Genomic DNA, 49779 nt, shown 5'->3' on the forward strand with positions numbered 1-49779 from the left:
GGTCCGGTAGGACGGGGCTGGGCCCGGGGGCCGACTTCGTGGGCTACGGGCTTCGCACGGTCAGCGGAGGAGCTCTATGGGTTCGAGTCGGCGGTGAGGCCCGGATCTGGCGGAGGCCGAGGACAATCCGACAATCCGGTAGGACGGGGCTGGGCCCGGGGGCCGACTTCGTGGGCTACGGGCTTCGCACGGTCAGCGGAGGAGCTCTATGGGTTCGAGTCGGCGGTGAGCCGTGACCTGGCGGAGGCCGACGGCGGCCGCCTCGAGTTGTTACAGGCGCAGCCGCCGGTCTTCGGCCTGTTCCTGTCCCGGACCCCGCCGTCCCGGAAACCGGCCGAGGACAACCCGACGGTCCGCTAGGAGAAGCGCAGAGCTACGGGACCCGCTGAGTGGGCCGGGGCTTCTTCGACTCCGCGACGAGGATCGATTCCGCGCCGGTCACGCCCTCGCGGGCCGGCAGGGCCTTGAAGACCCAGCTGCGGTAGGACCAGAAGCGGAAGAGGGTCGCGACCCCGATGCCGACGAACTTGAAGACGTTGCTCTGTAGCGGGCTGTCCCAGCCGAAGCCGTACGTGGCCAGATACAGAACGCCGTTCTCGATCACCAGGCCCACCGCGCTGAACAGCAGGAACAGCGTGAGTTCCCTGGTGCGGCCGCCCTTGTCGCGGTCGCGGTAGGCGAAGTAGCGGAAGCCGACGTAGTTGAAGGCGATCGCCACGACGGTGGCTATCACGCTCGCCCGGACGACCTGGAGGTCGGTGACGTGCCGTACCAGGTTGAACACGCCGAGATTGACAAGGATGCCCGCGCCGCCGACGGCGCCGAACTTGGCGACCTCGCGTACGAGCCGGTGCAGCCCCGAGGAACCACGTTCCATGGTCGTGCAGGCTCCCGTCCGTTAGGTGTTCATCAACCCCGTCATGCTATCCGGCCCACCGCGAGGTTTCCTGTGGACGGGCTCCGAGGTCGGAAAGAACCCGGAAAGTACCGGGTAAGAGGCTCGGAATCCGGCCGCCCCGGCGCGGCCGATACCCTAGGGGCGTGACATTCCCGGTAGTCGGCATGGTCGGCGGGGGCCAGCTCGCACGTATGACACACGAAGCGGGCATCCCGTTGGGCATCAGGTTCAAGCTCCTCAGTGACACCCCTCAGGATTCCGCGGCGCAGGTCGTGAACGATGTCGTCGTCGGCGACTATCGCGACCTGGAGACGCTGCGCGCCTTCGCACGGGGCTGCGACGTGATCACCTTCGATCACGAACACGTACCCACCGAGCACCTCAGGGCCCTGGAGGCGGACGGCATCCCCGTGCGCCCGGGTCCCGACGCGCTCGTGCACGCCCAGGACAAGGGGGTGATGCGCGCGAAGCTCTCCGAGATCGGCGTCCCGTGCCCGCGGCACCGCATCGTGGCCGACCCGCACGACGTGGTCGCCTTCGCCGCCGAGGGCGACGGTTTCCCGGTCGTCCTCAAGACCGTCCGCGGCGGCTACGACGGCAAGGGCGTGTGGGTGGTCGAATCCGCCGAGGAGGCCGCCGAGCCCTTCCGCGCCGGCGTACCGGTCCTCGCGGAGGAGAAGGTCGACTACGTCCGCGAGCTGGCCGCCAACGTCGTACGCTCCCCGCACGGCCAGGCCGTCGCCTACCCGGTGGTGGAGTCGCAGCAGGTGAAGGGGGTCTGCGACACCGTGATCGCGCCCGCCCCCGGCCTCGACGAGGACCTCGCGCTGAACGCCGAGCGGATGGCCCTGACCATCGCCAAGGAACTCGGCGTCGTCGGCCACCTCGCCGTCGAGCTGTTCCAGACCCGCGACGGCCGCATACTCGTCAACGAGCTGGCGATGCGCCCGCACAACTCGGGCCACTGGACCCAGGACGGCGCGATCACCAGCCAGTTCGCCAACCACGTGCGGGCCGTACTGGACCTCCCCCTCGGCGACCCGCGCCCGCGCGCGAAGTGGACGGTCATGGTCAACGTCCTCGGCGGGGACTACCCGGACATGTACTCCGCGTACCTGCACTGCATGGCCCGCGACCCCAAGCTGAAGATCCACATGTACGGCAAGGACGTGAAGCCCGGCCGCAAGGTGGGTCACGTCAACACCTACGGCGACGACCTGGACGACGTTCTCGAGCGCGCACGTCACGCTGCCGGATACCTGAGAGGCACGATCACCGAATGAGCCCTGTTGTAGGCATCGTCATGGGGTCGGACTCCGACTGGCCCGTCATGGAGGCCGCCGCCAAGGCGCTCGACGAGTTCGAGATCGCGTACGAGGTCGACGTCGTCTCCGCGCACCGCATGCCCCGCGAGATGATCACGTACGGCGAGCAGGCCGCCGACCGCGGGCTGAAGGTGATCATCGCGGGCGCGGGCGGCGCCGCCCACCTGCCCGGCATGCTGGCCTCGGTCACCCCGCTGCCGGTCATCGGCGTGCCCGTGCCGCTGAAGTACCTCGACGGCATGGACTCCCTGCTGTCCATCGTGCAGATGCCGGCCGGTGTCCCGGTCGCCACCGTCTCCGTCGCCGGGGCCCGCAACGCCGGCCTGCTCGCCGCCCGCATCCTCGCCTCGCACGACGAGGACCTGCTGGCGCGGATGCGCGACTTCCAGCAGGACCTGAACGACCAGGCCACCGAGAAGGGCAAGCGCCTGCGCTCGAAGGTCGAGGGATCCGGCGGCAGCGGCTTCGGCTTCGGGAAGTGACCGCGGTGAGCTCTGTGGAGGCAGCCCGGGAACTGCTCGGCGAGTTCCCGGTCGTCGACGGGCACAACGACCTGCCCTGGGCGCTGCGCGAGCAGGTCCGCTACGACCTCGGTGCCCGTGACATCGGCCGGCACCAGAACGCCCACCTGCACACCGACATCCCGCGACTTCGCGAGGGCGGCGTCGGCGCGCAGTACTGGTCGGTGTTCGTCCGGTCCGACCTGCCCGACCCGGTCCCGGCGACGCTGGAGCAGATCGACTGCGTACGCCAGCTGCTGGCCCGCTACCCGGCCGACCTGGCCCCCGCGCTGACCGCCGCCGACATGGAGACGGCACGCCGGGACGGCCGTATCGCCTCCCTCATGGGCGCGGAGGGCGGCCACTCGATCGGCGACTCCCTCGGCACCCTGCGCGGCCTGTACGCGCTCGGCGTCCGGTACATGACCCTCACCCACAACGACAACGTGGCGTGGGCCGACTCCGCGACGGACGAGCCGAACGTCGGCGGCCTGTCGGCCTTCGGCCGCGAGGTCGTGCGGGAGATGAACCGGCTCGGCATGCTGGTCGACCTCTCGCACGTGGCGGCGACGACGATGCGGGACGCGTTGGACACCTCGTCCGCGCCGGTGATCTTCTCGCACTCCTCCTCCCGGGCCGTGTGCGACCACCCGCGCAACATCCCCGACGACATCCTCGAGCGGCTGCCCGCGAACGGCGGCATGGCGATGGTGACGTTCGTGCCCAAGTTCGTGCTCCAGGCTGCCGTGGACTGGACGGCCGCGGCCGACGACAACATGCGCGCCCACGGCTTCCACCACCTCGACACCACCGCCGAGGCGATGAAGGTGCACCGCGCCTTCGAGGAGGGCAACCCGCGCCCGGTCGCCACGGCGGCCACGGTGGCCGACCACCTCGACCACATGCGCGAGGTCGCAGGCGTCGACCACCTCGGCATCGGCGGCGACTACGACGGAACCGCCTTCACCCCCGACGGCCTGAACGACGTCTCCGGCTACCCGAACCTCATCGCCGAGCTCCTGGACCGCGGCTGGTCGAAGTCCGACCTGGCCAAGCTGACCTGGAAGAACGCGGTACGGGTCCTGGACGCGGCGGAAGACGTGGCCCGCGGCCACCAGGCCACGCGGGGACCGTCGAACGCGACCCTCGCCGAACTCGACGGCTGACCGCCGGGGGCGGGGCAATCCGTCAGGCGTGCTCGATCCGGCACAGGCAGAACGGGTGCCCGGCCGGGTCGGCGTACACCTGGAAGTCCTTCTTCTCCCGGTCCTCCAGGTCCAGCGGACGCGCCCCCAGCGCCAGCGCCTTCTCGTGGGCCGCGTCGATCTCCTCCCAGGTCGAACCGGCGTCGAAATCGAGGTGGAACTGCTGGGAGTTCCGGTCGGCCCGGGGCCACTCCGGCGGCACGTGGTCCTCCGCCCGCTGGAAGGCGATCCTGGGCCCGCCCGGGGCCTCCAGGACGACCCAGTCGGCCTCGTCGTCCGGCTCCTCGGCGTGGGGCGTGCCGCCGAGGAGCCCCGCGTAGAAGGCGGCGAGCGCGTGCGGGTCGGGGCAGTCGAGCACGACGGAGCGGAATCGTACGACGGCAGGCATGAGCCCTCCCTGGGTCAGCAGGCGCAGAGGCAGAACGGGTGCCCGGCCGGGTCCGCGTAAACCCGGAAGGTGCGGGAGCGGTCACCGGCGTCCAGCGGCTTCGCGCCGAGCGCCAGCACGGCGTCCTCGGCCGCGTCCAGGTCGTCGACGGTCAGGTCCAGGTGGAACTGCTGCGAGTGATCGGGCGCGGGCCACGCGGGCGGTACGAACCCCGGCGCGGCCTGAAAGGCCAGCGACTGCCCGCCGGGCACCTTCAGGTCCACCCACTCCGCGCCCTCGGAGCCCCCTTCGACGGTGCCGCCCAGCACTTCGGCGTAGAAACCGGCCAGCGCACGGGGGTCGGGACAGTCCAGGACGACGGCGCCCAGTTCGGCGAGAGCCATGACTTCCTCCTCGACATCGAGTGTTACCCATAAAGGCGGGTAACCAGTAACGGTTACTGCATACTTCCGCATAGCGGGTAACGTCGCAAGCATGAGTGAGAGATCGGCCGCACCAGGGGGCCTGGCGCTGGTCGAGTCCCTGGTGAACACCCTGGACATCGAGTCGGGCGCCGACGCGCTCGACAGCGGGGAGGGCCGGGCGCGCCTCGGGATCGGCCAGGACGAGCTGCCGTCGGCCCGGGAGCTGCGCGAATCACTGCGGGCGACCCTGCTCGCCCACGCCGGACACCCGCCGCACCGCGCGGTGACGCCCCTGGGCGAGCTGCTGGCCCGGGCACCGCTGCTGGTGGCGGTCGACGAGCGGGACGGCTCCGCGGCCCTCGCCCCGGCCGACGCGGCTCCTCTTCTCTCCCGCGTCGCGGCCGCCGTCGCCGAGGCGCTGGTGGCAGGCACCTGGACCCGGCTCAAGGCCTGCGAGGCCGACACCTGCCACTGGGCGTACTACGACCGCAGCCCGGCCGGGCGCGGCCGCTGGTGCTCGATGCAGGTGTGCGGGGCGCGCGCGAAGATGCGCCGTTACCGGGCCAAGGGGGCGTAAATCCAGGTGACCCACAGGTAGTTCATCGGCCGACCGGGGGCCCGGTGGTGCAGAATGCGTGAAGACGCCGGTTCGGCCGACTGAGCCTCGGCCGAACCGGCGTCACCCGTGGTCCGTCAGGCGGTGGGACGCCCCATCGCGCGGTAGGTCCAGCCGGCCCGCCGCCACAGCTCCGGGTCGAGGGTGTTGCGGCCGTCGAGGATCACCCGTGCCGTCGCGACCTCGCCCAGCGCGGCCGGGTCCAGCTCCCGGAACTCCCGCCACTCGGTGAGGTGCAGGACGACGTCGGCACCCCGGACCGTCTCCAGCGCGGAGTCGGCGTAGCCGAGCGTCGGGAAGACCCGGCGGGCGTTCTCCATGCCCTTCGGGTCGTACACGGTGACCTGGCCGCCCTGGAGGTGGATCTGGCCCGCCACGTTCAGCGCGGGGGAGTCCCGGACGTCGTCCGAGTCGGGCTTGAAGGTGGCGCCGAGCACCGCGACCCGCCGGCCCAGGAAGGAGCCGCCGCCGAGGACCTCGCGGGTCAGCTCGACCATCTGGCCGCGGCGGCGCATGTTGATGGAGTCGATCTCGCGCAGGAAGGTCAGCGCCTGGTCCACGCCCAGCTCACCGGCGCGCGCCATGAAGGCCCGGATGTCCTTCGGGAGGCAGCCCCCGCCGAAGCCGATGCCGGCGCGCAGGAACTTCTTCCCGATCCGGTCGTCGTACCCGATGGCCTCCGCCAGCCTGGCGACGTCACCGCCCGCGGCCTCGCACACCTCCGCCATGGCGTTGATGAAGGAGATCTTGGTCGCCAGGAAGGAGTTCGCGGCGGTCTTCACCAGCTCCGCCGTCGGGAAGTCGGTGACCACGAACGGCGTGCCCCCGGCGACGGGAGTGGAGTACACCTCGCGCAGCAGCTTCTCCGCCCGCTCGCTGCGCACACCGACCACGATCCGGTCGGGGTGCAGCGTGTCCTCGACGGCGAAGCCCTCCCTCAGGAACTCCGGGTTCCAGGCCAGCTCGGCGTCGGCGCCGGCCGGCGCGTGCTCGGCCAGGTAGGCGGCGAGGCGGTCGGCGGAGCCGACGGGCACGGTGGACTTGCCCACGACGAGCGCGGGACCGGTCAGGTGCGGGGCGAGGGAGGCGAGGGCCGCGTTCACGTACGACATGTCGGCCGCGTAGTCCCCGTGCCGCTGCGGGGTGTTCACGCACAGGAAGTGGACGTCGCCGAACGCGCCGACCTCCGCCCAGTCCTGGGTGAACCGAAGCCGGCCCGAGGAACCCTCGAAGCCCGCGACATGCTTCCTCAGCAACTCCTCGAGCCCCGGCTCGAACATCGGGCTCTCGCCGCGCTCCAGCTTGGCGATCTTCTCCGGTACGACGTCCAGGCCCAGCACCTCGAAACCGAGCTCGGCCATGGCCGCGGCGTGCGTGGCGCCGAGATAGCCGGTGCCGATCACGGTGATCTTGAGGCTCATGGGTGCTCCAGGGGGTACGCGTCAGGTGCGGGCCCGAGCATAGCCAAGGCTTGCCAGGGGGCTTCGGCGGGCGCTTCGCTGGGCAACCTCCCCGCTGTCGCCAAGCTCACGTAGGCGGGCCGCTGGTCGACCCCTAAACTTTGTGTTACTTAACGGTAATTAGCGTTGGAGCGTGAGAGACCTTGGCCGGATCGGCTGACTTCGACCTGTACCGCCCGTCCGAGGAGCACGACATGCTCCGTGACGCCGTCCGCTCGCTGGTCGAGGCGAAGATCGCGCCGTACGCCGCGGCGGTGGACGAGGAGGCCCGCTTCCCGCAGGAGGCGCTCGACGCCCTGGTGGCCAATGACCTGCACGCCGTGCACGTCCCCGAGGAGTACGGCGGCTCGGGCGCCGACGCGCTCGCCACGGTGATCGTGATCGAGGAGGTGGCGCGGGCCTGCGTGTCCTCCTCCCTGATCCCGGCCGTGAACAAGCTGGGCTCCCTCCCCGTGATCCTCTCCGGCTCCGAGGACCTGAAGAAGAAGTACCTCTCGCCGCTGGCCAAGGGCGACGGGATGTTCTCGTACTGCCTCTCCGAGCCGGAGGCCGGCTCCGACGCGGCCGGCATGAAGACCAAGGCGGTCCGCGACGGCGACCACTGGATCCTCAACGGCGTGAAGCGCTGGATCACCAACGCGGGTGTGTCGGAGTACTACACGGTGATGGCCGTGACCGACCCCTCGAAGCGCTCGAAGGGCATCTCGGCCTTCGTCGTCGAGAAGTCCGACGAGGGTGTCTCCTTCGGCGCCCCGGAGAAGAAGCTCGGCATCAAGGGCTCCCCGACCCGCGAGGTCTACTTCGACAACGTCCGCATCCCCGCCGACCGCATGATCGGCGAGGAGGGCACCGGCTTCGCGACCGCCATGAAGACCCTGGACCACACCCGCATCACCATCGCCGCCCAGGCGCTCGGCGTCGCCCAGGGCGCCCTCGACTACGCCAAGGGCTACGTCCAGGAGCGCAAGCAGTTCGGCAAGCCGATCGCCGACTTCCAGGGCATCCAGTTCATGCTCGCCGACATGGCCATGAAGATCGCCGCCGCCCGCGCCCTCACCTACCAGGCCGCGGCCGCCTCCGAGCGCGGCGACAGCGACCTCACCTTCCAGGGCGCGGCGGCGAAGTGCTTCGCCTCCGACGTCGCGATGGAGGTCACCACGGACGCGGTCCAGCTGCTGGGCGGTTACGGCTACACCCGTGACTACCCGGTGGAGCGGATGATGCGCGACGCGAAGATCACGCAGATATACGAGGGCACGAACCAGGTCCAGCGGATCGTGATGGCTCGCAACCTGCCGTAGTGGCCGGGTAGTTGGGGGCTGTAGGTTTTCGCAAGAAGGCGTCCCGAGGGGCGCCTTCTGTCTATTTTGGTGCGCATCGTGTCGGTGATCGCCCGAAGGAGACCAGACCGCCATGTCCGAAATCCAAGCCGCCGGTGACGAAGGCGTCGCACGCATGACCCGGCTGCGGACCGACGTGTCCCACTCGGCCCGCATCTGGAACTACTGGCTGGGCGGCAAGGACCACTACCCGGTGGACGAGGAGGTCGGGGAGCAGATCCTCGGCTTCGTGCCGGCACTGCCCCGTTCGGCCGTGGCCGACCGGGCCTTCCTCGCGCGGGCGGTGCGGTACCTGGCCGGTCAGGCGGGGATCCGGCAGTTCCTGGACATCGGCACGGGCCTGCCGACAGCCGACAACACCCACGAGGTCGCCCAGCGAGTGGACCCGGCGGCCCGCATCGTGTACGCCGACAACGACCCCCTCGTCCTGACCCACGCCCACGCGCTGCTGACCAGCACCCCGGAGGGGGCCACCGACTACATCGAGGCGGACGTGCACGACCCGGAGAAGATCCTGCGGGGCGCGGCGGAGACGCTGGACTTCGACCGGCCGGTCGCGATCACGATGCTGGGCATCCTGAACTTCGTCATGGACACGGACGAGGCGGTCTCCATCGTCCACCGGCTCCTGGACGCCGTACCCTCCGGCAGCCACCTGGTGATCTCCCATCCCACCACCGAGGTGGACGGCGAAGCGATGACCCAGGCGGTGGAGTACTGGAACAGCCAGGGCTCGGCCCCCATGACCCTGCGCGGCCGTGCCGACCTGGTCCGCCTCTTCGACCGGGTGGAGGTCCTCGAACCGGGCATCGTCTCCTGCTCCCGCTGGCGCCCCGAGGAGGACCCGGAGCCCGTCGCGGTCACCCACTTCGGCGGAGTCGGCAGAAAGCCGTAACAGGAATGGCACTACCCGCGGGTCGGGCGTAGGACGGAAGCACACGGAGCCCACTTTCTGGGCACCCCTGCCTCCGAGGAGGAGCCATGACCGCACCCAAAACCCAGCCCGCCATGGGAGCGATGAGCAAGGAGATGCAGGACTGCGTCGAGGCATGCATGGCGGCGCACACCATGTGCGAGCAGGCCATGAGCTCCTGCATGCACATGGGCGGCCAGGCCCAGATGCAGATCATGCGCGCGCTCATGGACTGCTCGGAGATGACCCGCATGTGCGCCGACATGATGATGCGGCGCTCGCCCATGTCCCAGGAGATGTGCGCGATGTGCGCCAAGGCCTGCGACATGTGCGCCGAGGCGTGTATGTCCATGCCGGACGACCAGCAGATGATGCGCTGCGCGGAGGCGTGTCGCCGCTGCGCGGAGATGTGCCGGTCGATGGCGGGCGTCAGGATGTGAACCGGTCCTGAGCCGACGGCCGAGGGCACCTGCCGGGTGCCCTCGGCCGTGCGCGGTCCTAGTTGCCGGCGACCGTGACCTTCTCGTCGTCCTTCAGCTCGCTCACCAGCGTCTTGACCTTCGCCTTGTCCCAGACGAGGTTGCCGCCGGTCGAGCCGGAGACCGGCATGTTCATCGAGGTGCCGTCACCGCCGCTGACGCCCTTCATGGCCCAGAACATGGATGCCAGGTCCCACAGGCCCATGTCCTTGTCGACGGTGAGGGAGTCCAGGCCGGCGCCCATGGTCGGGTAGAACTTGAACGGGTTCAGCACCGTCGACGGGGTGGCCACCTGGTGGGCGAGCGCCGACAGGAACTTCTGCTGGTTCTTGGTGCGCTGAAGGTCGGACGCGGCGAAGGCGTGCCGGGTACGGACGAAGGCCAGGGCCTGCTCGCCGTTCAGTGTCTGCTTGCCCGCCTTGAAGTCCGCGCCCGAGTACTTGTCCTTGAAGCCCTTGTCGATGTCGATGTCGACACCGCCGACCGCGTCCACGATCTTCGCGAAGCCGGCGAAGCCGATCTCCACGTAGTGGTCGATGTGCAGGCCGGTGTTGTATTCGATGGTGCGGACGAGCAGCGTCGGACCGTCCTCCGCGTAGGCCGCGTTCAGCTTCGTGTGCCGGCCCTTGCCCTGGTAGACCTTGCCCGAGGTGGACCCCTGGTAGCTCGGGATCTCCACGTCCGAGTCACGCGGCAGCGAGATCAGCGTGTCGCCGTTGTCGCCGACGTGCAGGATCATCATCGAGTCGGTGCGCTGGCCGTCGGCGGAGCCGGTGTGCAGCTTCTTCTTGTCCTCGGCCGTCATGCCCTTGCGGCTGTCGGAGCCGACGATCAGGTAGTTGGTGCCCTTGCCCGCCTCCGGCCGGTCGATGACCTTCGACAGGTCGACGTCGCGGTGGAGCTTGGAGTCGGCCCAGAAGTAGGTCGCCACCGAGGTGACGATCAGCACGGCGGCCAGCGTGATCGCGGTCCACTTGATGCGGCGCCGCCAGTTCGGCGCGGGCCGCGGGCCGCGGGTGGGCGTGCCCACCGGGCCGCCGGGGCCGCCGCCGGGCGAGCCGTAGACCTGGCCCGTGTTGTAGCCGCTGTCGTACTCGTCGTAACCGCCGTCGTGTCCCTGGCCGTCGACGTACGACGGCTGCTGCGGGACCCCGGCGCCGTACGGCGGGGCCGCCTGGCCGGGCGCGCCGTACCCGCCCTGGCCGGGCGCGCCCGCCGGGCCGCGCCGGACCTGCCGCATCACACGGGCGCCCTCAGGCTGCGCGCCGGCACTCCCGCGTCCGTAGCGCGGGCCGCGGTTCTCGTCGGACCATCCCTCGGGCCAATCATTCATGCGCCCCAGTGTGCCGGGCCCGACCAGGTGTCTTACAAGGCTTGTCGGAAAATCAGGGCGCTGCTGTTGCGAACCCGACACAAATTCCGCGAATGTCACCCCGGCATAAGGTGGGGGCCATGACAGACCAGGCCACCGCAGGGGAGTCGGGCACGCCGGACATCCCCGGCAAGCCCACGTCCGCGTCCCGGACCACGCTCAGCCACATCATGACCCACAACGACACGAACCTGCTCGGCACGGTGCACGGCGGTGTGATCATGAAGCTTGTCGACGACGCCGCGGGCGCGGTGGCCGGCCGGCACAGCGGGGGTCCCGCCGTCACCGCGTCCATGGACGAGATGGTCTTCCTGGAGCCGGTCCGCGTGGGCGACCTGGTCCATGTGAAGGCCCAGGTCAACTGGACCGGCCGGTCGTCGATGGAGATAGGTGTCCGGGTCCTGGCCGAGCGCTGGAACGAGTCCACCCCGGCCACCCAGGTCGGCTCCGCCTACCTGGTCTTCGCCGCGGTCGACGCCGACGGCAAGCCCCGCCGGGTCCCGCCGGTCCTCCCGGAGACCGAGCGCGACAAGCGCCGCTACCAGGAGGCCGAGATCCGCCGCACCCACCGCCTCGCCCGCCGCCGCGAGATCCGGGAACTCCGCGAGAGGCGCGCGGCGGAGGGCTACCAGGACTAAGGGCCCGTGTGACATTTCCGCCCGCCTGCCGACGCCCGGCACGTACTCCCGGGCTTCCCTCGCGTGGGTGCCGTGCCGCTTCGCCGGGCCGTGGGCGTGGCTCCCGCCGGGGGGCCCGGCCGTCGGTGGGCGGCGGGAGTCGTCGGATGCGCCCTGGCGGCGGCCGGCACGCGCCCCCGGGCTTCCCTCGCGTGGGTGCCGTGCCGCTTTGCCGGGCCGTGGGCGTGGCTCCCGCCGGGGGCCCGGCCGTCGGCGGGAATCGTCAGGCATGCCCTGGCGTCAGCACCGCACCTCGTCGCCGCGTACCACCGTCGCCTCCGTCTGGCCGTTCGCTGCCTCGCCCCGCACCTTCCGTACGCCCCTGAAGTCGGACCCGGCGATCACCTTCAGCATCCGGCCCTGCCCGTTCGTCGGCCGTAGCTCGCTGCCGGGGAGGGCCGCGGCCAGGGACTTGGCGGAGCGGTCCCAGCGGGGGTCGTAGAGGACAACCGTGCGGCTCACGTTGTGGACGGGCGCGTCGAGGGGCAGGTGGGTGGTGGCGAAGCCGGTCGCCGCCAGGGCCGCGTCCACCCGCCGGCCGAGGCCCACCGTGCGGGTGCCGTTCATCACCTGGACGCGGATCTGCTGTGGGGCCACCTCCACCGGGGCCACCGTCTCGACCTGCGGCCGGCGCGCGGGCGCCAGCGGCTTGTCGTCGCGCAGGGCCTGGAACAGCTGCTCCGCCTTGGGCCCGTCCCACTTCAGCGTCGAGCCGATGCCTTTCACGGGGTAGGACATCTGCCCGATGGGGACGGTCGTGAACTCGGACGAGGAGGGGGAGAAGTTCCGCATCGCCCGGCCCAGCTCCAGCAGCTCGTCCGTGCCGAAGCCCTTGTCCGCCCGCACCGAGCCGAGCACCGCCCGGGTCACGTCCCGGAACCGCATCGGGTTCAGCAGCACCCCCGACGAGGTCGCCCGCTCGACCAGCGACGCCAGGAAGCGCTGCTGGCGCCGCATCCGGCCCAGGTCACTGGCCCCGTCGACGTGCCGGGCGCGGACGTACTGAAGGGCCTGCCCGCCGGCCAGGGTGTGTGTGCCGGCCGGGAGGTCGAGGCCGGTGTAGCTGTCCTTCAGGGGCAGCGGGGTGCAGACCTGGACGCCGCCCAGCACGTCCACGGTCTTCATGAAGCTGGTGAAGTCGACCTCCAGATAGTGGTCGATCTTCACATGGGTCATGTTCTCGACCGTGCGGACGGTCAGCTGCGGCCCGCCCTCCGCGTACGCCGCGTTGAGCTTGAGGGGGTGCGGGCCCTGGCGCCGCCTGGTGGCCTCGTCGACGTGCGCGGGCGCCTCGGCGTAGGAGTCGCGCGGCAGGCTCACCACGCTCGCCCGCCCCCGGTCGTCCGAGATGTGCACGATCATGATCGTGTCGGTGCAGTGGCAGGGCGCGCCGCCCAGCCGGTACTTCCGCCGCTCCTGTTCGTCGATCTTGTCCCGGCCGTCGGTGCCGACCAGCAGGATGTTCATGCCGTGACCGGCCCGCGGGCGGTTCTTCATGTCCTTGAAGGCGTCGACCCGGGCGATGCCGGCGTCCAGGCTGCTGACCACCGCGTGCCCGATCCCGGCGGAGGCGAGCACCACCACCGACAGGGTGGTCACCGCCCGCATGGCCCAGCGCGGCCGTTTCCGTCCGGCGGGGGGCCGCGGCACCCGCCCCGGCACCCGCTGCGGCTGCCGGGGCGGTCGCGGGTGCCGCTGGGGCCGTGCCGGAGAGCTCGGCGGCGTGACGGGCATGGGGACACCTCCGCTGGGGCTTCGGGCCCCCCGGGTCCCAGGGCTTGTCAGGACAGGCCGCTGCGTCCCGGGGCCGTACGAGGGAACGTGAGAACCGTAGGCCCATACGATCTCCGGCCCGCGGCAGCGACCCGGCGGCGCGCACGGGTGTTCCCCCGTTCGCGGTAACGTGAGCCCCCTATGAACGCCAACCCCGACGTGCGGCACCCCGCCGTTTCAGTGATCATGCCCGTCCTCAACGAGGAGCGGCATCTTCGCGGGGCCGTCAAAGCGATCCTCGCGCAGGAGTACGCCGGCGAGATGGAGGTGGTGATCGCCCTCGGCCCGTCCGCGGACCGTACGGACGAGATCGCCGCCGAGCTGGTCGCCGAAGACGCTCGCGTGCACACCGTCCCGAACCCGACCGGCCGCACCCCCGCCGCGCTCAACGCCGCGATCAAGGCTTCCCGCCATCCGATCGTGGTCCGCGTCGACGGGCACGGCATGCTCTCGCCGAACTACATCGACACGGCCGTACGGCTGCTGGCGGAGACCGGCGCGCAGAACGTCGGCGGCATCATGCACGCCGAGGGTGAGAACGACTGGGAGCACGCGGTCGCCGCCGCGATGACCTCGAAGATCGGCGTCGGCAACGCCGCCTTCCACACCGGCGGCGAGGCGGCCCCGGCCGAGACCGTCTACCTCGGCGTCTTCCGGCGCGAGGCGCTGGAGCGGCAGGGCGGTTACAACGAGGAGTTCATCCGGGCCCAGGACTGGGAGCTGAACTTCCGTATCCGTGAGGCGGGCGGGCTGATCTGGTTCTCGCCGGAGCTGAAGGTGTCGTACCGGCCGCGGCCGAGCGTGCGGGCGCTGGCCAAGCAGTACAAGGACTACGGCCGTTGGCGGCACGTCGTCGCCCGCTACCACGAGGGCTCCATCAACCTGCGCTACCTCGCCCCGCCGACGGCGGTGTGCGCGATAGCGGCGGGGATCGTGGTGGGGGCGGCCCTGACCCCCTGGGGTTTCCTGATCCCCGGCGGCTACCTCGCGGCGATCGCCGCCGGGTCGGTGCCCGCGGGCAAGGGCCTGCCGCTGGGGGCCCGGCTGCGGATCCCGGTGGCCCTGGCCACCATGCACATGTCCTGGGGCTGGGGCTTCCTGACCAGCCCCCGTTCCCTCGCGAAGCAGGTCATCGCCTCGCGCCGGCCCGCGGTGCTCGCCACCGACTGAGTCCGCGCGCGAGGCGCTCGCCGGCCCGGGCTACCAGGTGTAGCTCGGGTTGACGTGCATGCACTGCTCCTTGTCCGCGCCGTTGATCACCTGCGCCGAATCCGGGGTCGAGTCGTCCTCCTTCGGCGCGGTGTACTTGGTGCCCGTGCGCCAGTCGGCGCCGACGACCAGGGTGACCCCGGAGACGGCCGTCGACTTCTTCACCGAGGACGTCGGGATGCCGAGCGCCTTGGCCACCCGCTGGGCGTCCCCCTCCAGGTCCGCGCTGGGATAGCGGATCACCGTCGTGGCCTCGCTCGGAGCCGCCGAACGGTCCGACACCGCCTGCGTGAAGCCCTTGCCGACAAGGAACTGGGCGATCGTGCTGGCCCGTCCGGAGACCGCGGCCTGCGTGTCGGACGCCGTGCCGTTCTGCACCTGTACGGCGATCTTGTCGTCGGCCGCGGCCGGGTCCGAGCTCGTCTTCGGCGCGGCGGCCTTCTTCTTGTCCTTGCCGTCCAGGGCGATGTCGTCGCGGACCAGCCGGAACAGCTTCTCCGCGTCACCCGGCTTGGGCACCACCCGGCCACTGGTGGGCGACTCGTACTGCCACGGCATCGTCGTCATGGTGATGCGCTTGGTGGGGACCTTCTTGAGCTCCTTGCTCAGGTCGTAGAGCTTCGCCACCGTGCCCAGCCCGTTGTCGACGGTCAGTGCCGTGGTGGCCGTCTCGGCGAGGTCCTTCAGCTTGCCCGGGTTGCTGAGCGTGGCGTTCTCGCGCAGCTGACGGACCATGGCGTTCATGTACTGGTGCTGGGCCTTGGCCCGGGCGATGTCGGTGTTGTCCTCGAAGCCGTACCGCGTGCGCAGCCACTGGAGGGCCTGGACGCCCTTGACGTACGTGGTGCCCTCCTTCAGCTTCAGGCCCGAGCCGTGGCCGCTGCTGTCCTTGGAGTGGATGTTGGCGTCCACGCACACCGGTACGCCGCCGATGGCGTCGGCCATCGACACCACACCGGAGAAGTCGATCATCATGAAGTGGTCGATGTGGATGTCGGTCAGCTTCTCCCAGGTCGCCACCGTGCAGCCGGGGCCGCCGCGGCCCAGCGAGTCGTTGGTGATGTGCGTCGTGAGGGCGTCGTAGACCTTGCCGTTGTCGGGGTCCGTGCACTTGGGGATGTTCACGAGCGTGTCGCGCGGCATGCTGACCACCGACATGTTGCTGCGGTCCGCCGAGAGGTGCAGCAGCATCTGGACGTCGGCGCGGGGTGCGGTGTTGAAGGTGTCCTTCGCGCCGCCGAGTTCCTGGTCCTTCTTGTTGTTCCGCCCGTCCGAGCCGATCAGCAGGATGTTCAGCGGCGTCTGGCCGGCCGCGTTCGCCTTGGACTCGGCCGCCCTGTCCTTGGCGTCGCCGATGTTCAGGGGGTCTTTCTTGATGTTGCTGTTGAGGTGCTGGTAGTAGAGGTATCCGGCGCCGGCCGTGCCGAGTATCACCACCGCCAGCACCGTCGCCGACCAGCGCAGGGCACGCCGTCTGCGGTGCGGCGCGTTCTCCTCCGTACCGCTCTTGCCGCCCCCGCTGCCCCCACCGCTCCGGCGCCGCCCGCCGTGCCGGCCGTGGCCGGCCGACGTGTCGCCTCCCTGCGGTGTGAGGGACATCGTGTCCCCGACCGCGGGAACCTCCCCGCTCATGCTGCTCCGCGCCAACTCCCAGCCCTCCCCACCCTGCGCCCTCACCGGGCACGCCCTTGCCCCTAGTCAGACGCACGAGAGGCCCATTGGGTTACCCCGCAGAGGGGACCCACGTTGTCCGTCGCGGACCGCGCGCCCGGTTTCGCCCGACCCCTGCGGACTTGAGCGCGCCACATCATTCTGCAACCAGTTAGGAGTTCGCTGTGCGGTCCCGGCGGAGGCCGCGGGCCGGTGCCCTAGGTGCGATACGGGCTGTACACGTCCATGCACCGACCGGTGTCCGCGCCGTTGATGGCGTCGGAGTTGCCGGGCAGTTCCCCTTCCTTCGCCTTGGACTGCTTCGGGTAGGACGAGCCCGTCCGCCAGTCGGCGCCGACGACCACCGTGACCCCGGAGACGTCGGTCGACTTCTTCACCGAGGACAGCGGAATACCGAGCGACCGGGCGACACGCTGTGCGTCGCCCTCCAGACCGGCGCTCGGGTACCGCACGGCGGTCCTGTCCTCGGACAGCCCGGCCGTGCTGTCCATGGTGGCCTTCGTGAAGCCCTTGACCACGAGTTCCTGGGTGATCGCGTTCGCGCGGCCGCGTACCGGGCCCAGGGTCGCGGACCGCGTGGCGTTCCGCACCGTGACGCCGATCCGGTCGTCCGTGGTGGAAGGGGCCTTGGTGGCCTGCTTCTTGCCCGTGGTCCGCTTCGCCGCGGCGGCGTTGCCCTTGCCGTCGAAGGGCACGTCGTCGCGGAGCATCTCCCACATCTGCTCGGCGCGGGCCCCGTCCGGCAGCAGGTGGTCGCGGTTCCGGTCGTCCTCGACGGCCGGCATCGTCGTCATGGTGATGCGGTCGGTCGGCACCGTCTTGAGCTGCATGCCCAGGTCGTAGAGCTTCTTGACGGTGCCGATCTCCTCGGAGACCTTCAGGGACTTGGTGGCCGCCTCGGCCAGGTCCATCAGCCGGCCGGTGTCGGTGAAGACGTTCTGCTGCTTCAGCGTGCGGATCATCGAGTTCAGGTACATGTGCTGGGCGCGGGCCCGCAGCGGGTCACTGCCCCACGCGTGCCGGGTGCGCAGCCACTGGAGGGCCTGCTTGCCCTTGACCTTGTGCGTTCCGGCCGTCAGTCGCAGCCCGGAGCCGCCGCGCACGCCGGGCAGCGGACGGTCCCACACGTTCTGCCGCACGCAGACGTCGACGCCGCCGATGGCGTCGGCCATCCTCACCACGCCCGCGAAGTCGATCATCATCCAGTGGTCGATGTAGATACCGGTCAGGTTCTCCCACGTGGCCAGGGTGCAGCCGGCGCCGCCGCGGGCCAGGGACACGTTGATGATGTCGTTGGTCGCCGGAAACTCGTGGTGGGTCTTCGGGTCCTTGCACTTGGGGATGTCGACCCGGGTGTCACGCGGAATGCTCACCATCGAGGCGCTCTTGCGGTCGGCGGACAGGTGGATCAGCATCTGCACGTCGCCCAGCGGCGGGTTGCCGCGGTCGTCCCTGCTGCCGCCCAGCTTCACGTTCTCGTCGGAGTTACGGCTGTCGGAGCCGATGAGCAGGATGTTGACCGGCGTCTGCCCGTCGGCGTTCGGCCCGGTCTTCTCGGCCTTGGAGTCGCCGCTGCTGCGCTCGCCCTTCTGGATATTGCCGTTGAGATGCTCGTAATACAGATATCCGGCGCAGGCCGTGCCGAGTATCAGGAGCGTGAGCGTCGTGGCGGACCATCTCAGAACGCGGTGCCCCCGCCGGGGCCGCCGTCTGCCGTGGCGGCTGTCGCCGTCCTCACTCTTGTCCGGTGTCCGCTTCTCCCCCTGCACGCGGTTCTGCGTCACTTCCCCGTCCTCCCCACCCTGGCGCCATGAAAAGGGCCTGTCCTACGCCGTGTCAGACGCAGAACAGGCCCGTCCGGTCACCTCATCGGCCGACCGCCGCCCGAATTCAGTGGCTCATGAGGCGCACTGCACCTTGTCCGCCGTGGACTTGTCGACCTTCGGCGCCTTGGTCGGAGTGGTGAGGGAGACGCCCGCACCCTTGTAGTCCTTGCCCAGGGTGAGCGTCATCGCGGGCAGGCCCTGGGAGTTGGTCACGCTCTTCCCGGGCTTCATGGCGGATCCGGAAAGCCCCAGGATGGCGGCCAGCCTGCGGGCCTGGGCCGCTTGGTCGGGCGCGTACTCGAGCGTGGTCTTGCTCAGTGCGGCGGGGGCGTTGCCCGCGTTCTCCGACTTCGTCACGCCCTCGTCGTTCTGGAGCCAGTTGAGGGCCGACTGCGCGCTGCCGGACGGCGCTCCGCCGTTGAGAATGCGCACCCGCACTTCGGAGGCGGCGGCCTTGGTGCCCTTGAGGCGGGCGGCCTGCGCGTCCTTGGCCGCCTTCTGCTTCTTCTTCACGTCGCTGAAGGACACATCGCTCTTGATCGCGTCGAAGACCGCGGGAGCCGTCGAGTTGTTGAGGACGACGGTCGTCTTGACCTTCTCGGCCGGGTTGTCCACGACCGGCACCGTGGTGAAGGTCAGGTTCTTCGGATTGAGCTTGCCCAGTTCCAGACCCAGGTCCTTCAGCTTGCCGATGCTGTCCAGCTTGTCGTCCACGGTCAGCGCCTTGGTGCCGGCATCGGCCAGCTTCAGCATCTTCGTCGGGCTGGTGAGCGTCGAGTTGGACTTCAGCTTGCGCATCAGCGCGCTGAGGAACTGCTGCTGGAGCCCGATCCGGCTCAGGTCGCCGCCGAACCCGACCGAGTGCCGGGTGCGCACGAACGCCAGCGCCTGCTCGCCCGAGATGTTGTGCGTGCCCTTCGACAGCTTCAGGTGCGAGTCCGCGTCGTCGATGTCCTTGCCCAGGCAGACCTCGACCCCGCCGACGGCCGTGGTCAGTGTCTTGACCGCGTTGAAGTCGGCGACCATGAAGTCGTCCGGGGTGATCCCGGTCAGCTCGGTGACCGTGCGCATGGTGCAGCTCGGCGTGCGTCCGTCCTGGCCGAGGCTTGTGTTGAAGCGGACTTTGTCCGTACCCGGGATGACCTTCTTGGAGCCGTCGGCCTGAGCCGTCGGGCAGTCGGGGACGTCCACGATCAGGTCGCGCGGAATGCTCAGCGCGGTGGCGTTCGTCCGGTCCTTGGAGACGTGCAGCAGGATGTTGGTGTCGGCGTGACCGACGCTGCCCGAGTCACCGTAGCCCTCGTTGCCCTTACCGGTGCGCTTGTCGGTGCCGATCAGCAGGATGTTGATCGCCTCGTCCTTGCGGAAGCCACCTGTGCTCGCGCCGTCGTCGGACACGGAAGTGATGTTGTCGTTCAGGTGCTTTATGTAGAGGTAGCCCGCGGCCGACACGGCGACCAGCACGAAGGCCATGGACCCACCGGTCCACAGCAGTATCTTCTTCGCCTTCGACTTCTTCTTCACCGGCCGCCGGTTGCGGCGTCCCGGCGGCGGCTCGGGGGGAGCCCCCCGGCGCCGACGCGGACCGGGAACCCCCGACACGAGGGTGTCTCGGGTACCGCTGTCCGGACCGCCACGGCCCGGTGCCGCGGTCCGGCCGCGCGCCGCGGTTCCGCCTCCGCGGGGGGACGCGGATCTACGCGGTCCCGGTACCGTCGACTGCGCTGCGGAATGACTCAGTCGCAGTTCGTATTCGCCGGTGTTCGGATTGAGCACCCACTGGTCTGCGGGATCGATGTTGTCCGCCCGCCCACGGCCTTGCGCGTCCACGGTTGTCCGAATCCTCCGTCGGGGCCACGCGGCGCCTTCCCCCTACAAGGCGCTCGGGTCTCGGTCAATCAGCGCACCACCCCAGGGCGGACCATGCGGCCGGGTGCACCGGATCGCTCACACTATCCGCCCAGTTCAGCGTCAGGCGACGCTCGTGACAAATTCCACCTCCCTACAACAGGGCAATACACCCCATTCCTGTGAACGGAGGTTCGGTCTTGGCCCTCGTTTTACTCACAGGTGTCCTCGGCGGCGGTGTTCCCGCGGAAGGTCGGGGTGGGGGAGGGGGCGCTTCGCTGGTCGTCGGGACGGCGGTCGTCGTGAGAATCCGGTGTGCCTTCCCGCGCGACCTCCACCGGTTGGTCCGCCCGCAACCGCGCGAAGAGTTTCTCGGCTTCGGGTTCCACGAGCTGATCACGATTGGCGTTGTAAACGTACGACTCCCTAGGAACAGTCAGAAAACGCACTTCTTCGGTAGGGATGTCCCGCAAACCGCGCACCAGTTGATAAAGGCCCCGCAGACTCGCCAGTTCCGGATCGGTGGTGAGTGAGGAAGTGGCCGCGTTCAGCACCGGATAGAGCTTGACCGGGTTCAGCAGGACATCGTCGCTGCGCACCTTGTTCACGAGCGCCCCGAGAAACCGCTGCTGCCGGTCCATCCGGTCGGTGTCGCTGCCGTTGCCCAGGGACTTGCGGGCCCGCACATAGCCGAGCGCCTGCTCGCCGTCGAGCGTCACCTTGCCCGCGGGCAGCCGCAGTTTGGCGGCCTTGTCGCTGATGGGCTCCTTCAGGCACACCTCCACGCCGTCCACGGCGTCGACCATGTCCTTGAAGCCGCTGAAGTCGATGACGACGTGGTGGTCGATCCGGATGCCCGTCAGTTTCTCCACGGTCCGGATGGTGCAGGCGGAACCGCCTACCTCGAAGGCGTAGTTGAACATCGCGAACGTCGGCTCGCTGCGGCCGCCGTCCGCCCGCCGGCAGCCGGGCACGTCCACCATGAGGTCGCGGGGCAGGGACACGGCGGTGGCGCTGCGCCGGTCGGCGGCCAGGTGCAGCAGGATCGTGGTGTCGGACCGCTCGCTGCCCAGGTCCCGTCCGTACTCGTCGTTGCCGTCCCCCGCGCGTGTGTCCGACCCGATCAGCAGGATGTTCTGCGCGTCGCGCACCAGTGCCGTGGGCCGCTCCCGCTCGTACCGGGCGAGCTCGGCCGCGGCCGCCTCGTCGGGCGTGATGTTGGCGCTCAGCTTCGCGTACACCGCCCAGCCGCCCCCGACCGCCGCCATCACGAGGATCCCGGTTCCCAGGGCCACCGCCTTCGCCCACCGCCGCCGACGCCGTGGTACACGCCCCTCGCCGGTGGCGGCGGCGCCGGGACCCGGGGTCGGTCCGGAGGGCGTGCCTGCGGTGTCGGTCACGGCGGGGCCACCCCCTCATGGCGTACGAGCGTCATGCCCTGGTTCTTACGACCATGACGTGCGGGGCAGGCCGGGGGAGCTTCTTGCTACTCCGAACGGGTGACCCCCGTACGGCCTCCTCAGTGGCGCGCGGCGGTCACCCGCTCACTCTCGATCCGCTTGGCCAGAGCCTCCTCGTCCAGCCGCTCCAGGTGCCGGCACAGCACCACGGAGCCCCCGGCGGCCAGCGGCGCGTACAGCCCCGCGCTCAGCCCTTCCCAGGTGTCGTACGGCAGCGCGGACAGCAGCCGGGAGCCGGGCCCCGTGAGATCCAGCGCCGGAGCTTCCCGGACCGCCCGCTCCACCACCTCGGCACCCGTCAGCTCCGCCCCCGCGACGATCAGCGCCGGCTCCTCGGGGTCGACCGGCGAGAACGGCGCGAACCGGTCGCCTTGGCCCGGGACTTCCACGGCGTAGTCGACGAAGCCCTCCGGGGGCTGCGGGAACCGTCCGCCGAGCGGCCGCAGCGCGAGCGCGACCCGCTCGCCGCGGCACGTCCGCGCGGCGTCCAGCGAGTCCGGCCCGCTGACGACGACGTCGGCCGCCGCCGGGTCGCCGGCCACGTCCGCGATCACGCCCACCGACGAGCAGGCCAGCAGCCACACGGCCGTCTGCCAGTGCGCGGGCAGCAGCAGCGCGACCCGGTCGCCGGGTCCGGCGGCGAGGTCGCCCTGGAGGAGGTTGGCGGTCTTGGCCACCCAATTGGCGAAGGTGGCCACGGACAGTTCGACGCGTTCGCCCGTGGCGTCGTCGTAGAAGGTCACCAGGGGGCGTCCGGGATCCGCGGCGAGCGCGGATCGCAGCAGGTCGGCGGGGGTGCGATCGGTGGCGTTCACCCGCGCAAGCGTACGCGGCGGCCCGGCCCGGCACCGTGCGGCGGGGCCACCGGTTCGGCGGAACCTCAGCCGACGGTCCGTCAGTTCCCCGATGGACAGATTTATATGACTATGTCCAAGATCAGGGGCATGCGTGGATTCCTCACTTCTTCGATCGGCGTCTCCTCGGTCGGCGTCACCTGCGCCGCCGCCCTCGCCCTGCCGCTGACCGTGCCCGCGACAGCCGCTCCCGCGAGACCCGTCGGGGGGCGTGCCGTCGCATCCGCGGTCCCCGGCGGCACCCAGTCCCTGCCCCTGGCGCCCCTCACCCGGGACCGTGCCAACGGTGCCGCCTCCGAACAGGGCCTGCACCGCGAGCACGTACGGCCCTTCTCACTCGTCGGCGTCGTCTGGGACGACCCCGGCACCGAACTCCACGGTCACGTCCAGGTCCGTACCCGGGCCGCCGGCACCGGCGGATGGTCCGGCTGGCAGGACGTCGAGACGCACAACGCCGACCACGGCGCCGATCCGGACACGGCGGAACGCGCCCCCGGCCAGGTGCGCGGCGCCACCGCGCCGCTGTGGGTGGGGGATTCGGACGGGGTCGACGTACGCGTGCGGGCCGACGACGGGACCGACGGGACTAAGGCGACCGAGGGGACTAAGGCGACCGAGGGGGCGGAGAGGGCCGGCGACGGAGGCCGGGCCGCCGGTGCCGCCCGCGCACCCCTTCCCTCCGGTCTGCGCCTGGAACTCGTCGACCCCGGTGACGAGCCGCCGCCCGGCGGGCCCCCGGCCGACGTTCCGGGCACCGGCACCCTCCAGGAGGCCGAGATTGCCGCCTCCGCCGTCAACACCGACCTCGCGCCCTTCGCCGCCACCGAGATCCCGGCCCTCAGCAGGGCGGACACCGAGATGCAGCTACTGGCCCTGCGCGGCGACCAGCTGACCGAGGCCCAGCGCAGCAAGCCGCACATCGGGCCGCGCCCGCGCATCGTGACCAGGCGCGGCTGGCGCGCGGACGAGTCGCTGCGCGAGAAGGGGTTCGTCTACACGCAGAAGGTCAAGGCGGCGTTCGTCCACCACACCGCCTCCGGCAACAACTACCGCTGCTCACAGGCGCCGTCGGTCATCCGCGGTATCTACCGGTACCACGTCCGCAGCATGGGCTGGCGCGACATCGGCTACAACTTCCTCATCGACAAGTGCGGGACCATCTACGAGGGCCGCGCCGGGGGAGTGTCCAAGGCGGTCCGCGGCGCACACACCCTCGGGTTCAACGTCAACAGCATGGGCATCGCCGTGATCGGCAGCTACGGCAAGAGCAAGCCGTCCACCGCCGCGGTGAAGGCCATCGCCAAGCTCACCGCGTGGAAGCTCGGGCTCTACGGGGCCAATCCACGCGGAAAGACATATCTGAAGTCGGGCGGTGGAAATCTGTACCCGAAGGGGAGGAACGTACGACTGAACGTGATCTCCGGTCATCGGGACGGATACGCCACCGATTGTCCGGGGAAGCGGCTCTACGCCAAGCTCGGCTCGGCCCGTTCCACCGCGGCACGCTACCAGGGGCGCTGACGGGCGGGGCGCACGTTCATCGCCGTCGGGGGAGGCGGCCGGGGGAATCCGCGCGCCGATGTCGGGGGACATCGCGCGGCCGTCGAGGGCGCTGTCGCACGGTCTGCATACACTGGCCGGCCGAAACACAGTTCGGCCGGTCCCGGCAGGAAGCAGAGACGACAGGTGACAGAAGCGATCCTCCTGGTCGGCGGCAAAGGCACCCGGCTGCGCCCGCTCACGGTGCACACCCCCAAGCCCATGGTCCCGGCGGCCGGGGTCCCGTTCCTCACCCACCAGCTGGCCCGGGCCAGAGCGGCGGGCGTGGAGCACATCGTGCTCGCCACGAGCTACCTGGCCGAGGTCTTCGAGCCGTACTTCGGCGACGGCACCGCGCTGGGCCTCCACATCGAGTACGTCACCGAGGAGGAACCCCTCGGCACGGGCGGAGCCATCCGCAACGTGGCCTCGCGACTGCACTCCGGCCCCGACGAGCCGGTGCTGATCTTCAACGGCGACATCCTGACCGGGCTGGACATCAGGGCGCTGGTGCGCACCCACGAGGAGACGTCGGCGGACGTGTCCCTGCACCTCACCAAGGTCACCGATCCCCGCGCCTACGGCCTGGTCCCCACCGACGACACCGGCCGCGTGCTCGCCTTCCTGGAGAAGCCGCAGACCCCCGAGGAGATCGTCACCGACCAGATCAACGCCGGCGCGTACGTCTTCCGCCGCTCGGTCATCGACGCCATCCCGGCGGGCCGCCCGGTGTCCGTGGAGCGCGAGACGTTCCCCGGTCTGCTGGCCGCCGGGGCCCACCTCCAGGGCCTGGTGGACTCGACGTACTGGCTCGACCTCGGCACGCCCGCGGCCTTCGTCCGCGGTTCGGCCGACCTGGTCCTGGGCCGGGCCCCTTCCCCCGCCGTCCCCGGCCGCTGCGGCGACCGCCTGATCCTGCCGACGGCCACGGTCGCGCCCGACGCCAAGCTGACGGGCGGCACGGTGGTGGGCGAGGGCGCCTTCGTCGCCGAGGGGGCCCGGGTCTTCGGCAGCACGATCCTGCCGGGGGCCGTCATCGAGCCCGGTGCCGTCGTCACCGACTCCCTCATCGGCACCCGCGCCCGCGTCGGCGAGCGCTCCGTCCTGACCGGCACGGTGATCGGCGACGGCGCGGTCGTCGGGGCCGACAACGAACTGCGGGAGGGCGTGCGGGTGTGGTGCGACGCGCGCATTCCGGCGGGGGCGGTGCGGTTCTCCTCGGACCAGTAGCCGGTGGGTGGGGGAGGGGCCTCGTAGACGCCTGCTTATGGAACTGAGCGTTGTGGCTATGGCCGTCGCTACTTCGCCACAGTTGACTGTTCGCATGACCCACACACGGCACCGAGACGACTTTGATCATCGGAGGCACCGGCAAGACCGGGCGGCGTGTCGCGGAGCGGCTGACCGCCCGGGACCGCCGAAGCGGTCGGGCCCCTCTCCGAACCGGCCGTCAGGAAGGGCGCGCCCCGACCGGCGAGCCCCTGGACTTCGCCGGGAAGGCCGCTGTCGCCGGCGTCCGGGCCGTCCGACACCTCCCGTACCCGCCCTCCGCCTGCGACAGGTCATCACATGGACGCTCTGGCCGGCCTCCTCGAAGGCCTGAAGGCGCGCGGCTCGTTCCTGCTCCAGTCCGTCTTCCGGCCGCCGTGGTCCCTGCGCGTCGAGGACCGTGCCCCGGTGTCCCTCGTCACCATGGTCCGCGGCGACGCCTGGGTGATGCCCGACGGCGGCACGCCGGTCCTGCTGAAGCCGGGCGACCTCGCGGTGCTGCGAGGACCCGACCCGTACACCGTCGCCGACGACCAGGACACTCCCGTGCGCGTCGTCGTGGGCCCCGACCAGCGGTGCGGCACCGTCGACGGCGCCGACCTCACCGACATGATGGCGCTGGGCGTGCGTACCTGGGGTGACGCCGGCGGACCGGAGACGTCCGTCATGCTCAGCGGCACCTACCAGGCCCCCGGCGCGGTCGGCCGCCGCCTGCTGGACGCCCTCCCCGCCCTCCTCGTACGCACCACCGAAGGCGCCGACGACCCGCTGATCCCCCTTCTCGCGCAGGAGATCACCCGTGACGAGCCCGGACAGGAACTCGTCCTCGACCGCCTCCTGGACCTGCTCTTCGTGGGCCTGCTGCGCGACTGGCTCAGGGAGCCGGAGTACGGCGTCCCCGCCTGGTACCGCGCGCAGTCCGATCCGACCGTCGGCCCCGCCCTGCGGCTCCTGCACGACAACCCGGCCAAGCCCTGGACGGTGGAGTCCCTGGCCCGGAAGACCGGCGTCTCCCGGGCGGCCCTGGCCCGTCGTTTCACCGCGGTCGTGGGGGAGCCGCCGATGGCCTATCTGGCCCAGTGGCGTCTCACCCTCGCCGCGGACCTGCTCTGCGAGCCGGACGCGACCCTGACCAAGGTGGCCCACCAGGTCGGCTACGGCAGCGCCTTCGCGCTCAGTTCTGCCTTCAAGCGCGTGCGCGGCGTGAGCCCCCAGGAACACCGGGCGACGGGCGGGGCGGCGCAGGCGCTTTCCCCGCCGCCACCGTCCAGGACGGTCGTCCTGGGCCACCGAACCTGCTGAGAGAGGCCAAGCCCATGTCTATGGACCTGTCACGCCGTTCCGGTGGCGCGGCCGGAGTGCTGCTCATGGTGGCCTGTATCGCGATGGCACTCCTGGCGGGCCTGTTCTTCGCCTACGACCTGTCGATCATGCCGGGCCTGTCCCGCCTGGACGATGCCGCCTATCTCACCGCCATGCGGAACTTCAACGACGAGATCGACAACAGCGGTCCGTTCGCGGTCGTCTTCCTCGGGGCCCTGGTGGCCACGGTGTGGGCCGCGGTCGCCGAGTACCGGCGGGCGCGCAGGGGCGCGGCACTGTGGGCCGCCGCTGCCGGTGTGCTCTACCTGGCCGTACTGGTGATCACCGTCTCGGTGAACCTGCCCCTGAACGGCGAACTCGCGGATCTCGGCGACCCCGCGAAGGCCGCGGACCTCTCGCTCGTCGACAAGTTCAAGGGCGTCTGGTCGACCACCAACATCATGCGCACCGTGCTGACCACGGCCGCGGTGGGCTGCCTGGCCCAGGCCCTGAAACTGCACGGCCGGTCCACCCCCGCGGCCGTGCGACAGGGCTGACCGCACCCTCGGCCGACTTCACTGCCTGCCGACTTCACTGCCGCCCGACTTCACAGCCTGCCGATGTCCCCGACAGGCATCCGCGGAGCCCTCCGCGGCGGCACACGTCCGCTCAGCAGGACAAGCCGTGCCGCCCGGTGCCGCTGCCCCGCATAGGGCTCCAGCAACTCCAGCATCACGGCGTCGTCCGCGGCCCGGTCCCCGGCCAGCGCCCACCCGATGATCCCCGGCAGGTGCAGATCCCCGACCGTCACCGCGTCCGCCGCCCCGTGACTGCGCTGCACGGTCTCCGCCGACGTCCACGGCCCGATCCCCGGCACGACCTCCAGCCGCGCCTGCGCGGCCTCGGGAGGCATCCCGGCCGCCTCCTCCAGCCGGGCGGCGAGCCGCACGGCCCGCAGGATCGTCGACGCCCGTTTGTTGTCGACCCCGGCCCGGTGCCACTCCCAGGAAGGGATCAGCGCCCAAGCCCGAGGCTCCGGCATCACGTACATCCGCCCGGGCGCGGCCCCCGGCGCCGGCTCCCCGAACTTCCGCACCAGCAGCCGCCACGCCCGGTACGCCTCGACGGTCGTGACCTTCTGCTCCAGGACCGACGGAATCAACGACTCCAGCACCAGGCCGGTCCGCGTCAGACGCAACCCCGGCCGCCGGTGCCGGGCCATCGCCACCACGCGGTGCCGCGGCGCGAACGCGGAGGGATCATCGGCGGCACCGAGCAGCTCCGGCAACTGCTCCAGCAGCCACTCGGCCCCCGGCCCCCACGCCTCGCCGCGCACCTCACCGCCGTACGCCGACACCCGCAGCGTCCCCGGTCCGGCGGGCGTCCGGCTGGCCCGCCACACGGACCCGTCCGGTGCCGCGCGGAAGGTCGGATCCCCGGGTCCGCGCCTCAGCGGCCCGAGCACCAGTCCGAGATCGAGGGGTCCGTCCGGCACCCACGTGCGCACCCGCCCCGGCCCCGCGGACTGCCGGGGGACACCGGCGGGCACGGCAACATGCCCACCACGCACGGTCGTACGCGTGGGCCGTGGAGCGAAACGTCCTGCCACGAATGGGATCCCTCGGCTGCCGGAGCTGTGCTACGAGACTGGAGCTGAGCTGCTGTGCTACGAGACTGGAGCTGAGCTAAGGACTGGCGCTGAGCTGAGGACTGGCGCTGTGCTACGAGACTAGGCGGTCCCGCGGAGGAGACCGGTCAGCGCACCTCGATGAACGCCCCCGCCTCCCGCTCCGGCCGGGGCCGCGGCTCCTCGGCCGGATGGCCTACCGCCACCGCTCCCATCGGATCCCAGTCCGCGGGCAGGTCCAGCACCTCGCGCACCACGTCCCGGCAGAACATCGTCGACGACACCCAGGCCGACCCCAGCCGCTCCCCGGCCAGCGCGACCAGGAAGTTCTGCACGCCGGCTCCGGTGGCGACGACGAACATCTCCCGCTCGGCGCCGTCCCGCCGCGCGTCCCCGTAGGTGTGCGAGCCGTCCATGACGAGACACGGCACCACGAGATACGGCGCGTTGCGCAGCAGGTCACCGCGCCGCACCCGCTTGGCGATCGACTCCTCGGTCTTCGCGTCCCGCCGCAGGTCGGCGATCCAGGCGTCGCGCATGGCGTCGAGCAGCCGCGTACGCGAGGCCTCCGACTCCAGCAGCACGAACCGCCACGGCGTCGTGTGGTGCGGCGCCGGCGCGGTCACCGCCGCGGCCACCGCCCGCCGTACGGCCCCGGGGTCGACCGGCTCGTCGGTGAAGGCCCGTACCGTACGCCGCTGGGTCACCGCCTCCCGGACCGCCTCGGAGGTACCCAGCCGGAACATGTCGTCGCGCGCGCCGCGCACCATGGCCCGCGCCCCCGTGCCGTGGTCCTCGGCCACGGTGTGCGGCAGCCCGCGCAGCACGGCGAGGGGCAGTCCGGCGGCCTTGCCCTTGACCAGATCACCGGCGGCGGCCAGTTCGTCCGCCGTGGCGACGACGGTGGCGGAGAGCGGATTGCCGTGCGCGTCCGTGTCCCCGCGAAGGTCGTCCAGCACGCGCACGCCCGCGGCGCCGATCGCGACGTCCGTGAGCCCCGCGCGCCAGGGTCGCCCGAAGGTGTCGGTGACGACGACCCCGACATTGACGCCGAGCGCCTCCCGGAGCCCGTTCCGGATGGCCCGCGCGGACGCGTCCGGGTCCTCGGGCAGCAGCAGCACCGTGCCGGAAGGGGTGTTGGAGGCGTCGACCCCGGCGGCCGCCATGACCAGGCCCTGCCGGTTCTCGACGATCCGCAGCGGGCCGCGCCGCGCCACCACCCGCACGGTCTCGGCATCGATCGCGGCCTCCCGGTCGGCCGCCTCGACGATCCGGCCCTCCGCCTTGGACACGATCTTCGAGGTGACGAGCAGCACGTCCCCGTCGGCCAGCCCCGGCTCGGCACCGGCGATCACCTTGGCGAGGTCGTCGCCCCGCTGCACCTCCGGGATCCCGGAGACGGCCCAGACCCGGTATTCGGGCACGGCACCGTCGTCCGGCCGCCGGGACACTCCGCCGCTCACGCCCGTCGCACCTCCTCCGCCAGCGTCAGCGCCTCCTGGGCCATCCGCGCGGCCGCGTCGACGTCGGTCATCATCAGCGGTACGGCCCGGCAGCGGATGCCGGCCGTCTCGACCCGGTCGACCGTGCCCGCGTCCACGGTGTCCACCAGCCAGCCGTCGAGCAGGCCGGAGCCGTAGTGTTCGGCCACCGCCGCGGCCGTGGACTCGACGCCGACCGCCGCGAGCACCTTGTCGGCCATGCCGCGCACGGGCGCGTCCCCGACGATGGGGGACAGGCCCACCACCGGCACGTCGGCGTCGGCGATCGCCTCCCGGATGCCGGGCACGGCGAGGATCGTGCCGATGGACACGACCGGGTTGGACGGCGGGAACAGCACGACGTCCGCTTCCGCGATGGCCTCCAGCACACCCGGCGCCGGCTTGGACTGCTCGGCGCCGACCGGCACGACCGCCTCCGCCGGGACCGAGGCCCGTAGCCGCACCCAGTACTCCTGGAAGTGGACCGCCTTGCGCTCGCCGTCCACGTCGACCGCCACATGCGTCTCCACACGGTCGTCGGTCATCGGGATCAGCCGGACGCCCGGCTTCCAGCGGTCGCACAGCGCCTCGGTCACAGCGCTCAGCGGATATCCGGCGCTCAGCATCTGCGTCCGCACGATGTGCGTGGCGAAGTCCCGGTCGCCGAGCCCGAACCACTCGGGTCCGACCCCGTACGCCGCGAGCTCCTCCTTGAGGTGGAACGTCTCGTCCGCCCGACCCCAGCCCTGCTCCTCGTTGATGCCGCCGCCGAGCGTGTACATCACCGTGTCGAGGTCCGGGCAGACCTTCAGCCCGAAGAGGTGGATGTCGTCCCCGGTGTTGCCGATGACCGTGACGTCCGCGTCCGGCACGGCCTGCCTCAGACCGCGCAGGAACCGGGCACCACCGATGCCGCCTGCCAGAACCACAATGCGCATGGAAGCAGTCTTGCAGGCGGGTACGACAACGCGTCAGGCAGTCACCGGACGCGGCTCGCTCCGGCCCTCGCAGTGCGGGGAGATGGGGGTCCCCCCGGTCGAGCGAAGTCGAGACTGGGGGAGCATGGGCATCTCGGTCAGGCCCGGGTAATAGACGTGCAGGCTGACCGCCGGCTCCAGCGTGGCGTTGACGACCTCGTGCGCGTACCCCGGCGCGAAGACCCGCTGCGCCCCCTCGCCCAGCGCGCGCGTGCCCCGGTCGGTCCGCTCGGTCAGCGTGCCCTCCAGGACGGTCAGCACACCGGAGGAGCGGCCGTGGTCGTGCAGACCGGTGCCCTGCCCCGGCACCCAGGACAGCAGCCACACCTCGTAGCCCGGGCCGGTGCGCAGCCGGTGGTACCAGCGGCTCGTCGCGTCGTACTGGACGAGGTGCGCCCACTGGGAGCGGTCGGCGGCGATGTCACGGGCCAGGCCGACGAACTCGGCGACGGTGGCCGGGTGCTCGCGCGGGGTCTGGAGCAGGTGCGGGACTTCGAGGATGTCGCCGGCGATCTGGAGGTCGTTGTCGCTGTTCATGGGGTGCGGTGGGTCCTCGGCGGAAGAGTGGGGCCAGGGATGAAGACACGCAGCCGAGTCGGGACGGACTCAGGCGCAGCCGGAGCGGTGCGGAAGGCTCAACAGCTGGGACAGCAACAACAGCTACAGCGGGCGCGGGCAGCACCGTGGGACCCGGCGGGGCGGGTCGAGGTGAGTGCCAAGTGCGCGAGCATGCCCACAAGGACAGCGGCTCACACCTCGCATGTCAACTCCGCGCCCGGATTGTGGGACATGTTTCACCTCATCCGGTTCATTCCTCAGGTGAAAGGTTTGTTCATCGGGTTGCTGGGACACATGGCGTCCATCCGGGCGCACGAGCCTCGTCGGAACGCGATCGAACTCCTGGGCGTCCTTCTCCGTACAGGTATCTGTGTGGAGTGGGAGGCCCTCCCGGGCCTCGTCTGCGTGTCAAGGTTTATGGCGATTTGAACACTTTCCGCTTGGCCTTGGTTCCGCAGAGTGAATAACGGGCTCAATAGCAGATCTCGGCTTGACTCTCCCGGAGCGGCACACTTGTAATTTCACTCGTGTCGTTCAGCCGAAATCGGTAACGGCCGCGACCACGGGGACGCGAAAGACAGACGAGGGGCGCACATGACCGAACTGGTGCAGCAACTGCTGGTCGACGACGCGGACGAGGAACTCGGCTGGCAGGAGCGCGCGCTGTGCGCCCAGACCGACCCCGAGTCCTTCTTCCCCGAGAAGGGCGGCTCCACCAGAGAGGCCAAGAAGGTCTGCCTCGCATGCGAGGTGCGGTCCGAGTGCCTTGAGTACGCGCTTTCAAACGACGAGCGATTCGGCATCTGGGGTGGCCTGTCCGAGCGCGAGCGGCGCCGCCTGAAGAAGGCCGCGGTCTGACACGGGCGGAGATCCGGCACAGGCAACGCGGTGATCCGGCACAGGTACCAGGCCCAGAACAGGTACATACGACGGCAAACAGCGCGAACGGCCCGTCGCGGGTGGGTTGTCCACAGGCGGCGGGCCGCCGTCATGCCCAGCCGATAGTGTGGTCGCTCGTCCGAGACGCCTCGCCACCCACAGGGGGCGCGGGCGTCCACCGCAGTCCACCGAACCGGGGCCCGTACCTCGATGTCCGTGCACAGCCATACGGCAGCCCACCAAGCAACAGCTGCCATGCCTGAGTTCCCGCGTCATGTCGTCACAGCGGTGCTCGTCTCCCACGACGGCGCCCGCTGGCTGCCCGACGCGCTCGCCGGGCTGCTCGGCCAGGAGCGCCCCGTCCAGCACGCCGTGGCCGCCGACACCGGCAGCGCGGACGACTCCGCCCAGCTGGTCACCGAGGCACTCGGCGCCGACCGCGTGCTGCACCTGGCCCGCCGTACCGGCTTCGGCCAGGCCGTCGAGGAGGCGGTCCGCTCCGCGCCCGTCCTCACCCCGGACGAGCTGCCGTACCTCAGGCGCCCCAGCGGCTGGGACCCGGTCACGCGCTCGTGGCGCGACGACGCCTACGACCTGCCCGACCTCCCGCACGGCGAGCCGATCCAGTGGCTGTGGCTGCTGCACGACGACAGCGCCCCCGAACCCGACGCCCTCGCCCAGCTGCTGCGCGTGGTCGACAACGAACTGGAGCTCGGCCGCGACGACGTGGCCGTCGTCGGCCCCAAGCTGCGCGGCTGGTACGACCGCCGCCAGCTGCTCGAGGTGGGCGTCAGCATCGCCAATTCCGGCCGCCGCTGGACCGGCCTGGACCGCAGGGAACAGGACCAGGGACAGCACGACCACGTCGGGCCCGTGCTGTCGGTGTCCACCGCCGGCATGCTCGTCCGGCGCGACGTCTTCGAGCAACTCGGCGGCTTCGACCGGCGGCTGCCCCTGATGCGCGACGACGTCGACCTGTGCTGGCGGGCGCACGCGGCCGGCCACCGCGTCCTCATCGCCCCGGAAGCCGTCGTACGGCATGCCGAGGCCGCCTCCCGCGAGCGCCGCACCGTCGACTGCGTAGGCCGCACCGCCGCCTCCCCGCACAAGGTCGACAAGGCGGGCGCCGTCTACACCCTGCTCGTCAACGCCCGTACGGCCGTGCTGCCCTGGGTCCTGCTGCGGCTCGTGCTCGGCACACTCCTCAGGACCGTCGCCTATCTCGTCGGCAAGGTCCCCGGACAGGCCGTCGACGAGATCCGCGGCCTGCTGGGCACCCTGCTGCGGCCCGAGCGGATCATCGCCGGACGCCGCAGGCGAGGCCGCCCGCAGGTCGACAAGGGCGAACTGCGGCCCCTGTTCCCGCCGCCCGGCGCGACCGTGCGCGCCACCGTGGAACAGGTCGCCGGCAACCTCTTCGGCAGCTCCGACCCCGAGGTGTCCTCCGCCGGACGGCACGGCGGCGCCGTCGAGTCCGGACCCGGTGGCGACGACGCCGACTTCCTGGAGATCGAGCAGTTCGCCCGCCTCAAGCGCATCGCCCGCAAGCCCGGCCCGGTGCTCTTCCTGGTACTGCTGCTCGTGTCGTTCGCCGCCTGCCGGAACCTGCTCGGCGGCGGCGCGCTCGCGGGCGGCGCACTGCTGCCCGCCCCGGCCGGCTCCGGCGAACTGTGGTCGCGCTACCTGGACGCCTGGCACCCCGTCGGCTCCGGCGGCACCCCGTCCGCCCCGCCCTACCTCGCCCTCGTGGCGATGCTGGCCTCCGCATTCCTCGGCTCGACCGGCCTCGCCGTCACCGTCCTGATGGTCTGCTCGGTGCCGCTGGCCGGGTTCACCGCGTACTTCGCCTCCCGCCCGCTGGTCACCTCCCGCCTGCTGCGCGCGTGGGCGGCCGTCGCCTACGCCTTCCTGCCCGCCGCCACCGGTGCCCTCGCCGGAGGCCGCATCGGCACCGCTGTCCTCGCCGTGCTGCTGCCGCTCATCGCGCGCGCGGGCATCGCGGCGAGCGGTCTCGCCAATGCCTCAGACGCACGCGGCAGTTGGCGTGCCACCTGGGCGTACGCGCTGCTACTGACCATCACCACCGCGTTCACCCCGATCGTGTGGCCCATCGCGCTGGTCCTGGGGCTCGGCGTGCTGGCCGTGCGCCGCCGCGAGATCGTCGCCTACGGCCTGCGCCTCCTCGCCCAGCTGGGCACCCCGCTGCTGGTCCTCGCGCCCTGGTCGCTGACCCTGTTGCCGTTCGGCTTCTTCAAGGAGGCGGGACTGGAGTACGGCTCCTCGGCCGCCACGGCCCTGGACCTGCTCGGCGCCAGCCCCGGCGGACCCGGCACGGTGCACGGGCTGATGCTCATCGGCATCGTGCTGGCCGCGCTCGCCGCCCTGCTGCGCTCCGCACGTCAGCTGGGAATCCGGACGGCCTGGGCCGCCGCCCTGGTGGGCCTCGTCTTCGCGGTCCTGTCCAACAGCTCCACCTGGGCCGGCCCCGCCACGCTCGTCTACGGCCTCGCCCTCCTGGCCGCCGCCGCGCTCGGCGCCGACGGGGCACGCGCACGCGTGGCCGAGCAGAGCTTCGGCTGGCGCCAGCCGGTCGCCGCGCTGATCGCCTTCGCCTCGGCCGCGGGCCCGCTGCTCGTCGCCGCCGACTGGATGATCGGCGGCGCCGACGGGCCGGTGGAGCGGCGCGATCCCGTACAGGTGCCCGCGTTCGTCGCCGAGGACAGCGGCACCCGCGACCACGCCCGCACCCTGGTCCTCGACAGCGACTCCACCGCCCGCGTGAGCTACAGCCTCGTGCGCGGCTCCGGCGCTCGCATGGGCGACGCCGAACTGGCCGCCGCCGACGGCGAGAACAGCAAGCTCGACAAGGTCGTCGCCAACCTGGTCGCCGGCTCCGGCGCCGACCAGGCCGACCAGCTCGGCAAGTTCGCCGTCCGCTATGTCCTGGTCCACAAGGGTGCGCCACGCGAGGTCAGCCGCGTCCTGGACGCCACCCCCGGCCTGTCCCGGCTCAGCCAGCAGGACGGCAGCGCGCTGTGGCGCATCGACCAGGAGGTGTCGCGGGCCGCCATCGTGGCCGCCTCCGGTTCCGGCACCCCGCAGCCCGTCGCCGCCGGGCCCGTCGAGATCCACACCACGATCCCCTCCGGCGCCGACGGCCGTGTCCTGCGCCTGGCCGACTCCACCGCCGAGGGCTGGGCGGCCACCCTGGACGGCAAGCCGCTGACCCGCACCACGGTCGACGGCTGGGCCCAGGGCTTCGAACTCCCCTCCTCCGGCGGAAAACTGGACGTCACCTACGACGCCCCGATCGGCCACACCGCCTGGCTGTGGGCCCAGGGCGCGCTCGCCGTCGTCCTGGTCGTGCTCGCCCTGCCCGGCCGCCGCCGCGACGTCGACGACGACCTCCCCGAGGAGCAGCCCGTCCCCGCAGAGGCCACCGCCGGCGAGGGCCGCCGCGCCCGCCGCCTGCGCGCCCAGGCGGAGGCCGAGGAGGCCGGGGAGACCGATGCGGGAGACCCGGAGGCCATGCCTTTCCCGCCCCAGGAGCCGGTCGCCGTACCCCACCAGCAGTCCTACGACGAGTGGGACCCGGCCACCTACGCGGGCGCCGAGTACGGCGGCTACGGCACCGACCAGCACCAGGGCACCGCGCAGTACCCGGGCGCGTACGACCAGCAGGCATACCAGGCCGACCCGTACCAGGCCGATCCGTATCAGAACGGCCAGTACGACCCGTACGCGTACGGCGGTACGGACCAGCAGGCGCCGTACGACCCGACGTACCAGCAGGGCTACGACCCGGCCTATGACCCTGCGCAGCACCACCCCCACGGCACCGGCAACGAGCGCCCCGACGGGAGCCAGCAGTGAACCGCACCACCCTGTCCCTGATCGCCGGCACGGCCGCGCTCGCCGCCGTCACCGGGTTCGCCGCGCTCAACCCGCCGGACGCGTCCGGCGCCGCCACCGCCGCCACCGCAGGCACGGCGGCCCGGCTGCCGGTGGAGCGCACGAGGCTGCTGTGCCCGGCGCCGAGCATCTCCGACATCGCCGAGACGTCGTACACGTCCTTCACGCCGGTCACCAAGGGCGCGGCGAGCGGCGGCAAGGCCGAACTCCAGGCGGCCACCGAGCAGTCGGCGGACGCCACGGACGACTCGGCGTCAGGGAAGACCGGGAAGACCGGCAAGAGCGGCAAGAACACGCAGAAGAAGACTGCCAAGCCCGTCCTGACGCCCAAGGACCCCGGCACGCCGGTGACCGGGGACACCTCCGGCGCGGACGCGCCCGCACTGGTCGGCACCGCCGAGGGGAAGTCCGCGCCCGGCTGGACCGTCCAGGAGACCACCGAGGTCGCCGCGGGCACCGGCCGTGGTCTGCAAGGCGTCAACTGCACCGCGCCGGACACGGAGTTCTGGTTCCCGGGCGCCAGCACGGCCGCCGACCGCACCGACTACGTGCACCTCACCAACCCCGACGACAGCGCCGCCGTCGTCGACATCGACCTCTACGGCAAGGACGGCTCCCTGAAGTCCACGCTGGCGGACGGCCTCACCGTCCAGCCGCACGCCAGTGAGCCGGTCCTGCTGTCCACGCTCACCGGTGAGAAGCAGGACAACCTCACCGTGCACGTCAGCGTGCGCAGCGGACGGGTCGGGGCGGCCGTGCAGGCCCTGGACGACAAGCTCGGCGGCGACTGGCTCCCCGCCTCCGCCGACCCGGCGGCCGACCTGGTCCTGCCGGGCATCCCCAAGGACGCCACCTCCGTCCGCCTCATCGCCTTCACCCCCGGCGACGCCGACGCGGACCTGAAGGTGCGGCTCGCCACCTCCAACGGCCTGATCACCCCCGCCGGCCACGAGACGCTGCACGTGAAGTCGGGCATGACGACGGCGGTCGACCTCGGCGACGTCACCCGGGGCGAGGCCGGCTCCCTGCTCCTCACCCCCTCCGACCAGTCCGTCCCGGTGGTCGCCGCGCTGCGCGTCATACGGGGCACGGGCGCCAAGCAGGAAACGGCCTTCATCCCCACCACCAGCCCCATCGGCACGCGCGCGACCTCCGCGGACAACAGCGGCAAGAACAGCACCCTCTCGCTGACCGCCCCCACGGCCACCGCCCAGGTCAAGGTCACCGCCTCCGCGGGCAGCGAGGGCGGTACAGCGGTCTCGAAGACCTACACGATCAAGTCCGGCACCACCCAGCCCATCACCGCCCCCGTCCCGACCGGCCTCAAGGGCACCTACGCCCTCACGGTCGAGCGCCTCTCCGGCGGCCCCGTCTACGGCTCCCGCACCCTCGCAGCCACCGAGGAAGGCGTCCCGGGCTTCACGATCCAAACCCTCCCGGACGACCGGGGAACGGTCTCGGTACCAAAGGCGGACGAGGACTTGGCGGTGCTACAGAAGTAGGGCCAGACGCACCGGCCGTGACCGCCCCGCTCAATCCTCCCCGTACCGAGGATCCACAGTCTCCGGCGTCAACCCCAACAACTCCGCCACCTGTTCCACCACGACCTCATGCACGAGCGCAGCCCGCTCATCCCGCCCCTTGGTCCGGATCTCCACAGGCCGCCGATAGACGACGACCCGCGCCCGCCGCCCGTCCCGCGCCGGAATGATCCCGCCCAACGGCACCGCCTCGTCGCTCCACCCGTCCTCCGGCCGCCCGTCCAGCCGCGGCACTTCGAGCACCATGAAGTCGATCTCCGCCAGCTGCGGCCACCGCCGTTCGAGCCGCTCCACGGAGTCCTGCACCAGGTCCGCGAACACATCGGCACGGCTGGCCGCCAGCGGCACCTGTGGCGGCGCGATCGGCCCGCGCATGCCCCGTCCGTGGCGATCACGACGACGGGGTCCGGGGCCGGCGGCACGGGGCGGTACACGGTTGTCCATCACTGGTGAAGCGTAGTCCCCGCGCGCTCCGCCCGCCCCGCTCCACGCGGCAACGCGACAGCGACCGCGACGGCAACCGGTCACCCCGCCGTCACCGGGCACACCATGTCGCCGGATGACCATTCAAGCCAAGGTTGGGCTCGTTTCCGTATCTCCACAAGACCGGCCGGCTCAAGGCAATTGGCGGTGTTAGTACCGAATCATGACCGTACACAGTACGGCCCGAGATCCCGCGCAGCACCGTTCGCACAGGTCAGCGGGGCGTGTTCCGGCAGGCGTGTGGGGCGTTTCACAGTACGACACGGTGGGGTGACCTGGGGGAGAGTCGTCGCGGCCCGCTCAAGAGTGCGGTAGCGTCCATCGTCGTGAGCCCTGTACGTCGCTGTTCGCGCACCGCCTGCGGCCGACCCGCCGTCGCGACGCTGACGTACGTCTACGCCGACTCGACCGCGGTCCTCGGCCCGCTCGCCACCTACGCCGAACCCCACTGCTACGACCTGTGCGCCGAGCACTCCGAGCGCCTCACCGCCCCGCGCGGCTGGGAGGTCGTACGCCTCCTCGACGGCTCCGCCCCGGCCCGGCCCACCGGCGACGACCTGGAAGCGCTGGCCAATGCCGTGCGCGAGGCGGCCCGCCCCCAGGAACGGGCGGCCCAGGCGGGCGGCGGCGGTGGACGCGGCGCGGACCCTATGGAGGTCGCCCGCCGCGGCCACCTGCGTGTGCTGCGCTCCCCGGACAACTGAGCCGGACAACTGAGCCGGACAACTGAGCCGGACAACTGAGCCGGACAACTGAGCCGGACAACTGAGCCGCACAACTGAGCCGCACAACTGAGCCGGACAACTGAGCCGGACAACTGAGGCCATACCCCACCGCATCCCCGGCTTTCCCCATCTTCCGGTAACGGTGTGTGGACCGCTGGGTTTCCGTGCGCCGGACGATCGCCCGGGCCGGGTAGTTTGTGCGCACCGATAGGACTTTCAGGAAGGTTGGGCCGTGGCTGCTGATCTGTCGCAGATCGTGAAGGCGTACGACGTACGCGGTGTGGTCCCGGAGCAGTGGGACGAGCCGCTGGCCGAGCTCTTCGGGATCGCCTTCACCCAGGTGACCGGCGCGGCAGCGATCGTCGTGGGCCACGACATGCGTCCGTCCTCACCCGGTCTGTCCCGCGCCTTCGCGCGCGGCGCGGCGGCATGCGGCGTCGACGTCACCGAGATCGGCCTGTGCTCGACGGACCAGCTGTACTACGCCTCGGGCGCGCTGAACCTGCCGGGCGCGATGTTCACGGCCTCGCACAACCCGGCCCAGTACAACGGCATCAAGATGTGCCGCGCGGGCGCCGCCCCGGTCGGCCAGGACACCGGCCTGGCACAGATCCGCGAACTGGCCGAGCGGTGGCTGGAATCCGGCGCCCCCGAACCGGTCGCCGCGCCGGGAACCCTCGCCTCGCGCGACACGTTGGAGGACTACGCGGCGCACCTCCGCTCCCTCGTCGACCTGACCTCCATCCGTCCCCTGAAGGTCGTCGTCGACGCGGGCAACGGCATGGGCGGACACACGGTCCCCACCGTGTTCGCCGGCCTGCCCCTCACCCTCGTCCCGATGTACTTCGAGCTGGACGGCACCTTCCCCAACCACGAGGCGAACCCGCTCGACCCCGCCAACCTGGTGGACCTCCAGAAGCGCGTCCGTGAGGAGTGCGCCGACCTCGGCATCGCCTTCGACGGCGACGCCGACCGCTGCTTCGTGATCGACGAGAACGGCGACCCGGTGTCCCCGTCGGCGATCACCGCCCTGGTGGCCGCGCGCGAACTCGCCAGGTACGGCGGCAAGGGCGCGGTCATTCACAACCTGATCACGTCCTGGTCGGTCCCGGAAGTGGTGCGGGAGAACGGCGGCACGCCCGTGCGCACCCGCGTCGGCCACTCCTTCATCAAGGCCGAGATGGCCAGGACGGGCGCCATCTTCGGCGGTGAGCACTCCGCTCATTACTACTTCAAGGACTTCTGGAACGCCGACACCGGCATGCTGGCGGCCCTGCACGTCCTCGCGGCCCTCGGCGGCCAGGACGGCCCCCTGTCCGCCCTCGTCGCCGAGTACGACCGCTACGTCGGCTCCGGCGAGATCAACTCCACCGTCGAGGACCAGAAGGCCCGGCTCGCCGCGATCCGCGCCGCGTACGAGGGCCGCGAGGACGTGACCCTGGACGATCTCGACGGCCTCACCGTCTCCTCGGCCGACTGGTGGTTCAACGTCCGCCCTTCCAACACGGAACCACTGCTGCGTCTGAACGCGGAGGCGCGGGACGAGGCGGTCATGGCGAAGGTCAGGGACGAGGCGCTGGCCATCATCCGCGGCTGACGGGCGGCCTTTCAGCCGACCGAGGCGGGTGGCGGGCGGGCATGGGCCGGGAGTCCGCCACGCCACGGTCACCGGCGGTACGCTGACCAGGCACATCCGCACAGGCACCATCGCCCCCGAAGGGAACCCCCATGCCGCTCGAAGCCGGCCTCCTGGAGATCCTCGCCTGCCCGGCCTGCCACGCCCCTCTCAAGGAGCAGGACACCGAGCTGATCTGCACCGGTCAGGACTGCGGTCTGGCGTACCCCGTCCGCGACGGCATCCCGGTTCTCCTCATCGACGAGGCCCGCCGCCCCGCCTAAGCACGAGGCGTCTTCCACATCCTCAACAGGACCCCGGTGACCGGAGGCTGCCCCATGCTCGACGAAACGCTGCTCGATTCCCCGGAGGGGCTCGCCGACGCGGACCACCGGGGCCTCCTCCGCGGCGCCGCTGAGGCCGGCGCCCGCGTCCGCACCGCCGCCCGGCACGCCGCCGAGGCGGGCATCGCCGACCTCAAGCCGGACGGGCGCCCCCGATCCGTCCTGATCGCCGGTCCGGGCGCGGCCGCCACCCACGCCTCCGACCTCCTGGGGACGCTCGCCGGCGCCGGCAGCCCCGTCACCCGGCTGGCCCCCGTCGGTGTCGCCCCGGCGGCCGGCGCCCTGCGCTGGGAACTCCCCGGCTGGGCAGGCTCCGTGGACCTGCTGCTGATCGCCACGCCGGACGGCACCGAACCGAGCCTGTCCCTGCTCGCCGACCAGGCCTACCGTCGCGGCTGCACCGTCGTCGCCGTGGCCCCCGCCGGGACACCGCTCGCCGATGCCGTCGCCGGCGCGCACGGCCTGTTCGCACCGATGGCGACGGCCCCCTACGACCAGGACGAGCCCCTCGCCGCGTCCTCCCCGGGCGTCCTGTGGGCGCTGCTCACCCCGCTGCTCGCGCTCCTCGACCGCATCGGCCTGCTCACCGCCCCGCCCGACGCCCTGGAGAAGGTCGCCGACCGCCTCGACCAGGTCGCCGAACGCTGTGGCCCCGCCATCGCGACCTACAGCAACCCGGCCAAGACCCTCGCCGCCGAACTCGCCGACGCGCTCCCCGTGATCTGGACCGAGGGCACCTCGGCAGGGCCCGCCGGCCGCCGCTTCGCCGCCGCGCTCGCCGAGCTGGCCGGCCGCCCCGCCCTGGTTGCCGAACTCCCCGAGGCACTCGCCGCGCACAGCGCCCTCCTCGCCGGACCGCTCGCCGCCAGCGCCGACCCCGACGACTTCTTCCGCGACCGCGTCGAGGAGCCGCCCGCGCTGCACGCGCGCGTGGTGCTGCTCCGCGACCGCCCGATCGGCGGCCTCACTGCCGCCCCCACCGCCCGCGACCTGGCCCTCAGCCACGACACACCGATCAGCGAGCTGGAGCCTGAGGAGGGCGCCGAACTGGAGACGCTCGCGGAACTGATCGCCGTCACGGATTTCGCCGCCGTTTACCTGGCGCTCGCTTCAGGGGCCTGATCTTGCCTCAACGGGCCAACTGACCCGCGCCCCGGTGCCGGCACCGGCACCGGCCGGGCCGCGTACGTACGGAGACAGAGAAACGACATGGATCGCCTCGAGAACACCATCCGCCCCTACGCCTGGGGTTCCACCACGGCCATCCCCGAGCTGCTCGGTGTCAAGCCCACCGGTGAGCCGCAGGCGGAGATGTGGATGGGCGCCCACCCGGGCGCGCCCTCGCGCACCGCGCGCGGCACGCTCGTCGAGGTCATCGAGGACGATCCGGAGCGAGAACTGGGCGCGAAGGCCGTCGCGAAGTTCGGCCCCCGCCTGCCCTTCCTCCTCAAGATCCTCGCCGCGGGTGCCCCGCTCTCCCTCCAGGTGCACCCCGACCTGGAGCAGGCGCAGGAGGGGTTCGCGGACGAGGAGCGCCGCGACATCCCGATCGACGCCCCGCACCGCAACTACAAGGACGCCAACCACAAGCCCGAACTGATCTGCGCGCTCACCGAGTTCGACGGCCTGTGCGGCTTCCGCGGCCCCGTCGAGGCCGCCGGCCTGCTCGACGGGCTCGGCGTCGACTCCCTCAAGCCGTATGTCGACCTCCTGCACGCGCACCCCGAGGACGCGGCCCTGCGCGAGGTCCTCACCGCCGTCCTGACGGCCGACCCCGAGGAGATGACCCGCACGGTCGCCGCCGCCACGGCCGCCTGCACCCGTCTCGGCGGTGCCTACGCGCCCTACGCCGACCTCGCCCACCACTACCCGGGCGACCCTGGCGTGATCGCCGCCATGCTGCTGAACCATGTACGCCTCCAGCCCGGCGAGGCCCTCTTCCTCGGCGCCGGCATCCCGCACGCCTACCTCAGCGGCCTCGGCGTCGAGATCATGGCCAACTCCGACAACGTCCTGCGCTGCGGCCTGACCCCCAAGCACGTCGACGTCCCCGAACTCCTGCGCGTCGTCCGCTTCGAGGCGGGCGACCCCGGCGTGCTGCGCCCCGAGGCGTCCCCGGACGGCGAAGAGGTCTACGAGACGCCGATCGACGAGTTCCGGCTGTCCCGGTACGTCCTCCCCGCGGGCGGCACCAGCCACGACCTCGGCCTCCCGACCCCGCAGATACTGCTGTGCACGGCAGGTTCCGTACGGGCGGGGGAGTACGAGCTGACCCCGGGCGAGTCCGTCTTCCTACCGGCGGGCGAGAAGGCCGAGGTGTCCGGCGAGGGCACCGTCTTCCGTGCCACCGTGATTGTCTGACCGCACCTGTGGATACCTGACGCGCCGCAGCCTCACGGGGCTGCAAGAATGGCCCACCGGCAAAGGACGGGCAAAGGCGACGGGCGCCAGGCCTGGACGGCGTACGTACGAAGGCGAAGGGACAACGCGGACACATGAGCGCGTCAGGCGGGACCAGGGCGATCGTGGCGGCACTCGGCGCCAACCTCGCGATCGCGGCATCGAAGTTCGTGGCGTTCGCGTTCAGCGGCTCGTCGTCGATGCTCGCCGAGGGCGTCCACTCGCTCGCCGACTCCGGCAACCAGTTCCTGCTGCTGATCGGCGGCAAGAAGGCCCAGCGCGAGGCGACCCCGCAGCATCCCTTCGGTTTCGGCCGCGAGCGCTACATCTACGCCTTCCTCGTCTCGATCGTCCTCTTCTCCGTCGGCGGCATGTTCGCCATCTACGAGGGCTTCGAGAAGATCAGCCACCCGCACGAGATCGAGCGCTGGTACTGGCCGGTGGGCGTCCTGGTCTTCGCGGTCATCGCCGAGGGCTTCTCCTTCCGCACGGCCATCAAGGAGTCGAACGAGCTGCGCGGCAAGCTCTCCTGGTCGCAGTTCATCCGCCGTGCCAAGGCGCCCGAGCTGCCGGTCGTCCTGCTGGAGGACTTCGGCGCGCTGATCGGTCTCGTCCTCGCTCTCGGCGGTGTCGGCCTGGCCCTGCTCACCGGCGACGGCGTGTGGGACGGCATCGGCACCGTCTGTATCGGTGTCCTGCTCGTCCTCATCGCCCTCGTCCTGGCCGCCGAGACCAAGTCGCTCCTGCTCGGCGAGGCCGCGGGCCTCGAGGAGATCAAGAAGATCGAGGCCGCCATCGTCGACGGCGACACGGTCACCGGCATCATCCACATGCGCACGCTCCACCTCGGGCCCGAGGAACTGCTGATCGCCGCCAAGATCGCCGTCCAGCACGACGACACCGCCGCCGAGGTCGCCAAGGCCATCGACGCCGCCGAGGCCCGCATCCGCGCCGCCGTCCCCATAGCCCGCGTCATCTACCTCGAGCCCGACATCTACAGCGAGGCCGCAGCGGCCAAGGGCCCGGACCCCGAAGCGACCCCGGGCGGCCCCAACCCACACTCCGCCGAGCACTAGAACCGGCCCCGGTCCCTGCCTCAGGCCTGCACCGCCCACGGCGGCGGTGGCGGCACGGCGGCCCGTGCCCTCCGCCGTACGACCGCGGCCGCGATGCCCAGGCCGACGCCGACCAGGACGAGCACCACCCCGAGGATCATCGCCGCCCCGAGAACGAGGGGCACGGAATAGTCGTCGACCACCCGGCCCCGGATCGCGGACACGGGCAACGTCCCGCCGTGGTCGTCGGGGAAGTAGCGGGAGTCCCGCGCGTTCAGGCGATGGTCCCCGAGCAGGAACAGCCGCCCTTCGGGCACCTTGACGTCGAGCTCGCGGTTCATCGGGTCGGTGACGACACCGTCGCGGACATACGGCTCGGCGAGCGGCTTCCCGTTGACGCTGAGCCGCTCCTTCGCGCTCCCCGCACAGCACACGATGTGATCACCGCCCACGCCGATGACCCGTTGCACCGTCAGCACATCGGGGCCATAGCGGTCGGGCGCCGACAGCAGCACGACGTCACCCCGCCGCACCTCGCTCCCCTCGACCCGCTCATAGACGATCCGGTCACCCGGTTCGTACGTCGGCTGCATGCTCTCGCTCGACACGACGGACCCGGCGTACGCGTGCCGCGCGTAGACCAGACCCCCGACCCCCAACAACACGCCCACCAGCCCCACGACGACGGCTGCGACCCCCAGCCCACGACCCTTGCCGGACATTCATCCCTCCCCATCACGCCCATCCGCGACCGCAGAGGCTAGCGCTTGCCTGTGACATCGCTGTGCGCGCCCCATCGCCTCGCCCATCGCCGTCACACCATGTAATCGGCGTGATCTCTTCGGATGTGGACTGGGGACGGCAGGGCCCACCGGTGTAGCTTGGGACGGAGCCAGACGTCGCTGCTGATGGCGGTCGGGCGGTCCCTCCGCGGACCGGCCGAGGGAGAGAGGGCCTCCGACGGACTGCGCTGCGCGCACGTGGGCATGCCTGTGTCCTCTTTTCCGGGCACCCCTGTGTCCGCCGCCGCGCAGACCAGCCGTACCCACCTCGACCCAACCCCCCGAGGAGCAGCTCGCAATGACGACTGTCGACAACCGACAGGACTTCAAGGTCGCCGACCTCTCCCTGGCCGAGTTCGGCCGCAAGGAGATCACTCTCGCCGAGCACGAGATGCCTGGCCTGATGGCGATCCGCAAGGAGTACGCCGAGGCGCAGCCCCTGGCCGGCGCCCGTGTCACCGGTTCGCTGCACATGACCGTGCAGACCGCCGTGCTCATCGAGACCCTGGTCGCCCTGGGCGCACAGGTCCGCTGGGCGTCCTGCAACATCTTCTCCACCCAGGACCACGCCGCCGCCGCCATCGCCGTCGGCCCGAACGGCACGCCCGACAACCCCCAGGGCGTTCCGGTCTTCGCCTGGAAGGGCGAGACGCTGGAGGAGTACTGGTGGTGCACGGAGCAGGCCCTGACCTGGCCCGACTCGCCCACCGGCGGCCCGAACATGATCCTGGACGACGGCGGTGACGCCACCCTCCTCGTCCACAAGGGCGTCGAGTACGAGAAGGACGGCAAGGTCCCCTCGGTCGACACCGCCGAGTCCGACGAACACCGCGTCATCCTCGAACTCCTGCACCGCACGATCACCAACGGCTCGCAGAAGTGGACCCAGCTCGCCTCCGAGATCCGCGGAGTGACCGAGGAGACCACGACCGGCGTGCACCGTCTGTACGAGATGCAGCGTGACGGTGTTCTGCTGTTTCCGGCGATCAACGTCAACGACGCGGTCACCAAGTCGAAGTTCGACAACAAGTACGGCTGCCGTCACTCGCTGGTGGACGGCATCAACCGCGCCACGGACGTGCTGATCGGTGGCAAGACGGCGGTCGTGTGCGGTTACGGCGATGTGGGCAAGGGCTGCGCGGAGTCCCTGCGCGGGCAGGGCGCCCGGGTGATCGTCACCGAGATCGACCCGATCTGCGCCCTTCAGGCGGCGATGGACGGCTACCAGGTCACGACGCTGGACGAAGTCGTCGACAAGGCCGACATCTTCGTCACCACGACCGGCAACAAGGACATCATCATGGCCGGCGACATGGCCCGGATGAAGCACCAGGCGATCGTTGGCAACATCGGCCACTTCGACAACGAGATCGACATGGCGGGTCTGGCGAAGGTGCCGGGCATCGTCAAGGACGAGGTCAAGCCGCAGGTGCACACCTGGACGTTCCCGGACGGCAAGGTGATCATCGTGCTGTCCGAGGGGCGTCTGCTGAACCTGGGCAACGCCACCGGTCACCCGTCGTTCGTGATGTCCAACTCCTTCGCGGACCAGACGCTGGCCCAGATCGAGCTGTTCACCAAGCAGGCCGAGTACCCGATCGGTGTGTACACGCTGCCCAAGCACCTCGACGAGAAGGTCGCCCGCCTCCACCTCGACGCACTCGGCGTCAAGCTGACCACGCTGCGCCCGGAGCAGGCCGCGTACATCGGTGTGGATGTCGAGGGCCCGTACAAGCCGGACCACTACCGCTACTGAGCCACACCCCTGGCGCGTCTCGCGCAGGTCCTCCGAGGCAGGCCCCCGCACCCCCGTGCCGGGGGCCTGCCCCTTTGGCCGGACCAGCAGCCCTGGCCGGACCCTCAGCCCGTCAAGACCCAGGACCCCCATGCCCCGCGGCCGTTATTCGCTCCACGATCCGCACGATCACACTCCCTTCGCAGAAGAGCACTTCCAGTGCGCCCCCGGCCCGTCCGGCTGGCGCTACGTCTCACGGCTGACCACCCCCTCGGGCGACCACACCGGCTCCGTCGACCTCACCCTCGACGAGCTCGGCCGCCCCATCCGACTCGAACTGCACGCGGGCGACTGGCAGGTGCGCGGCGCCGCCCTCGACGGCGTCACCTGGGTCCGCACCGACCCCACCGGCACTCATGCCACCGAAAGCAATGTGCGCGCCCACGCCTTCACCGGCACGTCCCCCGCGTTCCTGATCGCCACCGCCCGTCTCCTGCGCCTCACCCCTTCCGCCACCGCGACCCGCGTACGCCTCGTGGCCTTCACGGATCCGGTCCTCGCCCCGCGCACCGTGGACCAGTCCTGGGCCTTGGTGGAAAGAGAAGCACACGCCACTGACAACGGCCCCCTCACCGTGGACGAATACCAGGTCACAGCCCTGGACACAGGCGAACGGCACACCGTGAACATCGCCGGGGACGTGGTCCTCGCCGCGCCCGGGATCGAGCTGGAGGACCTGGAGTCGCCGCCGTCGGCCTTCGACTGAGCCGCGCCGGTACCGGCTACGCCGGCGGCACGAATCCGGTGGCCGGCCGCTCGGCCGAGGGCCCGGCCTGAGGCCCGGCGGGGGCCTGTGGGTGAGCCTGGAGATGATGCTGGGGCTGTGGCGCAGACGGCTGAGGCTGCTGGAACGGTGAATCGATCGGCTGCGGGACTGGTGGAGCGTAGCCGCCGGGCACACCCGCTGAGGAGACGGACGCACCCCCGAGGCCCGGCACACCGCTCCCCACGGGCCCGCCGCCGAAGGCCCGCCTGGCCTCCCGGGCCTGCCGCTCGTGCAGCAGAGCCGCCAGATACGCGGCAGGCGGTACGCCCTGCGGTGCCGGAGCCCCCGTGCGAGCCGCCAGGTCTGCCGCGAGCCGCTCCGCCATGGCCCAGCCGACCTGCGGATCAAGCTGCTGCATCCGCGTCAGATACTGACGGACGGCAAGCCACAGACCATCAGGAACCGCGGACAGGTCGAGCCCCGAGAAGCGCCCCGCCAGCCAGGGAGGCGGCGGAGGAACGAAATGGCCCTGCCCGGCCGGTACGCGTTCCCGCACCACCAACGTCCCCGCGAAGACGTCCCCGAGCCGCCGCCCCCGCGCCGACACCAGCGAGGCGATACAGGCGACGACACCGAACGTCATCAGGATCTCGACCACCCCGACCGCACCCCGCACCAGCGCGTGCCGGAACCGGATCGGCCCACCGTCGTCCCGCACCACCCGCAGCCCGCACGCCAGCTTCCCCAGCGAGCGCCCATGACTGAGCGTCTCCACCGCGATCGGCCCGCCCACCAGCACCAGCAGAAAGCTGGCGATGGACAGCGCGACCTGCGCCGCCTCGTCCAGCGACGACGTCGCCGCCACGAGCGCCGTGACCACGGCGATGTAGACGACCACGGCTACGACCAGGTCGAGCAACACCGCCAGTGCCCTGCTGGGCAGCCTCGCGGGACGCAACTCGAGCGCCACCGCCTCGCCCGTCACCAGCTCACTCACGCCTGCCGCCCTTCCCTGCTCTGCCCGGAGAACCGCAAGTCTGCCAAGCTGAGGGCGCATCGCGCCCCAGTACGACAAGCTGACAGCCAGCACATGCGGTCCGCGACCAGACACATGGCCGCCGACGACCAGCCGAGGAGCAGACAGACCCGATGGACCTCGACGTCTTCGTCGCCGCCCACCGAGCCGAGTGGGACCGCCTCGACGCGCTGCTCCGCCGTCAGCGCCGCCTCACCGGCGCGGAAGCCGACGAACTCGTCGCCCTCTACCAGCGCACCGCCACCCACCTCTCCCTGATCCAGTCCAGCGCCCCCGACCCCCAGCTCACCGGTCGGCTCAGCCAGCTCGTCGCCCGCGCGCGCAGTGCCGTGACCGGTACCCGCCGTGCCTCCTGGCGCGACGTGACGCGGTTCCTGGGGCAGGGATTCCCCGCGGCGGTCTACCGCTCGCGCCACTGGTGGGTGCCCACCGCCCTGATCTCCACCGCGATCGCGATCCTCCTGGGCTGGTGGATCGGCACACACCCCGAGGTCCAGTCTTCCATCGCCGCCCCCAGCCAACTGCGGGAGCTCACCCGCCCTGGCGGCGAGTACGAGACGTACTACTCCAGCCATCCCGCCGCCTCCTTCGCCGCCCAGGTGTGGACGAACAACGCCCAGGCCGCCGCGATGTGCCTGGTGCTCGGTGTCTTCCTGGGCCTTCCGGTGCTCTGGATCCTCTTCGAGAACATGCTCAACCTGGGCGTCGGCTTCGGTCTGATGTCGTCCGCCGGTCGGCTCGACACCTTTCTCGGCCTCGTCCTCCCGCACGGTCTGCTGGAACTCACCGCGGTCTTCGTCGCGGCCGGCACGGGACTGCGCCTCGGCTGGACCCTCATCGACCCCGGCCCGCGCACCCGCCGCACGGCGCTCGCGGAAGAGGGCCGCGCCGCCGTGGGTATGGCGATCGGCCTCGCCCTCGTCCTCTTCGTCTCCGGTGCCATCGAAGGCTTCGTGACCCCATCTGGCCTGCCCACCTGGGCGCGCATAGGCGTCGGAATCGTCGCTGAGCTGGCCTTCCTCACGTACGTATACGTCCTCGGTGGCCGGGCCGCCCGTGCCGGTGAAACGGGTGACGTCGAGGCAGCCGAGCGCAGCGCCAGCGTGCCGACCGCCGCTTGATGTGCGGATGTGCCCCCTGAGCTGCTACTCTCCTCTTCGCCCCGCAAAAGCTGTTGACACGGCTGGAGGGGGGAGGTAGATTTAGTGAGTTGCCTAGAACTGGACACGTCCGGAGGCGGCAGCTAGAGTCTATCTGCTTCTTGAAGGAACTGGGTTCCACAGAAGCCTCCTCCGATTAACTCAGATGAGTGGCCGGTCAGACCGGTCAAGAACTTCTGATAAAGTCGGAACCGCCGGAAAGGGAAACGCGAAAGCGGGAACCTGGAAAGCACCGAGGAAATCGGATCGAGAAAAGATCTGATAGAGTCGGAAACGCAAGACCGAAGGGAAGCGCCCGGAGGAAAGCCGCGAGAGAGTCTCTCGGGTGAGTACAAAGGAAGCGACCGTTCCTTGAGAACTCAACAGCGTGCCAAA

General features: G+C 71.1%; 44 protein-coding genes and 1 pseudogene. 26 read left to right on the top strand and 19 right to left on the bottom strand.

What is annotated here, in order from left to right; translation table 11 throughout:
- Nucleotides 1–210: 210 nt before the first annotated feature.
- Nucleotides 211–360, top strand: a pseudogene (locus ACWGJM_RS37280) (two-component sensor histidine kinase); the annotation flags it as partial.
- 13 nt (nt 361–373) lie between these two features.
- On the opposite strand, the gene ACWGJM_RS37285 reads toward ACWGJM_RS37280, so the two are convergent.
- On the bottom strand, nt 374–877 hold the full coding sequence (locus ACWGJM_RS37285; protein ID WP_453416187.1) for a GtrA family protein: 504 nt from the start codon (nt 875–877) through the stop codon (nt 374–376).
- Between the two features lie 164 nt (nt 878–1041).
- On the opposite strand from ACWGJM_RS37285, the gene ACWGJM_RS37290 reads away from it, so the two are divergent.
- From ACWGJM_RS37290 to ACWGJM_RS37300, 3 genes are read left to right on the top strand one after another with little or no spacing between them, the layout of a single operon-like run.
- Nucleotides 1042–2181, top strand: a complete 1140-nt coding sequence (locus ACWGJM_RS37290) for a 5-(carboxyamino)imidazole ribonucleotide synthase (RefSeq protein WP_453416188.1) — start codon at nt 1042–1044, stop codon at nt 2179–2181.
- On the top strand, nt 2178–2705 hold the full coding sequence (gene purE / locus ACWGJM_RS37295) for a 5-(carboxyamino)imidazole ribonucleotide mutase (protein ID WP_453416189.1): 528 nt from the start codon (nt 2178–2180) through the stop codon (nt 2703–2705). Before ACWGJM_RS37290 ends, purE begins: the two co-directional genes overlap by 4 nt.
- Nucleotides 2706–2710: 5 nt before the next feature.
- Nucleotides 2711–3889 (top strand): dipeptidase, encoded by a 1179-nt coding sequence (locus ACWGJM_RS37300; protein ID WP_453416190.1) that lies wholly within the window; start codon nt 2711–2713, stop codon nt 3887–3889.
- A gap of 22 nt (nt 3890–3911) precedes the next feature.
- On the opposite strand, the gene ACWGJM_RS37305 is transcribed toward ACWGJM_RS37300, so the two are convergent.
- Together ACWGJM_RS37305 and ACWGJM_RS37310 are read right to left on the bottom strand one after the other, a co-directional pair.
- The gene (locus tag ACWGJM_RS37305) at nt 3912–4316 is read right to left on the bottom strand and encodes a VOC family protein (protein ID WP_453416191.1); all 405 of its coding nucleotides are present in this window, start codon (nt 4314–4316) and stop codon (nt 3912–3914) included.
- 14 nt (nt 4317–4330) lie between these two features.
- Nucleotides 4331–4699, bottom strand: a complete 369-nt coding sequence (locus tag ACWGJM_RS37310; RefSeq protein ID WP_453416192.1) for a VOC family protein — start codon at nt 4697–4699, stop codon at nt 4331–4333.
- 91 nt (nt 4700–4790) lie between these two features.
- On the opposite strand from ACWGJM_RS37310, the gene ACWGJM_RS37315 reads away from it, so the two are divergent.
- On the top strand, nt 4791–5297 hold the full coding sequence (locus ACWGJM_RS37315) for a CGNR zinc finger domain-containing protein (protein WP_453416193.1): 507 nt from the start codon (nt 4791–4793) through the stop codon (nt 5295–5297).
- Between the two features lie 116 nt (nt 5298–5413).
- On the opposite strand, the gene ACWGJM_RS37320 is transcribed toward ACWGJM_RS37315, so the two are convergent.
- On the bottom strand, nt 5414–6757 hold the full coding sequence (locus ACWGJM_RS37320) for a UDP-glucose dehydrogenase family protein (RefSeq protein ID WP_453416194.1): 1344 nt from the start codon (nt 6755–6757) through the stop codon (nt 5414–5416).
- A gap of 182 nt (nt 6758–6939) precedes the next feature.
- On the opposite strand from ACWGJM_RS37320, the gene ACWGJM_RS37325 reads away from it, so the two are divergent.
- The 3 genes from ACWGJM_RS37325 to ACWGJM_RS37335 all read left to right on the top strand — a co-directional run bounded on the left by ACWGJM_RS37325 (nt 6940) and on the right by ACWGJM_RS37335 (nt 9489).
- Complete coding sequence (locus tag ACWGJM_RS37325) at nt 6940–8097, top strand: acyl-CoA dehydrogenase (RefSeq protein WP_453416195.1); 1158 nt, start codon at nt 6940–6942, stop codon at nt 8095–8097.
- A 112-nt stretch (nt 8098–8209) separates the two neighbouring features.
- A complete protein-coding gene (locus tag ACWGJM_RS37330) occupies nt 8210–9031 on the top strand; it encodes an SAM-dependent methyltransferase (RefSeq protein WP_453416196.1) in 822 nt (273 codons plus the stop codon).
- Between the two features lie 86 nt (nt 9032–9117).
- The gene (locus ACWGJM_RS37335; RefSeq protein ID WP_453416197.1) at nt 9118–9489 is read left to right on the top strand and encodes a four-helix bundle copper-binding protein; all 372 of its coding nucleotides are present in this window, start codon (nt 9118–9120) and stop codon (nt 9487–9489) included.
- Nucleotides 9490–9547: 58 nt separating this feature from the next.
- Here the strand turns inward: ACWGJM_RS37335 and ACWGJM_RS37340 are convergent, their stop codons facing one another.
- Nucleotides 9548–10861: an LCP family protein gene (locus ACWGJM_RS37340; protein ID WP_453416198.1), complete on the bottom strand. Its 1314-nt coding sequence runs from the start codon at nt 10859–10861 to the stop codon at nt 9548–9550.
- Between the two features lie 119 nt (nt 10862–10980).
- On the opposite strand from ACWGJM_RS37340, the gene ACWGJM_RS37345 reads away from it, so the two are divergent.
- Nucleotides 10981–11538, top strand: a complete 558-nt coding sequence (locus ACWGJM_RS37345; protein WP_453416199.1) for an acyl-CoA thioesterase — start codon at nt 10981–10983, stop codon at nt 11536–11538.
- Between the two features lie 279 nt (nt 11539–11817).
- Here the strand turns inward: ACWGJM_RS37345 and ACWGJM_RS37350 are convergent, their stop codons facing one another.
- On the bottom strand, nt 11818–13311 hold the full coding sequence (locus ACWGJM_RS37350) for an LCP family protein (RefSeq protein WP_453416200.1): 1494 nt from the start codon (nt 13309–13311) through the stop codon (nt 11818–11820).
- 180 nt (nt 13312–13491) lie between these two features.
- Between ACWGJM_RS37350 and ACWGJM_RS37355 the strand changes: the two genes are divergently transcribed.
- Nucleotides 13492–14520, top strand: a complete 1029-nt coding sequence (locus tag ACWGJM_RS37355; protein ID WP_453416201.1) for a glycosyltransferase family 2 protein — start codon at nt 13492–13494, stop codon at nt 14518–14520.
- A gap of 30 nt (nt 14521–14550) precedes the next feature.
- Here ACWGJM_RS37355 and ACWGJM_RS37360 read toward each other — a convergent pair whose 3' ends face one another.
- The 5 genes from ACWGJM_RS37360 to ACWGJM_RS37380 all read right to left on the bottom strand — a co-directional run bounded on the left by ACWGJM_RS37360 (nt 14551) and on the right by ACWGJM_RS37380 (nt 22179).
- On the bottom strand, nt 14551–16191 hold the full coding sequence (locus ACWGJM_RS37360) for an LCP family protein (RefSeq protein ID WP_453416202.1): 1641 nt from the start codon (nt 16189–16191) through the stop codon (nt 14551–14553).
- A gap of 236 nt (nt 16192–16427) precedes the next feature.
- The gene (locus ACWGJM_RS37365; RefSeq protein ID WP_453416203.1) at nt 16428–18014 is read right to left on the bottom strand and encodes an LCP family protein; all 1587 of its coding nucleotides are present in this window, start codon (nt 18012–18014) and stop codon (nt 16428–16430) included.
- A 114-nt stretch (nt 18015–18128) separates the two neighbouring features.
- Entirely contained in the window at nt 18129–19886 is a 1758-nt protein-coding gene (locus ACWGJM_RS37370; protein WP_453416204.1) for an LCP family protein, read from the bottom strand.
- Nucleotides 19887–20116: 230 nt separating this feature from the next.
- Nucleotides 20117–21304 (bottom strand): LCP family protein, encoded by a 1188-nt coding sequence (locus tag ACWGJM_RS37375; protein WP_453416205.1) that lies wholly within the window; start codon nt 21302–21304, stop codon nt 20117–20119.
- A 119-nt stretch (nt 21305–21423) separates the two neighbouring features.
- A complete protein-coding gene (locus tag ACWGJM_RS37380) occupies nt 21424–22179 on the bottom strand; it encodes a TIGR03089 family protein (protein WP_453416206.1) in 756 nt (251 codons plus the stop codon).
- Nucleotides 22180–22308: 129 nt separating this feature from the next.
- Here ACWGJM_RS37380 and ACWGJM_RS37385 point away from each other — a divergent pair, with 129 nt between their 5' ends.
- The 4 genes from ACWGJM_RS37385 to ACWGJM_RS37400 all read left to right on the top strand — a co-directional run bounded on the left by ACWGJM_RS37385 (nt 22309) and on the right by ACWGJM_RS37400 (nt 26885).
- The gene (locus ACWGJM_RS37385; protein ID WP_453416207.1) at nt 22309–23739 is read left to right on the top strand and encodes a peptidoglycan recognition protein family protein; all 1431 of its coding nucleotides are present in this window, start codon (nt 22309–22311) and stop codon (nt 23737–23739) included.
- A gap of 165 nt (nt 23740–23904) precedes the next feature.
- Complete coding sequence (locus ACWGJM_RS37390) at nt 23905–24987, top strand: sugar phosphate nucleotidyltransferase (RefSeq protein WP_453416208.1); 1083 nt, start codon at nt 23905–23907, stop codon at nt 24985–24987.
- A gap of 339 nt (nt 24988–25326) precedes the next feature.
- On the top strand, nt 25327–26328 hold the full coding sequence (locus tag ACWGJM_RS37395; RefSeq protein WP_453416209.1) for an AraC family transcriptional regulator: 1002 nt from the start codon (nt 25327–25329) through the stop codon (nt 26326–26328).
- A 14-nt stretch (nt 26329–26342) separates the two neighbouring features.
- The gene (locus ACWGJM_RS37400) at nt 26343–26885 is read left to right on the top strand and encodes an anthrone oxygenase family protein (protein WP_453416210.1); all 543 of its coding nucleotides are present in this window, start codon (nt 26343–26345) and stop codon (nt 26883–26885) included.
- A 50-nt stretch (nt 26886–26935) separates the two neighbouring features.
- Here the strand turns inward: ACWGJM_RS37400 and ACWGJM_RS37405 are convergent, their stop codons facing one another.
- The 4 genes from ACWGJM_RS37405 to ACWGJM_RS37420 all read right to left on the bottom strand — a co-directional run bounded on the left by ACWGJM_RS37405 (nt 26936) and on the right by ACWGJM_RS37420 (nt 30950).
- Nucleotides 26936–27937 (bottom strand): DNA-3-methyladenine glycosylase family protein, encoded by a 1002-nt coding sequence (locus tag ACWGJM_RS37405; RefSeq protein WP_453416211.1) that lies wholly within the window; start codon nt 27935–27937, stop codon nt 26936–26938.
- A gap of 146 nt (nt 27938–28083) precedes the next feature.
- Nucleotides 28084–29418: a coenzyme F420-0:L-glutamate ligase gene (locus ACWGJM_RS37410; RefSeq protein ID WP_453416212.1), complete on the bottom strand. Its 1335-nt coding sequence runs from the start codon at nt 29416–29418 to the stop codon at nt 28084–28086.
- Nucleotides 29415–30374, bottom strand: coding sequence for a 2-phospho-L-lactate transferase (gene cofD, locus ACWGJM_RS37415; RefSeq protein WP_453416213.1), 960 nt, complete (start codon nt 30372–30374; stop codon nt 29415–29417). The genes ACWGJM_RS37410 and cofD overlap by 4 nt, the downstream gene beginning before the upstream one ends.
- Before the next feature lie 33 nt (nt 30375–30407).
- On the bottom strand, nt 30408–30950 hold the full coding sequence (locus tag ACWGJM_RS37420; protein WP_453416214.1) for a cysteine dioxygenase: 543 nt from the start codon (nt 30948–30950) through the stop codon (nt 30408–30410).
- A 615-nt stretch (nt 30951–31565) separates the two neighbouring features.
- Between ACWGJM_RS37420 and ACWGJM_RS37425 the strand changes: the two genes are divergently transcribed.
- The 3 genes from ACWGJM_RS37425 (at nt 31566) to ACWGJM_RS37435 (ending at nt 37264) form a co-directional block, all read left to right on the top strand.
- Nucleotides 31566–31829, top strand: coding sequence for a WhiB family transcriptional regulator (locus ACWGJM_RS37425; RefSeq protein ID WP_132852983.1), 264 nt, complete (start codon nt 31566–31568; stop codon nt 31827–31829).
- Nucleotides 31830–32060: 231 nt separating this feature from the next.
- Nucleotides 32061–35723 carry a glycosyltransferase gene (locus ACWGJM_RS37430; protein ID WP_453416215.1) on the top strand — a complete coding sequence of 1221 codons (3663 nt, stop codon included), beginning with the start codon at nt 32061–32063 and terminating at the stop codon, nt 35721–35723.
- Nucleotides 35720–37264: a DUF5719 family protein gene (locus tag ACWGJM_RS37435; protein WP_453416216.1), complete on the top strand. Its 1545-nt coding sequence runs from the start codon at nt 35720–35722 to the stop codon at nt 37262–37264. Before ACWGJM_RS37430 ends, ACWGJM_RS37435 begins: the two co-directional genes overlap by 4 nt.
- Nucleotides 37265–37294: 30 nt before the next feature.
- Here ACWGJM_RS37435 and ACWGJM_RS37440 read toward each other — a convergent pair whose 3' ends face one another.
- On the bottom strand, nt 37295–37747 hold the full coding sequence (locus ACWGJM_RS37440; RefSeq protein WP_453416229.1) for a metallopeptidase family protein: 453 nt from the start codon (nt 37745–37747) through the stop codon (nt 37295–37297).
- Between the two features lie 365 nt (nt 37748–38112).
- Between ACWGJM_RS37440 and ACWGJM_RS37445 the strand changes: the two genes are divergently transcribed.
- The 6 genes from ACWGJM_RS37445 to ACWGJM_RS37470 all read left to right on the top strand — a co-directional run bounded on the left by ACWGJM_RS37445 (nt 38113) and on the right by ACWGJM_RS37470 (nt 43946).
- Nucleotides 38113–38490, top strand: a complete 378-nt coding sequence (locus tag ACWGJM_RS37445) for a DUF3499 domain-containing protein (RefSeq protein WP_361817229.1) — start codon at nt 38113–38115, stop codon at nt 38488–38490.
- A gap of 253 nt (nt 38491–38743) precedes the next feature.
- A complete protein-coding gene (locus ACWGJM_RS37450) occupies nt 38744–40108 on the top strand; it encodes a phosphomannomutase/phosphoglucomutase (RefSeq protein WP_453416217.1) in 1365 nt (454 codons plus the stop codon).
- 131 nt (nt 40109–40239) lie between these two features.
- Nucleotides 40240–40410, top strand: coding sequence for a Trm112 family protein (locus ACWGJM_RS37455; RefSeq protein ID WP_360347509.1), 171 nt, complete (start codon nt 40240–40242; stop codon nt 40408–40410).
- 54 nt (nt 40411–40464) lie between these two features.
- The gene (locus tag ACWGJM_RS37460) at nt 40465–41592 is read left to right on the top strand and encodes an SIS domain-containing protein (RefSeq protein ID WP_453416218.1); all 1128 of its coding nucleotides are present in this window, start codon (nt 40465–40467) and stop codon (nt 41590–41592) included.
- Nucleotides 41593–41679: 87 nt separating this feature from the next.
- Complete coding sequence (gene manA / locus ACWGJM_RS37465) at nt 41680–42831, top strand: mannose-6-phosphate isomerase, class I (protein WP_453416219.1); 1152 nt, start codon at nt 41680–41682, stop codon at nt 42829–42831.
- A 134-nt stretch (nt 42832–42965) separates the two neighbouring features.
- The gene (locus tag ACWGJM_RS37470; RefSeq protein ID WP_453416220.1) at nt 42966–43946 is read left to right on the top strand and encodes a cation diffusion facilitator family transporter; all 981 of its coding nucleotides are present in this window, start codon (nt 42966–42968) and stop codon (nt 43944–43946) included.
- 20 nt (nt 43947–43966) lie between these two features.
- Here ACWGJM_RS37470 and lepB read toward each other — a convergent pair whose 3' ends face one another.
- Nucleotides 43967–44647, bottom strand: coding sequence for a signal peptidase I (gene lepB, locus ACWGJM_RS37475; RefSeq protein ID WP_453416221.1), 681 nt, complete (start codon nt 44645–44647; stop codon nt 43967–43969).
- 358 nt (nt 44648–45005) lie between these two features.
- On the opposite strand from lepB, the gene ahcY reads away from it, so the two are divergent.
- A complete protein-coding gene (gene ahcY / locus ACWGJM_RS37480) occupies nt 45006–46463 on the top strand; it encodes an adenosylhomocysteinase (RefSeq protein WP_453416222.1) in 1458 nt (485 codons plus the stop codon).
- Nucleotides 46464–46593: 130 nt separating this feature from the next.
- Entirely contained in the window at nt 46594–47208 is a 615-nt protein-coding gene (locus tag ACWGJM_RS37485) for a hypothetical protein (protein ID WP_453416223.1), read from the top strand.
- Between the two features lie 16 nt (nt 47209–47224).
- Here the strand turns inward: ACWGJM_RS37485 and ACWGJM_RS37490 are convergent, their stop codons facing one another.
- Complete coding sequence (locus ACWGJM_RS37490; protein WP_453416224.1) at nt 47225–48205, bottom strand: RDD family protein; 981 nt, start codon at nt 48203–48205, stop codon at nt 47225–47227.
- A 152-nt stretch (nt 48206–48357) separates the two neighbouring features.
- Here ACWGJM_RS37490 and ACWGJM_RS37495 point away from each other — a divergent pair, with 152 nt between their 5' ends.
- On the top strand, nt 48358–49365 hold the full coding sequence (locus ACWGJM_RS37495; protein WP_453416225.1) for a stage II sporulation protein M: 1008 nt from the start codon (nt 48358–48360) through the stop codon (nt 49363–49365).
- A gap of 180 nt (nt 49366–49545) precedes the next feature.
- On the opposite strand, the gene ACWGJM_RS37500 is transcribed toward ACWGJM_RS37495, so the two are convergent.
- Nucleotides 49546–49779: hypothetical protein (locus ACWGJM_RS37500; RefSeq protein WP_453416226.1), on the bottom strand; the 234-nt coding region annotated here is incomplete at its 5' end.

This window comes from Streptomyces sp. NPDC054834 (assembly GCF_053611185.1).

What these genes read in the sequence shown, in the direction of transcription:
- ACWGJM_RS37285 (WP_453416187.1), bottom strand. Translation starts at nt 877, where the DNA reads ATGGAACGTGGTTCCTCGGGGCTGCACCGGCTCGTACGCGAGGTCGCC.
- purE (WP_453416189.1), top strand. Translation starts at nt 2,178, where the DNA reads ATGAGCCCTGTTGTAGGCATCGTCATGGGGTCGGACTCCGACTGGCCC.
- ACWGJM_RS37305 (WP_453416191.1), bottom strand. Translation starts at nt 4,316, where the DNA reads ATGCCTGCCGTCGTACGATTCCGCTCCGTCGTGCTCGACTGCCCCGAC.
- ACWGJM_RS37310 (WP_453416192.1), bottom strand. Translation starts at nt 4,699, where the DNA reads ATGGCTCTCGCCGAACTGGGCGCCGTCGTCCTGGACTGTCCCGACCCC.
- ACWGJM_RS37315 (WP_453416193.1), top strand. Translation starts at nt 4,791, where the DNA reads ATGAGTGAGAGATCGGCCGCACCAGGGGGCCTGGCGCTGGTCGAGTCC.
- ACWGJM_RS37320 (WP_453416194.1), bottom strand. Translation starts at nt 6,757, where the DNA reads ATGAGCCTCAAGATCACCGTGATCGGCACCGGCTATCTCGGCGCCACG.
- ACWGJM_RS37330 (WP_453416196.1), top strand. Translation starts at nt 8,210, where the DNA reads ATGTCCGAAATCCAAGCCGCCGGTGACGAAGGCGTCGCACGCATGACC.
- ACWGJM_RS37335 (WP_453416197.1), top strand. Translation starts at nt 9,118, where the DNA reads ATGACCGCACCCAAAACCCAGCCCGCCATGGGAGCGATGAGCAAGGAG.
- ACWGJM_RS37340 (WP_453416198.1), bottom strand. Translation starts at nt 10,861, where the DNA reads ATGAATGATTGGCCCGAGGGATGGTCCGACGAGAACCGCGGCCCGCGC.
- ACWGJM_RS37345 (WP_453416199.1), top strand. Translation starts at nt 10,981, where the DNA reads ATGACAGACCAGGCCACCGCAGGGGAGTCGGGCACGCCGGACATCCCC.
- ACWGJM_RS37350 (WP_453416200.1), bottom strand. Translation starts at nt 13,311, where the DNA reads ATGCCCGTCACGCCGCCGAGCTCTCCGGCACGGCCCCAGCGGCACCCG.
- ACWGJM_RS37355 (WP_453416201.1), top strand. Translation starts at nt 13,492, where the DNA reads ATGAACGCCAACCCCGACGTGCGGCACCCCGCCGTTTCAGTGATCATG.
- ACWGJM_RS37360 (WP_453416202.1), bottom strand. Translation starts at nt 16,191, where the DNA reads ATGAGCGGGGAGGTTCCCGCGGTCGGGGACACGATGTCCCTCACACCG.
- ACWGJM_RS37385 (WP_453416207.1), top strand. Translation starts at nt 22,309, where the DNA reads ATGCGTGGATTCCTCACTTCTTCGATCGGCGTCTCCTCGGTCGGCGTC.
- ACWGJM_RS37395 (WP_453416209.1), top strand. Translation starts at nt 25,327, where the DNA reads ATGGACGCTCTGGCCGGCCTCCTCGAAGGCCTGAAGGCGCGCGGCTCG.
- ACWGJM_RS37400 (WP_453416210.1), top strand. Translation starts at nt 26,343, where the DNA reads ATGTCTATGGACCTGTCACGCCGTTCCGGTGGCGCGGCCGGAGTGCTG.
- cofD (WP_453416213.1), bottom strand. Translation starts at nt 30,374, where the DNA reads ATGCGCATTGTGGTTCTGGCAGGCGGCATCGGTGGTGCCCGGTTCCTG.
- ACWGJM_RS37420 (WP_453416214.1), bottom strand. Translation starts at nt 30,950, where the DNA reads ATGAACAGCGACAACGACCTCCAGATCGCCGGCGACATCCTCGAAGTC.
- ACWGJM_RS37425 (WP_132852983.1), top strand. Translation starts at nt 31,566, where the DNA reads ATGACCGAACTGGTGCAGCAACTGCTGGTCGACGACGCGGACGAGGAA.
- ACWGJM_RS37430 (WP_453416215.1), top strand. Translation starts at nt 32,061, where the DNA reads ATGTCCGTGCACAGCCATACGGCAGCCCACCAAGCAACAGCTGCCATG.
- ACWGJM_RS37440 (WP_453416229.1), bottom strand. Translation starts at nt 37,747, where the DNA reads ATGGACAACCGTGTACCGCCCCGTGCCGCCGGCCCCGGACCCCGTCGT.
- ACWGJM_RS37455 (WP_360347509.1), top strand. Translation starts at nt 40,240, where the DNA reads ATGCCGCTCGAAGCCGGCCTCCTGGAGATCCTCGCCTGCCCGGCCTGC.
- ACWGJM_RS37460 (WP_453416218.1), top strand. Translation starts at nt 40,465, where the DNA reads ATGCTCGACGAAACGCTGCTCGATTCCCCGGAGGGGCTCGCCGACGCG.
- manA (WP_453416219.1), top strand. Translation starts at nt 41,680, where the DNA reads ATGGATCGCCTCGAGAACACCATCCGCCCCTACGCCTGGGGTTCCACC.
- ACWGJM_RS37470 (WP_453416220.1), top strand. Translation starts at nt 42,966, where the DNA reads ATGAGCGCGTCAGGCGGGACCAGGGCGATCGTGGCGGCACTCGGCGCC.
- lepB (WP_453416221.1), bottom strand. Translation starts at nt 44,647, where the DNA reads ATGTCCGGCAAGGGTCGTGGGCTGGGGGTCGCAGCCGTCGTCGTGGGG.
- ahcY (WP_453416222.1), top strand. Translation starts at nt 45,006, where the DNA reads ATGACGACTGTCGACAACCGACAGGACTTCAAGGTCGCCGACCTCTCC.
- ACWGJM_RS37485 (WP_453416223.1), top strand. Translation starts at nt 46,594, where the DNA reads ATGCCCCGCGGCCGTTATTCGCTCCACGATCCGCACGATCACACTCCC.
- ACWGJM_RS37495 (WP_453416225.1), top strand. Translation starts at nt 48,358, where the DNA reads ATGGACCTCGACGTCTTCGTCGCCGCCCACCGAGCCGAGTGGGACCGC.